51 protein-coding genes and 3 pseudogenes (1 of these 54 running past the window's edge) are annotated in these 56,981 nt (G+C 64.4%); 28 read left to right on the top strand and 26 right to left on the bottom strand.

The annotated features are described in order from the left end of the window. The 3 genes from ACFPTO_RS19470 to ACFPTO_RS19460 form a co-directional block, all read right to left on the bottom strand. On the bottom strand, positions 1-328 hold the 5' portion of the coding sequence (locus ACFPTO_RS19470) for a DUF3501 family protein (RefSeq protein WP_377713861.1). Its footprint begins 254 nt before the window's first position; only the first 328 of its 582 coding nucleotides appear in the window; it begins with the start codon at positions 326-328; its stop codon lies beyond the left edge, outside the window. A gap of 40 nt (positions 329-368) precedes the next feature. Then, positions 369-1,724, bottom strand: coding sequence for a heterodisulfide reductase-related iron-sulfur binding cluster (locus tag ACFPTO_RS19465; RefSeq protein WP_377713859.1), 1,356 nt, complete (start codon positions 1,722-1,724; stop codon positions 369-371). Between the two features lie 143 nt (positions 1,725-1,867). Next, positions 1,868-2,290: a rubrerythrin family protein gene (locus ACFPTO_RS19460; RefSeq protein ID WP_293034441.1), complete on the bottom strand. Its 423-nt coding sequence runs from the start codon at positions 2,288-2,290 to the stop codon at positions 1,868-1,870. 293 nt (positions 2,291-2,583) lie between these two features. Here ACFPTO_RS19460 and ACFPTO_RS19455 point away from each other — a divergent pair, with 293 nt between their 5' ends. From ACFPTO_RS19455 to ACFPTO_RS19445, 3 genes are all read left to right on the top strand, one after another. Beyond that, positions 2,584-2,943, top strand: a complete 360-nt coding sequence (locus tag ACFPTO_RS19455) for a DUF3564 domain-containing protein (protein WP_296659609.1) — start codon at positions 2,584-2,586, stop codon at positions 2,941-2,943. A 305-nt stretch (positions 2,944-3,248) separates the two neighbouring features. Further along, complete coding sequence (locus tag ACFPTO_RS19450) at positions 3,249-4,025, top strand: DNA/RNA non-specific endonuclease (protein ID WP_377713856.1); 777 nt, start codon at positions 3,249-3,251, stop codon at positions 4,023-4,025. 94 nt (positions 4,026-4,119) lie between these two features. Continuing rightward, complete coding sequence (locus ACFPTO_RS19445; RefSeq protein ID WP_377713875.1) at positions 4,120-4,380, top strand: hypothetical protein; 261 nt, start codon at positions 4,120-4,122, stop codon at positions 4,378-4,380. A 60-nt stretch (positions 4,381-4,440) separates the two neighbouring features. Here ACFPTO_RS19445 and ACFPTO_RS19440 read toward each other — a convergent pair whose 3' ends face one another. Continuing rightward, positions 4,441-5,082: an HAD family hydrolase gene (locus ACFPTO_RS19440; protein ID WP_377713855.1), complete on the bottom strand. Its 642-nt coding sequence runs from the start codon at positions 5,080-5,082 to the stop codon at positions 4,441-4,443. Positions 5,083-5,224: 142 nt separating this feature from the next. After that, positions 5,225-6,118 (bottom strand): EamA family transporter RarD, encoded by an 894-nt coding sequence (rarD, locus tag ACFPTO_RS19435; protein ID WP_377713854.1) that lies wholly within the window; start codon positions 6,116-6,118, stop codon positions 5,225-5,227. Between the two features lie 432 nt (positions 6,119-6,550). Between rarD and egtD the strand changes: the two genes are divergently transcribed. Next, positions 6,551-7,537 carry an L-histidine N(alpha)-methyltransferase gene (gene egtD / locus ACFPTO_RS19430; protein ID WP_377713852.1) on the top strand — a complete coding sequence of 329 codons (987 nt, stop codon included), beginning with the start codon at positions 6,551-6,553 and terminating at the stop codon, positions 7,535-7,537. Positions 7,538-7,626: 89 nt separating this feature from the next. Here the strand turns inward: egtD and ACFPTO_RS19425 are convergent, their stop codons facing one another. Then, a complete protein-coding gene (locus ACFPTO_RS19425; RefSeq protein WP_377713850.1) occupies positions 7,627-7,923 on the bottom strand; it encodes an acylphosphatase in 297 nt (98 codons plus the stop codon). Between the two features lie 265 nt (positions 7,924-8,188). Between ACFPTO_RS19425 and hpnA the strand changes: the two genes are divergently transcribed. Beyond that, positions 8,189-9,199, top strand: coding sequence for a hopanoid-associated sugar epimerase (hpnA, locus tag ACFPTO_RS19420; RefSeq protein ID WP_377713848.1), 1,011 nt, complete (start codon positions 8,189-8,191; stop codon positions 9,197-9,199). Positions 9,200-9,415: 216 nt separating this feature from the next. Then, positions 9,416-10,084 (top strand): hypothetical protein, encoded by a 669-nt coding sequence (locus tag ACFPTO_RS19415; protein ID WP_377713846.1) that lies wholly within the window; start codon positions 9,416-9,418, stop codon positions 10,082-10,084. Between the two features lie 124 nt (positions 10,085-10,208). On the opposite strand, the gene ACFPTO_RS19410 is transcribed toward ACFPTO_RS19415, so the two are convergent. Continuing rightward, positions 10,209-11,387, bottom strand: coding sequence for a glycosyltransferase (locus ACFPTO_RS19410; protein WP_377713844.1), 1,179 nt, complete (start codon positions 11,385-11,387; stop codon positions 10,209-10,211). Between the two features lie 535 nt (positions 11,388-11,922). Between ACFPTO_RS19410 and ispH the strand changes: the two genes are divergently transcribed. Then, positions 11,923-12,867: a 4-hydroxy-3-methylbut-2-enyl diphosphate reductase gene (ispH, locus tag ACFPTO_RS19405; RefSeq protein WP_377713842.1), complete on the top strand. Its 945-nt coding sequence runs from the start codon at positions 11,923-11,925 to the stop codon at positions 12,865-12,867. Positions 12,868-12,878: 11 nt separating this feature from the next. Next, entirely contained in the window at positions 12,879-14,039 is a 1,161-nt protein-coding gene (hpnH, locus tag ACFPTO_RS19400) for an adenosyl-hopene transferase HpnH (protein ID WP_377713840.1), read from the top strand. A gap of 103 nt (positions 14,040-14,142) precedes the next feature. On the opposite strand, the gene ACFPTO_RS19395 is transcribed toward hpnH, so the two are convergent. Beyond that, a complete protein-coding gene (locus tag ACFPTO_RS19395) occupies positions 14,143-14,349 on the bottom strand; it encodes a YbdD/YjiX family protein (RefSeq protein ID WP_377713838.1) in 207 nt (68 codons plus the stop codon). A gap of 13 nt (positions 14,350-14,362) precedes the next feature. Next, complete coding sequence (locus ACFPTO_RS19390; RefSeq protein ID WP_377713836.1) at positions 14,363-16,447, bottom strand: carbon starvation CstA family protein; 2,085 nt, start codon at positions 16,445-16,447, stop codon at positions 14,363-14,365. A 226-nt stretch (positions 16,448-16,673) separates the two neighbouring features. Here ACFPTO_RS19390 and ACFPTO_RS19385 point away from each other — a divergent pair, with 226 nt between their 5' ends. Beyond that, the gene (locus ACFPTO_RS19385) at positions 16,674-18,113 is read left to right on the top strand and encodes a cache domain-containing protein (RefSeq protein ID WP_377713834.1); all 1,440 of its coding nucleotides are present in this window, start codon (positions 16,674-16,676) and stop codon (positions 18,111-18,113) included. A 12-nt stretch (positions 18,114-18,125) separates the two neighbouring features. Continuing rightward, entirely contained in the window at positions 18,126-18,764 is a 639-nt protein-coding gene (locus tag ACFPTO_RS19380) for a response regulator (RefSeq protein WP_377713832.1), read from the top strand. Positions 18,765-18,852: 88 nt separating this feature from the next. Here ACFPTO_RS19380 and ACFPTO_RS19375 read toward each other — a convergent pair whose 3' ends face one another. Further along, a complete protein-coding gene (locus tag ACFPTO_RS19375) occupies positions 18,853-19,452 on the bottom strand; it encodes an MlaC/ttg2D family ABC transporter substrate-binding protein (protein WP_377713830.1) in 600 nt (199 codons plus the stop codon). A gap of 180 nt (positions 19,453-19,632) precedes the next feature. Between ACFPTO_RS19375 and hpnN the strand changes: the two genes are divergently transcribed. Both hpnN and ACFPTO_RS19365 read left to right on the top strand, forming a co-directional pair. Continuing rightward, entirely contained in the window at positions 19,633-22,260 is a 2,628-nt protein-coding gene (hpnN, locus tag ACFPTO_RS19370; RefSeq protein ID WP_377713828.1) for a hopanoid transporter HpnN, read from the top strand. Beyond that, positions 22,260-23,213 (top strand): MlaA family lipoprotein, encoded by a 954-nt coding sequence (locus ACFPTO_RS19365; protein ID WP_377713826.1) that lies wholly within the window; start codon positions 22,260-22,262, stop codon positions 23,211-23,213. Before hpnN ends, ACFPTO_RS19365 begins: the two co-directional genes overlap by 1 nt. Before the next feature lie 97 nt (positions 23,214-23,310). On the opposite strand, the gene ACFPTO_RS19360 is transcribed toward ACFPTO_RS19365, so the two are convergent. The 8 genes from ACFPTO_RS19360 to ACFPTO_RS19325 form a co-directional block, all read right to left on the bottom strand. Further along, positions 23,311-23,751: an acyl-CoA thioesterase gene (locus tag ACFPTO_RS19360; RefSeq protein WP_377713824.1), complete on the bottom strand. Its 441-nt coding sequence runs from the start codon at positions 23,749-23,751 to the stop codon at positions 23,311-23,313. A gap of 116 nt (positions 23,752-23,867) precedes the next feature. After that, the gene (locus tag ACFPTO_RS19355) at positions 23,868-24,608 is read right to left on the bottom strand and encodes a phosphorylase (RefSeq protein ID WP_377713822.1); all 741 of its coding nucleotides are present in this window, start codon (positions 24,606-24,608) and stop codon (positions 23,868-23,870) included. Then, on the bottom strand, positions 24,605-26,596 hold the full coding sequence (gene shc, locus ACFPTO_RS19350; RefSeq protein WP_377713820.1) for a squalene--hopene cyclase: 1,992 nt from the start codon (positions 26,594-26,596) through the stop codon (positions 24,605-24,607). The genes ACFPTO_RS19355 and shc overlap by 4 nt, the downstream gene beginning before the upstream one ends. Next, positions 26,593-27,861, bottom strand: a complete 1,269-nt coding sequence (gene hpnE, locus ACFPTO_RS19345; RefSeq protein ID WP_377713818.1) for a hydroxysqualene dehydroxylase HpnE — start codon at positions 27,859-27,861, stop codon at positions 26,593-26,595. Before hpnE ends, shc begins: the two co-directional genes overlap by 4 nt. Continuing rightward, positions 27,861-28,712: a presqualene diphosphate synthase HpnD gene (hpnD, locus tag ACFPTO_RS19340; RefSeq protein ID WP_377713816.1), complete on the bottom strand. Its 852-nt coding sequence runs from the start codon at positions 28,710-28,712 to the stop codon at positions 27,861-27,863. The genes hpnE and hpnD overlap by 1 nt, the downstream gene beginning before the upstream one ends. Positions 28,713-28,959: 247 nt before the next feature. Next, the gene (locus ACFPTO_RS19335; protein ID WP_377713814.1) at positions 28,960-29,904 is read right to left on the bottom strand and encodes a sensor domain-containing diguanylate cyclase; all 945 of its coding nucleotides are present in this window, start codon (positions 29,902-29,904) and stop codon (positions 28,960-28,962) included. Further along, a complete protein-coding gene (locus ACFPTO_RS19330; RefSeq protein WP_377713812.1) occupies positions 29,901-30,524 on the bottom strand; it encodes a chemotaxis protein CheC in 624 nt (207 codons plus the stop codon). The genes ACFPTO_RS19335 and ACFPTO_RS19330 overlap by 4 nt, the downstream gene beginning before the upstream one ends. Continuing rightward, a complete protein-coding gene (locus ACFPTO_RS19325; RefSeq protein ID WP_293034417.1) occupies positions 30,517-30,885 on the bottom strand; it encodes a response regulator in 369 nt (122 codons plus the stop codon). The genes ACFPTO_RS19330 and ACFPTO_RS19325 overlap by 8 nt, the downstream gene beginning before the upstream one ends. A 590-nt stretch (positions 30,886-31,475) precedes the next feature. Between ACFPTO_RS19325 and ACFPTO_RS19320 the strand changes: the two genes are divergently transcribed. Beyond that, positions 31,476-33,749, top strand: coding sequence for a hybrid sensor histidine kinase/response regulator (locus tag ACFPTO_RS19320; RefSeq protein ID WP_377713809.1), 2,274 nt, complete (start codon positions 31,476-31,478; stop codon positions 33,747-33,749). Positions 33,750-33,921: 172 nt separating this feature from the next. Next, on the top strand, positions 33,922-34,605 hold the full coding sequence (locus ACFPTO_RS19315) for a hypothetical protein (protein ID WP_377713807.1): 684 nt from the start codon (positions 33,922-33,924) through the stop codon (positions 34,603-34,605). Between the two features lie 455 nt (positions 34,606-35,060). Here ACFPTO_RS19315 and arsC read toward each other — a convergent pair whose 3' ends face one another. Continuing rightward, complete coding sequence (arsC, locus tag ACFPTO_RS19310) at positions 35,061-35,420, bottom strand: arsenate reductase (glutaredoxin) (RefSeq protein ID WP_377713805.1); 360 nt, start codon at positions 35,418-35,420, stop codon at positions 35,061-35,063. A gap of 445 nt (positions 35,421-35,865) precedes the next feature. Here arsC and parA point away from each other — a divergent pair, with 445 nt between their 5' ends. The 3 genes and pseudogenes from parA to ACFPTO_RS19295 form a co-directional block, all read left to right on the top strand. Then, positions 35,866-36,528: a ParA family partition ATPase gene (gene parA, locus ACFPTO_RS19305; protein ID WP_377713803.1), complete on the top strand. Its 663-nt coding sequence runs from the start codon at positions 35,866-35,868 to the stop codon at positions 36,526-36,528. A gap of 24 nt (positions 36,529-36,552) precedes the next feature. Further along, positions 36,553-36,664 (top strand): annotated as a pseudogene (locus tag ACFPTO_RS19300) (ParB/RepB/Spo0J family partition protein); the annotation flags it as partial. An 89-nt stretch (positions 36,665-36,753) separates the two neighbouring features. Continuing rightward, positions 36,754-37,617: pseudogene (locus tag ACFPTO_RS19295) on the top strand (ParB/RepB/Spo0J family partition protein); the annotation flags it as partial. A 122-nt stretch (positions 37,618-37,739) separates the two neighbouring features. On the opposite strand, the gene ACFPTO_RS19290 reads toward ACFPTO_RS19295, so the two are convergent. Next, positions 37,740-39,092, bottom strand: coding sequence for a replication initiation protein (locus ACFPTO_RS19290; protein ID WP_377713801.1), 1,353 nt, complete (start codon positions 39,090-39,092; stop codon positions 37,740-37,742). Between the two features lie 1,961 nt (positions 39,093-41,053). On the opposite strand from ACFPTO_RS19290, the gene ACFPTO_RS19285 reads away from it, so the two are divergent. Further along, a complete protein-coding gene (locus ACFPTO_RS19285) occupies positions 41,054-42,259 on the top strand; it encodes a DNA-binding protein (protein ID WP_377713799.1) in 1,206 nt (401 codons plus the stop codon). Positions 42,260-42,344: 85 nt separating this feature from the next. On the opposite strand, the gene ACFPTO_RS19280 is transcribed toward ACFPTO_RS19285, so the two are convergent. The 3 genes from ACFPTO_RS19280 to ACFPTO_RS19270 all read right to left on the bottom strand — a co-directional run bounded on the left by ACFPTO_RS19280 (position 42,345) and on the right by ACFPTO_RS19270 (position 44,586). Next, positions 42,345-43,328: a tyrosine-type recombinase/integrase gene (locus ACFPTO_RS19280; RefSeq protein WP_377713797.1), complete on the bottom strand. Its 984-nt coding sequence runs from the start codon at positions 43,326-43,328 to the stop codon at positions 42,345-42,347. Positions 43,329-43,460: 132 nt separating this feature from the next. Next, the gene (locus ACFPTO_RS19275; protein WP_377713795.1) at positions 43,461-43,859 is read right to left on the bottom strand and encodes a DUF2471 family protein; all 399 of its coding nucleotides are present in this window, start codon (positions 43,857-43,859) and stop codon (positions 43,461-43,463) included. A gap of 70 nt (positions 43,860-43,929) precedes the next feature. Then, the gene (locus tag ACFPTO_RS19270) at positions 43,930-44,586 is read right to left on the bottom strand and encodes a helix-turn-helix domain-containing protein (RefSeq protein ID WP_377713793.1); all 657 of its coding nucleotides are present in this window, start codon (positions 44,584-44,586) and stop codon (positions 43,930-43,932) included. 121 nt (positions 44,587-44,707) lie between these two features. On the opposite strand from ACFPTO_RS19270, the gene ACFPTO_RS19265 reads away from it, so the two are divergent. Both ACFPTO_RS19265 and tdh read left to right on the top strand, forming a co-directional pair. After that, the gene (locus tag ACFPTO_RS19265) at positions 44,708-45,907 is read left to right on the top strand and encodes a glycine C-acetyltransferase (protein WP_377713791.1); all 1,200 of its coding nucleotides are present in this window, start codon (positions 44,708-44,710) and stop codon (positions 45,905-45,907) included. A 30-nt stretch (positions 45,908-45,937) separates the two neighbouring features. Beyond that, the gene (gene tdh / locus ACFPTO_RS19260) at positions 45,938-46,966 is read left to right on the top strand and encodes an L-threonine 3-dehydrogenase (protein WP_377713789.1); all 1,029 of its coding nucleotides are present in this window, start codon (positions 45,938-45,940) and stop codon (positions 46,964-46,966) included. A gap of 21 nt (positions 46,967-46,987) precedes the next feature. Here the strand turns inward: tdh and ACFPTO_RS19255 are convergent, their stop codons facing one another. Next, a complete protein-coding gene (locus tag ACFPTO_RS19255; RefSeq protein ID WP_377713787.1) occupies positions 46,988-47,644 on the bottom strand; it encodes a YceI family protein in 657 nt (218 codons plus the stop codon). A 199-nt stretch (positions 47,645-47,843) separates the two neighbouring features. Between ACFPTO_RS19255 and ACFPTO_RS19250 the strand changes: the two genes are divergently transcribed. The 3 genes from ACFPTO_RS19250 (at position 47,844) to ACFPTO_RS19240 (ending at position 50,349) form a co-directional block, all read left to right on the top strand. Further along, positions 47,844-48,521 (top strand): TetR/AcrR family transcriptional regulator, encoded by a 678-nt coding sequence (locus ACFPTO_RS19250; RefSeq protein ID WP_377713785.1) that lies wholly within the window; start codon positions 47,844-47,846, stop codon positions 48,519-48,521. Further along, positions 48,514-48,993 (top strand): nuclear transport factor 2 family protein, encoded by a 480-nt coding sequence (locus tag ACFPTO_RS19245; RefSeq protein ID WP_377713783.1) that lies wholly within the window; start codon positions 48,514-48,516, stop codon positions 48,991-48,993. Before ACFPTO_RS19250 ends, ACFPTO_RS19245 begins: the two co-directional genes overlap by 8 nt. Before the next feature lie 405 nt (positions 48,994-49,398). Beyond that, positions 49,399-50,349 (top strand): hypothetical protein, encoded by a 951-nt coding sequence (locus ACFPTO_RS19240; protein WP_377713781.1) that lies wholly within the window; start codon positions 49,399-49,401, stop codon positions 50,347-50,349. Between the two features lie 314 nt (positions 50,350-50,663). On the opposite strand, the gene ACFPTO_RS19235 is transcribed toward ACFPTO_RS19240, so the two are convergent. Next, a complete protein-coding gene (locus ACFPTO_RS19235; RefSeq protein WP_377713779.1) occupies positions 50,664-52,499 on the bottom strand; it encodes an ABC transporter ATP-binding protein/permease in 1,836 nt (611 codons plus the stop codon). Between the two features lie 30 nt (positions 52,500-52,529). Further along, positions 52,530-53,414, bottom strand: coding sequence for an extracellular solute-binding protein (locus ACFPTO_RS19230; protein WP_377713777.1), 885 nt, complete (start codon positions 53,412-53,414; stop codon positions 52,530-52,532). A gap of 178 nt (positions 53,415-53,592) precedes the next feature. On the opposite strand from ACFPTO_RS19230, the gene ACFPTO_RS19225 reads away from it, so the two are divergent. From ACFPTO_RS19225 to ACFPTO_RS19205, 5 genes and pseudogenes are all read left to right on the top strand, one after another. Further along, on the top strand, positions 53,593-54,021 hold the full coding sequence (locus tag ACFPTO_RS19225; protein WP_377713775.1) for a TOBE domain-containing protein: 429 nt from the start codon (positions 53,593-53,595) through the stop codon (positions 54,019-54,021). Between the two features lie 75 nt (positions 54,022-54,096). Next, entirely contained in the window at positions 54,097-54,531 is a 435-nt protein-coding gene (locus ACFPTO_RS19220; RefSeq protein ID WP_377713773.1) for a winged helix-turn-helix domain-containing protein, read from the top strand. 133 nt (positions 54,532-54,664) lie between these two features. Beyond that, a complete protein-coding gene (locus ACFPTO_RS19215; RefSeq protein WP_377713771.1) occupies positions 54,665-55,123 on the top strand; it encodes a zinc-finger-containing protein in 459 nt (152 codons plus the stop codon). 115 nt (positions 55,124-55,238) lie between these two features. After that, positions 55,239-55,700 carry a hypothetical protein gene (locus ACFPTO_RS19210; protein WP_198108128.1) on the top strand — a complete coding sequence of 154 codons (462 nt, stop codon included), beginning with the start codon at positions 55,239-55,241 and terminating at the stop codon, positions 55,698-55,700. A 958-nt stretch (positions 55,701-56,658) separates the two neighbouring features. Next, positions 56,659-56,981: pseudogene (locus ACFPTO_RS19205) on the top strand (sulfonate ABC transporter permease); the annotation flags it as partial.

The raw sequence follows: 56,981 nt of genomic DNA, 5'->3' as shown, positions 1-56,981 counted from the left end.
TGCCGATGAGCCGCCCGAGCGCGGCGCGGCGCTCGATCTCGTTCTGGTACTCGATCTGCAGCGTCGCCTTCAGGTTGCTGCCGTCGGGTACGAGCGGCTGATACACGTCCAGCTCGCTCTGGATGCCGTCTTCGTCGAAGATCTTCTCGATGTGCAGCATCTCCTGGATCTGATAGCGGATCGTTGCTTCGTCCTCGAACAGGAACGTCAGGTGATTGCCGAGCGCGACGGCGCGCCGCTTCTTGTGTTCGATGATGCGAGCGCGCATGTCGTTGCGCACCTTCGCGTAAGCCTCCAGCGTCAACAGCGAATTTCTCGCGATCGTCATCGTCAGTGCCTCATGTAGAGATTGGGTGAGGGAAGCAGCCTCAAATGCCATAGGCGCGTCGCAAGAGCGTGAGCGGATGCGCAAGTGGCGGCTCGCCGAGCTGCATTTCGCCGATGCCCTGTGCAATGTGATGGCCCGCCAGCGCGCAGTCCGAGGCAATGAAGCCCGGTTCGCCCTGCGCCATCAGCCGGAAAACGGGTGTGCCGATTTTCATCGCCATTGCGTGAAATTCCTTCTTCACACCGAATGTGCCCGCATGCCCCGAGCAGCGTTCGACCACGTTGACCTTCGTGTCGGGCACGAGCGAGAGCAGCTCGGACGTCTTGCGACCGATGTTCTGCACGCGCGCGTGGCACGGAACGTGATACGAAACGTTGCCGAGCGGCGTGCGGAAATCCGTCTTGAGCAAGCCGTCGCGGTGCCGCGCAATGAGGTATTCGAACGGATCCCAGAACGCGTCGCTCACGGCGCGCGTTTCGGCGTCGTCGGGAAACATGAGCGGCAGCTCGTGCTTGTACATCAGCACGCAGCTCGGCACCGCGCCGATCAGCGCGTAACCCTCGCGCGCGTAGTGCGCGAGCACCGGCATGTTGTGCGCCTTCTTTTTCGCCACGCCTTCCAGATTGCCCTGTTCGAGCAGCGGCATGCCGCAGCACGCTTCGCTCTTGACGAGCACCCAGTCGATGTCGTTGTGATCGAGCACCGCGAGCAGATCGTGGCCAATGCCCGGCTCGTTGAAATTCACGTAGCACGTCGCGTAGATCGCCACCTTGCCCGGCGTGCGTTCGCCATCACGCGCCTTGCGCACGTCGCGTGCCTTCTCTGCCGACACACGCTTCGCCGCGCTGCGGAACTTGTGCGGGGCGAAGTCGGGCAGCCACGCCTTGCGGTCCACGCCGAGCGCATCTTCCATCACGCCGCGCATGGCCTTCGTATGATTCACGGCGTTGACGGTCTGCGTGACCACCGGAATACCCGCGAGATGACCGAGCGTATCCGTGTTCGACAGCACGCGGTCGCGCAGCTTCACGTCGCCATTGCGGTAATCAATGGCTTTCGCGCGCAGCATCAAATGCGGAAAGTCCACGTTCCACGGATGCGGCGGCACATACGGGCATTTCGTCATGTAGCAGAGGTCGCACAGATAACACTGATCGACCACCTGACCGAACTTCGATTTGTCGACGTCATGCGCCTCGCCGGAATCGGTTGCGTCGACGAGATCGAACAGCGCGGGAAACGCACCGCACAACGATACGCAACGGCGGCACCCCGCGCAGATGTCGAACACGCGCGCCAGTTCGGCGTCGCGTTTTTCCGGGTCGTAGAACGCGTCGGACGTCCAGTCGAGCGGATGCCGCGTCGGCGCTTCGAGGCTGCCTTCCTTTTGGGGCATGACGTCTCCGGTTCTGCGTTTCTGGTTTCTGGTTATCGGGGCGCGAGCGCAGTCAGGTAGTCACGCGCTCGCCTCGCGCCGGCGCACAGCCGGCGCGGTAGTGGAACAAAACCGGCGCAAAACCGGCGCCGTGCGCCGCGCGATCAGTCCGCGAGTACGTCCAGCGCCTTCGTGTAGCGGTTCGCGTGGCTGCGCTCCGCCTTCGCGAGCGTCTCGAACCAGTTCGCGATTTCGTCGAAGCCCTCTTCGCGCGCCACTTTCGCCATGCCGGGATACATGTCGGTGTATTCGTGCGTTTCGCCTGCAATCGCCGACTGGAGGTTCAGCCGCGACGAGCCGAACGGCAGGCCGGTGGCCGGGTCGCCCACCGCTTCCAGATACTCGAGGTGGCCGTGCGCGTGGCCCGTTTCGCCTTCGGCGGTCGAGCGGAACAGCGCGGCGACGTCGTTCTGGCCTTCCACGTCGGCCTTTGCCGCGAAGTAAAGATAGCGGCGATTCGCCTGCGATTCGCCAGCAAATGCATCCTTGAGGTTTTGTTCCGTCTTCGAGCCCTTTAGCTGTGCCATCTGTGCCTCCTTCCATCAGCGTCATTGTGGGGACGCAGCGCTGCCCGCGATTCCTGCAGTGCAACAGACCATGGATGCGGGTACGCCGCAACTATCAATCTAGGAGGTGACCGGTGCCTTCCCAATTGTGATTTTCAATCCCGCCGATAGCCGTGCCACGCAAGCACGAGCTTGATTTATATCTACTGCGACCGCATCGCGCTGCCCAATATGTGGAATCCCTCCTTGCAGTCGTACGCACGCGACCTACAGTGAGTAATTGCCATCCCTGAACACGCTCTAACGGACCTGATATGCGACTTACGATCCTGATCAACGGTTCCGACCCGACCGTCAATCACGACTACGCCGTCCTGTGGCTCGACACCGATCAGCACCGCTGGTCGCGCGAGTCGCACGATGGGATTGCCCTGCCGGAATGGGGCGAGATGCGCGACACGAACGGCGTGACATCGCTGTGCGCGCCGCTCGATGATTCACCGCTTTGCACCTTGCGCGGCTTGCATGTAAACCGCCGCCAGGAAATCAGTTCTGCACATGGCGACGCGACCTGGTCGTGCGAGTCGTCGCATTCGCCAATGGAAGGTCAATGGCGGCTGCAAGCCGTCGACCGCCAGATCGTGCACGCCGAACACGCGTTGTTCGCGGGCTGACGACGCAGCGCGTCGCGCAGTCCCGCTTCGGTTCCGCCCGGAATCACCTTCGAATCCGCAAGCACACGGCGCTGTCCAGACAGCGCCGCGTCGCGTCTTGCGTGCATGTTTTGCGTGGATGTATTGCTTACATGCCATGCGCGCGCAATCCGTCCGATGAATAGCGCCACCAGGGCCAACGACCAGGACGGCCCCGCGCACATGACACGCGTGGCGCGGCGCGACGGCGTCACTGGCTGCGCGCGAACGTGCCCGCTATACTTCCAGGCCGCCTTCAACCGCCCTGCGTTTTGCCTACCCTGCCGATGAAGAAGCTGTTTGCCTGTCTCCTGATGGCTGTCGCGAGCCACACGTTTGCCGCGCCGGCCTGCACCGACTTCGTCCCCGATGGTCAGTTCCCGAAGCTCACGAATCCGCGCATGGCGCCGAAAACGCGCATGCTCTGCTACTCGGATTTCGTGGTGCTGCACTCGGGGATCACCCATGGCCCGCTGTGGTCCGCAGAACATCTCACGCGCGATCGGCTCGAAGCGGCGAAGGACATGACGCGCACGAACCGCTTTTTCGCAGACGAGCGCCTGCCGGACGGCGAAGGCGCGACGCTCGCCGACTACAGGCGCAGCGGTTTCGATCGCGGCCATATGAGTCCGGCGGGCAATCGCTGGAATGAGCAGGCGATGGCGGAGTCATTCTCGCTGGCAAATATCGTGCCGCAGAATCGTATTAACAATCAGCGTCTGTGGTCGCATATCGAATCGGCCGTGCGCCGGCTCACGATGAAATACGGCGAGGCCTGGGTCGTGACCGGCCCGCTCTTCACGGGCGCGCAGTTGCAGACGATCGGCGCGTCGCGCGTACTCGTGCCGACGCAGATTTTCAAGGTCGTGTATGTGCCGTCGCAGCAGCTCGCATTCGCCATCGTCGCCGACAACACGACCGCCGAACATTACGAGGTGCGCTCGGTGCGCGCGCTCGAACAGCAAAGCGGAATCAGCTTTCCCGGTATTCCCGCGAACGCCGCCAGCCAGACGCGGGTATCGTTCAACGGGCACGGGTTCGGCGTAAGCAGGTGGGGCGGATAAGCGCCAGATCGGCGCCGGACAAGCACCGAATAAATGCTGTGCGGGCGGCTCGCCATACTGCCCGCCATAACGGACGTTCGAGGAGGATCACATGGTGTTCGAAGCCTACGCAAACGATGACGACGTCCTCAATGTCGAGGGCGATGCGCTCACGCTCACGAACGGCACGACGCGCGTCACGCTTTCCGGCACGCTCGCGCTGACGCGTGACAAACGCGGGCTTGCAGCCGCACTCGCGCTCAAGGCGGCGCTCGACAGCGTCGTGCGGACCTTGCAGTCCGATCCGCATTTGCCCGCCAGGATTACCGACGAACCGGATGAAAAACCCGGCGTTGCCGATAATCCGTTTTCCTGATTCGTATCAGTTCAGCATCGGTTCCGCATCGATTCGGCATCGATTCAATCCGCGCAGCCGTCAACGCGCGCCGGTTCCGCCAGCGGCCACAAGCGGCGGCAACGCCCCTGTCCCGCGTATCCACGCATGATCGGCAAGCCCGGCCATTTCGCGGTCGCCGCGGCTGTCGCCGTACGCGTAGAGCGTGGCGGGCGCGCGCTCGCCCCACCATGCACGCAGCCGCGCAACCTTCTCCGGCCCCCAGCAGTTGAGCCCCGCGAGCCGTCCCGTATAAACGCCGTCGCGCCATTCCAGTTCGCTCGACAACACTGTCCCGATGCCGACCGTCGCTGCCCATTTGCGCAGATACACCGAAGGCGACGCGCTCACGAGCACGACCTCATGACCGAGCGCCTGGTGTTCGCGAACGCGCGCGAGCATCTCGGGGCGCAGGAGCGCGGGCAACCGCGTATCGACAAAACGCTGCGCCGCCGCTTCGATCGTCTCGCGCCGCGCGGGGCCGAGCATGGCGTACATGAAGCGCGCCTTGGTCGGCCCGCGTTCGGACCAGCCCGGCGCGATGCCGACGAGCCACGGCAGGCAGCGCAATGCTGCAACCGCGAAGCGCAGCGGGCCGCCCGTAGCGAGCAGGAATGCGCGGAAGCTGTCTGTGGTGGTGATAGTGCCGTCGAAATCGAATGCGGCAACGACGCGGTCGCTCATGAATCAGGCGCCGGAAGGCGGAAAAAGTGAGAGGAAATAGTGCCGCCGTATGCGGCGAAACCGCGGTCATTGTCGGCGCAGGCCGTGAACGGTTGCAAGCGGTTGCATAACCGTGAACAGATCGACGTGTTCAAGCTACGTCCTACCGCGCAAGCCTCACGTAGCGCGCGCTATGCAGCGCCGTGAGCGCAACGGCAATCCAGATCGGCACATAAGTCGCAAGCTGACCCGCGCCCAGATGCTCGCCGAGCACCGTCACCGAGATGATCACGAGCAGCACCGGTTCGACGTAGCCCAGGATGCCGAAGAGCGCCATCGGCAGCAGGCGGCTCGCCTTGAGATAGGACGCGAGCGCGACGGTGCTGATCACGCCCAGCCCCGGCAGCAGCGCGAACGTGAGGAACGGGCGTCCGTCGAGTAGCGCGAGCGAACCGCCTGCCCACGCATACGCAATCGCAACGGGCAGCAACAGGATCATCTCGACGGCGAAAGTCGTGAGCGAATCCGCGTTGATCCTGCGGCGCAGCACGAAATACGGCGGATAGCCGAACACCACGAGCAGCGTCGGCCACGAAAACGCATGCGTGGCCCAGAGTTCGTGGGCGACGCCGACTGCCGCGCACCCCACGGCGAGCCATTGGAGTGTTTCGAGCCGCTCGTGATAGTAGAAGCGTCCCACCACCACCATCGCGAGCGGCAGCAGGAAATAGCCGAGCGACACTTCGAGCACGCGCCCATGCAGTGGCGCCCAGAGAAACACCCAGAGCTGCGAGCCCAGCAGCGCGGCGCACGCGGCCAGCGAAAGCGCGGTGCGCGGCTCCTTGACCATGCGCGCCGCGAGTGTGCCCAACTGCGCACCCCGCCCGCGCAGCAGCAAAACGCCGAGTGCGCCAGGCGTCGTCCAGATCACGCGCCAGGCAAAGATATCGAGGCCGCCGAGCGGCTTGAGCAGCAGCGCATAGATCGACATCAGCGCGAACAGCGCCGACGCGCCCGTGGATAGCGCAATGCCGCGACCAGGCTCGTACTGGTTCATCGGCGTGCAGCCGTGCCGACGCTGCGCAAGAATCGGGAAAGGCGGGCAGCGTGTCTCCCCTCCGGCTGAACCGCACGGGGCGCGAGTAAATTCGTTGTCATGGTTATCGGCTATTGGTATGTGCGGTTATCTGCAGGTATGTGCGCGTATCTGCGGCGGCCAGCGCGCCGGGCCGCCAGCGGGCATTCTAGTCTGGTTCGCGCGCCCCGGCATGGCGGGCACGCGCGATGCTGAGTTTCTCATTCGCGGCGATACTGGCAATGGTTCCGCGCGGATTTAGTCCGTGCGGATTGCACCGCAATGGACTAGAACGTAATTCTCGCCACGGAGCCGCCGTCCGGCCGCGCCGCGCTCGCCCCGGGCCTCACACCGCCCGCCGCCGGCCGCCAATGCCCGCCGCTGTGCCACCCGTTCAACCCACCAGGAGCCCGCATGAGCCGACTCGCGCCCCGCCCTGCCGCCGCCCCGCTGACTCCCGATCTTGCCGCTTTCGCGTCCGAAGTCCGTAACGGCCTCACGCACGCGCCGCAGAAGGAGTTGCCCTCGAAGTATCTGTACGACGATATCGGCTCGGCATTGTTCGAGGCGATCACCGTGTTGCCCGAATATGGCTTGACGCGCTCCGAGGACCGCCTGCTCACGCGCTATGCCGCCGAAATCGTCGAGGCGCTGCCTGCCGGCGTCACCGTCGCCGAACTCGGCAGCGGCAGCGGCCGCAAGACACGCCGCATTCTCGAAGCACTGTGCCGCAAGCGCCCGACATCGTATTGTCCGATCGAAATTTCACGCACGGCGCTGCAAGTGTGCCGCCGCGAACTCGCCGATATCGAGCGCATCGCGATCGTCGGCTACGAACGCGACTATCTCGCGGGCCTCGCCGAAGTGAGCCGTCAGCGCGCCGCGGGCGAACAGCTTTGCGTGCTCTTTCTCGGCAGTACGATCGGCAATTTCACGCGGCTCGCGGCGACGCGCTTTCTGCGCGAAATCCGCTCGATGCTCGAACCCGGCGATACGCTGCTGCTCGGCACCGACCTCATCAAGCCCGTGGAGACGCTGCTCGCAGCCTACGACGACGCCATCGGCGTGACAGCCGCGTTCAACCTGAACCTGCTCGCGCGCATCAACCGCGAACTCGACGGCGACTTCGACCTCACGGCCTTCGAGCACGTCGCGCGCTTTAACCGCGATGCGCGCAGCGTCGAGATGCACCTGCGCGCGAAAACACGCGTCGAGGCGCGTGTGGGCGCGGCGAACCTCACGGTCGCGCTCGAAGCCGGCGAGACGATCTGGACCGAAAGCAGCCACAAGTACCACGCGGACGAGATTCCCGCGATTGCCGCCGATGCAGGCTTCGTCTGCGCGCATCAGTGGGTCGAGAAGGAGTGGGGATTCGCGGAAAGCCTGCTGGTGTCGGCTTGATTAGCCGCTTGATTTGCGGATCGGGCTGCGGAGCGGCATGCCGATTGACCTGAATCGACCGGCAAGCCGCTCCGCGCCCGACGTGACGTTCAGTGCTGCTCGAAGCGCTCGTAGCGCTTTTCGGTCAACCGTTCTTCGCTGACCACTTCCGCGACGCGCGCCGCAGGCGGCCCGTGTCGCAGCCACGACAGCATGCGGTCCACCTGGTTGGCCGTGCCCTGGATCACGGCTTCGACGGAGCCGTCCTCCATGTTGGCGACATAGCCGCGAATACGCAGCGCATGCGCCTGGCGCACGGTTGCCTGCCGGAAACCCACGCCCTGCACTGTCCCGCGCACGCGCACGTAATACGTTTCGACACGCGAATCCAGATCCGGTCCGGTCATCGTTCAATCTCCTGGTTCAGTCCTGCTCAGTCCTGGCTTCTGCGCGGCATTGTAGACGCCATCGCGCTTGAGCGCCGCGCGTCCTTGACGCGAGCGCAGCCTCACGTGCGGCCCGCAGCGCCAAACCGACACACACGCGGGCCACGCACTCGGGCCATACACATGCGCCTCACGCCACGTACAATCCGTGCGACGCGAGCGGCAAGGCCGCCCGCTTGCAACACGATTGCAACCCCACTGCAACCCATCAGGAAACTCATCCCGTATGACCGCCAACCAACGCGATCTCGTGCTGATCACCGGCGCATCCGGCTTCGTCGGCTCGGCCGTCGCCCGCATCGCGCAGGACAAAGGCTATGCCGTGCGCGTGCTGGTGCGCCCGACGAGCCCGCGCACCAACCTCGCCACGCTCGACGCCGAAGTCGTCACCGGCGACATGCGCGACGTCGCGTCGATGCGCGCGGCCCTGCGTGGCGTGCGCTATCTGTTCCATGTCGCCGCCGACTATCGCCTCTGGGCACCCGATCCGCACGAAATCGAACGCGCGAATCTCGAAGGCGCCGAGGCCACCATGCGCGCGGCGCTCGAAGCGGGCGTCGAACGCATCGTCTACACGAGCAGCGTGGCGACGCTCAAGGTGACGAGTTCGGGCGCATCCGCCGACGAAACCCGGCCGCTCACCGCCGAGCAGGCCATCGGCGTGTACAAGCGCAGCAAGGTGCTGTCCGAGCGCGCGGTCGAACGCATGATCGCGAATGACGGCCTGCCCGCCGTGATCGTCAATCCGTCGACGCCGATCGGTCCGCGCGACGTGAAGCCGACGCCCACGGGCCGCATCATCGTCGAGGCGGCAACGGGCAAGATCCCCGCGTTCGTCGATACGGGCCTGAATCTCGTGCACGTCGACGACGTCGCGAACGGTCATTTTCTCGCGCTGGAGCACGGGCGCATCGGCGAGCGCTATATCCTCGGCGGCGAAAATCTGCCGCTGCAGCAGATGCTCGCGGATATCGCAGGCATGGTCGACCGCAAGCCGCCGACAATCGCACTGCCGCGCTGGCCGCTCTATCCGCTGGCGCTCGGCGCGGAAGCCGTCGCGCGCTTCACGAAGCGCGAACCGTTCGTCACCGTCGATGCGCTGAAGATGTCGAAGAACAAGATGTATTTCACGTCGGCGAAGGCGGAGCGCGAACTCGGCTATCGCGCCCGACCGTATCGCGAAGGCCTGAAAGACGCGCTCGACTGGTTCAGGCAAGCGGGTTATCTGAATGCATAACTGCGCGCGTAACTGAGCCTGTAAATGAGCGCATAACTGAGCGCACGACGCATTCGCACGGTGTTATCCGGCACTTTTTTCGTGCCGGTTTTCCCGGTGTTTTTCCAGGTGAATTCGCATTTTGTTACAACTTTTGTTGCGACATGCGTGCAACGCTGGAAGGGCAATTCATGCGCGCTGTGGGTAAAATCCCAAGCCTTACCTGAGAAGCCTCGCATGAATCTACACGACCAGCTCGGCGCGCTCGAAGCCGCTGTCGATCAACTCCTCGTGGCCGCCACCTCGCACGCTGCGTGCACGGCAGAGGCGGCGAACGCGGACTATCCTGTTGCGGATGCAACGGCGGATGTGGCGGAGACCGCCGTTGCATCCGAAGCCACGACTGCCGAATCCGTCGCCGCTGAATCCGTCGCCGCTGAACCCGTCGCCCCTGAACCCGTCGCCGCTGAATCCGTCGCCGCTGAATCCGTCGCCGCTGAATCCGTCGCCGCTGAATCCGTCGCCGCTGAATCCACCGCCGCTGAATCCACCGCTGCTGAATCCGCAACCGCCGAACCCACCGGGCCGACGCTGAATCTCGCCCGTCCGTCGCAGAACGCCATCACGATGACGATCGGCGACCAGACGGTTACGCTGCATCCGCTTCAGGTCGGGCAAATGATCGAGGAACTGTCGAATGCGCGCGCGTCGATGGAACCCGAGGTGCCGCCCGGCATTCCGGGTGGCTGGCGTTTCGTGTCGACGAAAAATCCGGTCATGGCCGTGCAGAAACAGCCGAACGGCGACCGCCTGCTGGTGCTGCGCCATACGGGCCACGGCTGGGTGCCGTTCACGTTTTCGCCGCAGACGGTCGTTGAGATGTACATGTTGCTCACGCAACGCTGATTCGCGTTTGCCCATCAAACCGCAGGCCGAAATAGAAATAGAAAAGCCGTCGCATGAAGCGACGGCTTTCTTTTTTTGCGCCAGCCAGTGACAGCAGAAGGAGCAGCAAGCGCGCGCGATTCGCTTAGCGCCCCTGCGCGGGCGCCTGCACGCGCGCCTTCCATTGCCCGCCCTTGCCGCGCCAGAAGCGCCACGCGGAGGCGAACGTCGCACCCACGTAGAACAGCGCGACAAGCGGAAGGAACGGCGCCCACAGCGGCGAGCGGCGATAGTACGCCAGCATGGGCGCATAGGCGCAGCACATGAGCGCCCATGCGATCCACGCCGGCCAGCCCGCCGCACCGAGCACAAGCGCCACCACGGGCGGTGTGAGATAGATGACCGTCATGCCGAGAATCGTCCCGCCAAGCTGCCACGCGGAATAGTGCAGCTGCGTGAACGCGGTGCGCGCGATCATGTTCCAGATATCGCGCCACGAATCGTAAGGGCGCAGCGACACGCTTTTCGCAGCAACGTCGAGCCGGATCGGATGGTGCCCGTCGCCGCGATGCTTGATGCGCGCGGCGAGGCTGCAATCGTCGATGAGTTCGGCGCGGATCGACTCGATGCCGCCCGCTTCCTCCAGCGCCTTGCGGCGCACGAGCATGCAGCCGCCCGCTGCGGCGGCCGTCTTGTTGCGCGGATTGTTGACCCAGGAAAACGGGTACAGCTTCGCGAAGAAAAACACGAATGCGGGAATCAGCGCCTTTTCCCAGAACGAGTCGCAGCGCAGCCGCACCATCAGCGAAACGAGGTCGCGCCCTTCGGCCTGCGCGCGCACGATGAGTTGCGCGAGCGCGTCGGCGGGATGGCCGATGTCCGCGTCGGTGAGCAGCAGATAGTCCGCATCGAGGCCGAGCGTGTGCACGGCCTCGATGCCCTGCGACTGCGCCCACACCTTACCGGACCAGCCCGCGGGCAGCGGCTTCGCCGCCACCACCGAGAGCTTCTCCGGGCACTGCAGCGCCAGCGCCGCGGCGCGCGCGGCTTCGGCTGTGCCGTCGGTGCTGTGATCGTCGATCACGATCACATGGAAATCGCCCGCGTAATCCTGGGTGAGAAGCGAACTCACGGCTTCGCCGATTGCGTCCGCCTCGTTGCGGGCGGGCACCACGGCGCAGACGGCGGGCCAGCCCTGCGCGGGCTCGACGAGCGGCAGCGGCGCGGCAGGCCGCGCGCGCCAGAAGCCGCCGCGCGCGAGCAGCAAGACGACCCAGATCAACAGGGAAAGACAGGACAGGACAAACAGGATGGTCGTCATCATGCGTTGTTGCTCTCGATCGACGGCGTGCGCACGACGCGACATGGCGCGTGCCCGAAGCGGCCCGGCAGGCGCCGCACGCGCGGCAAGTTGTCGTATTGGTCGACTTCCATCACAGCGTCCAGAATGGGGTCAAGTCGCCAGCGCCGGGTCCAGGTGAATCCGCGGTGAGTCCCGTCGGGGGGAGTCCCGTCGGGGTGAGTCCGTGTTACCCACGCCTGGCTCCCGGGTGGACCCGCTAGTTTAAGGGTTCCGGCGCCATGTTGCAGCGCCGCGCGGCGCCGAAATCCTGACAAACAGCCTTCATTTGCGCCGACCGCACGGCGCCCACCGCCGTCTCTGTACCGCGCGCACCACAGCAAACGGGCTGCGAAGGGGTTACGCAGCAAATGGGCGGCGAAGGGGTTAAAATGCGCGTCTAGTTTCGGTCCGGCCTACCCAGGCTGGACTTATGCACGTAATTAATATGATGGTCGCGGCGATCAAGTCACTCTTACCGGTTTCTTCGGTACCCGCGTCAGCCGGAGTTCGCCATCCCATGCGAGTCATCCTTGCCCAGCCCCGCGGCTTTTGTGCGGGGGTTGTCCGCGCTATCGAAATCGTCGATCGCGCATTGCTGAAGCACGGCGCACCCGTCTACGTTCGGCATGAAATTGTCCACAATCGTCATGTGGTCGAAAACCTGCGCAATAAAGGCGCGCATTTCGTAGAAGAACTCGATGAAGTGCCCACGGGCGCCGTCGCGATTTTCAGCGCGCACGGTGTTGCGAAGAAGGTCGAACAGGCTGCGCAAGTACGCAGCCTCGACGTGCTCGACGCCACCTGCCCGCTCGTGACGAAAGTCCATGTGCAGGGCCGCCAGTACGTCGCCCAAGGCCGCACGCTGATCCTGATCGGCCACGCCGGGCACCCGGAAGTGGAAGGCACGATCGGCCAGATCGAAGGCACCGTGCTGCTCGTGCAGAGCGAGGCCGATGTCGCGAAGCTCGATCTGCCGCTCGATGCGCCGCTCGCGTACGTCACGCAGACAACGCTCTCCGTCGACGACACGCGCGGCGTCATCAATGCGCTGCTGGCGCGTTTCTCCGACATCGTCGGCCCGGATACGCGCGACATCTGCTATGCGACGCAGAACCGCCAGGCCGCCGTGCGCGAGCTGTCCACGCACGTGGACGTGCTGCTCGTGGTGGGCGCAACGAACAGCTCGAACTCGAACCGTCTGCGCGAGATCGGCAGCGAGTCGGGCGTGGCGAGCTATCTCGTCGCCGACGGCTCGGAGATCAAGCCCGAGTGGTTCGAGGGCGTGACGACGGTGGGCCTGACGGCCGGCGCGTCGGCGCCGGAAGAGATGGTTGAGAACGTGATCGACGCGCTGCGCGCGTTGGGGCCTGTCGAGGTGTCGACGATGGCGGGCCGTGAAGAAAAAGTCGAATTCAAGCTGCCGTCGAAGCTGTTGAAGCCACTCGTCGAACGCGAAGTTTAAGGAGGACACTCTTGTCTATTCCGCTGCTCCAGAAAGTCCGCGTTGGCGCCTATATCACTCGCCAGCATTTCAGCGGCAACAAACGCTATCCGCTCGCGCTCATGCTCGAGCCGCTGTTCCGCTGCAATCTCGAATGTAACGGCTGCGGCAAGATCGACTATCCCGATCCCATCCTGAACCTGCGCCTGTCGCTGCAGGAATGCCTCGAAGCCGTCGACGAGTGCGGCGCGCCGGTCGTGTCCATCGCGGGCGGCGAGCCGCTCCTGCACAAGGACATGCCGGAGATCGTCAAGGGCATCATGGCGCGCAAGAAGTTCGTGTACCTGTGCACGAACGCGCTGCTCATGGAAAAGAAAATGGACGAGTACGAGCCGAGCCCGTACTTCGTCTGGTCGGTTCACCTCGACGGCGACCGCGAAACGCACGATCACTCGGTGTCGCAAACCGGCGTGTACGACAAGGCCGTCGCGGCGATCAAGGAAGCGAAGCGCCGCGGCTTCCGCGTGAACATCAACTGCACGCTGTTCAACGACGCGATCCCCGAGCGCGTGGCGAAGTTCTTCGATACGCTGGGGCCGATGGGCGTGGACGGCATCACCGTCTCGCCGGGCTACGCGTACGAGCGCGCGCCGGATCAGCAGCACTTCCTGAACCGCGACAAGACCAAGCAGTTGTTCCGCGAAATCTTCAAGCGCGGCAACAACGGCAAGAACTGGTCGTTCAGCCAGTCGGGCCTGTTCCTCGACTTCCTCGCGGGCAACCAGACCTATGAATGCACGCCGTGGGGCAACCCGGCGCGCACGGTGTTCGGCTGGCAAAAGCCGTGCTATCTGGTCGGCGAAGGTTACGTGAAGACCTTCAAGGAACTGATGGAAACGACCGAGTGGGAAAAGTACGGCACCGGCAACTACGAGAAGTGCGCCGACTGCATGGTCCACTGCGGCTTCGAAGCCACGGCCGTGATGGACACCGTCGCGCATCCGCTCAAGGCGCTCAAGATTTCGATGAGCGGCCCGCGCACCGAAGGCGCGTTCGCGAAGGACATCCCGCTCGACGGCCAGCGTCCTGCCGAATACATGTTCTCGCGCCACGTCGAGATCAAGCTCGACGAAATCAAGAACGCCATGAAGACGGGCAAGGCAGTGACCGTCGCCGCGCATCAGGACGTGTGATAGCCTGGGCGCTGCGCGCGCCCCTGCTGCCTTTGTAAAAAAAAGGGCGTAACGGCTCAAGCCGTTACGCCCTTTCTCTTTTCGGCCGCGCTTCAACGGCGCATCAGCAGCACTTGCCGGTGCGGGACGCATATCGCGCGTCCTGACGCTCCCGAAAGAATTCTTCGTAAGTCATCACCGGACGATCCGGATGCGTCGCGCGCATATGCGCGACGTAGCCTTCGTAGTCCGGCAGACCGATCATCAGACGCATCGCCTGGCCCAGATAGCGGCCAGCCGTCTGCACGTTGTCGCGAAGTTCCGAGAACATATGCGCCTCGCCCTTAGTGTGCCGCGCGCTGTGCGATGCCCGCATCGGCCGGCATCGGCTCGAACGGCGTTTCCTGAACCGTCGGATGGTTGATGCGGCGTGCGCGTGCAATCGCGATCAGGCCGTACACGACGATGCTCACCACCACCACGATGAAGAGACCCGAGAGTGCCGCGTCGACGTAGTCGTTGAAGATCATGCGCTGCATCTGCTCGACCGTCTTCGCCGGCCCGACGATCTTGCCTTCGGCGAGCGCCGCCGACAACTTCTGTGCGTGCGCAACGAAGCTCACCTTCGGGTTGCTGTCGAAAATCTTTTGCCAGCCGGCCGACAGCGTGCAGATGAGCAGCCAGAGCGTCGGCAGGCCCGTCACCCATGCGAACTTCTCGCGCTTCATCTTGAAGAGCACGACGGTTGCGAGCGTCAGCGCAATGCCCGCCAGCATCTGGTTCGAGATGCCGAAGAGCGGCCACAGCGTGTTGATGCCCCCGAGCGGATCGACCACGCCCTGATACAGGAAGTAGCCCCACGCGGCCACGCACAGTGCGGTCGCAACCAGGTTGGCCGGCAGCGAGTCCGTGCGCTTGAGCGACGGATGGAACGTGCCGAGCAGATCCTGCAGCATGAAGCGGCCTGCACGCGTGCCTGCGTCGACGGCGGTCAGGATGAAGAGTGCTTCGAAGAGGATCGCGAAGTGATACCAGAAGGCCATCATCGCTTCGCCGCCGATCACCTGGTGCAGGATCTGCGCCATGCCGACCGCCAGCGTCGGAGCGCCGCCGGCGCGCGCGACGATGGTTGTCTCGCCAACCGCCTGCGCGGTGTGCGTGAGCATCTCGGGCGTCAGCACGAAGCCCCACTGGCCGACCGTATGTGCAACCGCGTCCGGCGTCGCGCCGAGCACGGCGAGCGGTGCGTTCATCGCGAAGTACACGCCCGGCTCGATCACCGAAGCGGCGACCAGCGCCATGATCGCGACGAACGATTCCATCAGCATCGCGCCGTAACCGATGAAGCGCGCGTTGGTTTCGTTATCGAGCATCTTGGGCGTCGTGCCCGACGAGATCAGCGCGTGGAAACCGGACACCGAACCGCACGCGATCGTGATGAAGAGGAACGGGAACAGGTTGCCCGACCAGACCGGACCCGAGCCGTCGATGAACTTCGTGAATGCCGGCATCTTGAGTTCCGGCGCAACGATCAGAATGCCGATCGCGAGCGCGAGGATCGTGCCGATCTTCAGGAATGTCGAGAGATAGTCGCGCGGGGCGAGCAGCAGCCACACCGGCAGCACCGAAGCGATGAAGCCGTAGCCGATCAGGATCCACGTGAGCTGTGTGCCCGTGAACGTGAACCAGGCGGCGAGCGTCGGCGAATCGTGCACGACCTGGCCGAACGCGATCGACGCCATCAGCAGGATGAAGCCGATGATCGAGATCTCGCCGATCTTGCCCGGACGGATATAGCGGACGTACAGGCCCATGAAGATCGCGATGGGAATCGTCGCGGCGACGGTGAACGTGCCCCACGGCGAGTTCGTCAGCGCCTTCACGACGATCAGCGCGAGCACCGCGAGAATGATGATCATGATGAGGAACGTGCCGAACAGCGCGATCACGCCGGGCACCGGTCCCAGTTCCATCTTCACGAGGTCGCCGAGCGAGCGGCCGTCGCGGCGCGTGGACAGGAACAGCACCACGAAGTCCTGCACCGCGCCCGCGAACACGACGCCCGCGAGAATCCACAGCATGCCGGGCATGTAGCCCATTTGCGCGGCCAGCACCGGGCCGACCAGCGGGCCTGCGCCCGCAATCGCCGCGAAGTGGTGGCCGAACAGCACGTACTTGTTGGTGGGCACGTAGTCGAGCCCGTCGTTGTGGCGCACGGCCGGCGTCATGCGCAGACCGTCGAGCTGAAGCACGGTGCTGGCGATGAAGCGGCTGTAGAAACGGTAACCGATCAAATAAACGCAGATCGCGCAAATCACGATCCACAATGCGCTGACACGCTCGCCGTGGGCGAGCGCGATGGTGCCGAACGCGAACGCACCAAGCAGCGCGATGGCTGTCCACACAACGAAACTGGATACCCGACTCATGGCGTCTCCTGTTTGTACTTATAAGAATTACCGGCTCGAGGACCGGTTCCGTAGCGCCTTCGATCCACGGGAAATCGTTGCGAATCTCCTTGTGAACCCGCGGCGCATTGCATGACGCAGTTGTGCCATGCTTTGGCCGTGTAGTATTCGCTTTCGCAATTCATACGACAAGCGCACAACTACGTAAGCACTCTACGTGGAATTACGTAGAACCTGTCAAATGACCATGACTCTCAAAACGAAGATCTTTTTGCTCGCGGTCGTGCCGTTTCTGGCGGCGATTGCCGGCATCGGGATCGGCGTGCGCCAGCAGGCCACCTCGCTTGCGCAGACGCAGCACGCGACGATGCAAAACGCCTACCTGTCGAGCAAGGAACTCGAGCTGCGTCATTACGTTGAACTCGCAACGAGTGCGATTGCGCCGCTCTACAACGCGAGCCGCGACGCCTCGCCCGCCGTAGTCGCCGAACGCCAGCGCGAAGCGCTCGCCGTGCTTCAGAAAATGGACTTCGGCCCGGACGGCTATTTCTTCGTCTACGACATGCATGGCCGCTCGCTGATGCACCCGCGCGAGCCGGATCTGGTCGGCCGCAACCTGTGGGACCTGCGCGATCCGCAAGGCGCGCTCACGATCCAGCGACTCATCGCCACAGCCGCGCAAGGCGGCGGCTACGTGCGCTACACGTGGCTGCGGCCGTCGACGGGCAAGCTCGCGCCCAAGCTCGGCTTCGTCGTGCCGCTCGAACGCTGGGGCTGGATGATGGGCACCGGCATTTATATGGACGACGTAGTATCGACGCTCGGGCATATCGACGAGCGCGCTTCCGCCAACATCGAGCGCACGCTGCAGTGGCTCGGCGTGATCGCGCTTGCGGGCGTCGGCGTGATCGCGCTCTGCGCGCTCGTGCTCAACGTGAGCGAGTACCGCAGCACCGACGCCAAGCTCAAGCGCCTCGCGCAACAGGTGGTGGAATCGCAGGAACAGGAGCGCGCGCGGCTCTCGCGCGAACTGCATGACGGCATCAGCCAGATGCTCGTCTCCGTGAAGCTGCTGCTCGAATCGGCGCTGGCGCGGCTCGAACGCGGCGAAACGCGCATCCCCGCAGCGGAAGCGTCGCTCGCCACCGGGCTCACGCGTCTATCGGAAACGCTGCGCGAAGTCCGCCGCATTTCGCACGCGCTGCGCCCGTCGATGCTCGACGACCTCGGGCTCGCGGCGGCGCTCGAACAGCTCACGCGCGAACTCGGCACGGAATCGGGCATCAAGATCGACTTCACCCAGTCGATCTCGCCCGGCGGCGAGCCATCGAAGGCGCGCACCACCGCATTGCCCGATACAGTGAACACCGTGCTCTTTCGCATCGCCCAGGAGGCGCTCACGAACATCGTGCGTCACGCCAACGCGGCGCGCGCGGCGCTCACGCTCGATGTGGCCGCAAGCGGCGTCACGCTGACCGTCGCCGACAACGGCCACGGCTTCGACGTCGCGCATGCCCAGTCCGATCCGCGCGCGGGGCTCGGGCTGCGCAACATGCGCGAGCGGCTCGAATCGCTCGGCGGCCAGTTCACGCTCAACTCGCGCCCCGGGCATACGGTTCTCACCGCCTGGGTGCCGGTCAAGGCGGGCGCCGCGGCTGCAACATCCAGAACGAGCAGTCACCGGTAAAGAAAAGACATCATGAAACACACTCGCAAGCCGGCGCGCCTCGTGCTCGTCGACGACCATCCGCTCGTGCGCGACGGCCTGCGCGCCCGGCTCGAAGCAGTCACGGGCTTCGAGGTCGCAGGCGAGGCCGGCAACGCGGACGAAGCGCTCGCGCTCGCCGCCACGGTCGAGCCCGATCTCGTGCTGATGGATGTCGGCATGGCCGGGATGAACGGCATCGTGCTCGCGGGCATCTTTCACGACCGCTTTCCGGCGATCCGCGTGCTGATGCTCTCGATGCACGACAACGTCGAATACGTGACCCAGGCCGTGCGGGCGGGCGCGAGCGGCTACGTGCTGAAGGATTCGCCGTCGACGGAAATCGTGCGCGCCATCGAAGCCGTGCTGGCAGGACAGACGTATTTCAGCGCGGGGCTCGGCGTGCGGATGATCCAGGCGTCGGCGATGGAAACGCCTGTCGAGCGGCTGACGCCGCGCGAACGCGACATCCTCGACGCGCTCGCCGAAGGGCTGTCGAGCAAGCAGATCGCGCAGCGCGCGGGGCTTTCGGTGCGCACGGTGGAGACGCACCGGCTCAATCTCAAGCGCAAGCTCGATATCGAAGGTCAGGCGGAACTGATCAAGTTCGCGGTGGAGCACCGCAGGAAATGACCGGACGGGCGGCCATGCCGGCCGCCCGGTTTCGATGCATGGGCAACGTCGACTGCGGTCGACTGCGGTCGATTGCGCTCAGCTACGGTTAGCTGCGCGCGTTGTGGTCGACGAGAAACTTGATGAGCCCGTCGATGCCGCCCTTGGCGATCTGGTCGGCGAACTGCGTCTGGTACACCTGGATCAGCCAGGCGCCCATCATATTGATGTCGTAGATCTTCCAGCCCGTGGGCGTGTGCGTGAGGCGATAGTCGATCGCATCGTCGCCGCCGCTGCTGATCACGTGCGACTGCACGACCGTGTCCTTCGCACCGGTAGCCGTACTGGACGGCTGGAACTTGAAGGTCACCGCCGTATCGCGCAATTGCGACAGCGATGCCGCGTAGGTCTTCACGAGCAGGAGTTGAAATTGCTCATAGAGCTTTTGCTGCTGCTCGGGCGTGGCCGTCGCCCACGGCTTGCCGATGGCGATGCGCGTGGTGCGCTGGAAGTCGGTGGCCGGAACAAAATGGGTTTGGACCACCTGGGTGATCCTGGCCATGTCGCCGCCGCGCGCCTGCGGGTCGGCCTGCATCGCCTTCACGGTACCTTCCACGGCGGCTTTGACCGTGGCATCGGGGGAACTCTGGGCCCATGCAGCACCCGAGACGAAAGCGGCTGCGACAAATGCTGTGAAGTAACGTTTCATACGCTCATCGGAACAGTGAGATTCAAGCGCCGTACCGCAGCGGGTCTACGGAACGGCGGATCCAGTATAACGGCTTTAAGGTCGAAACCCATGTACGCGAGGCCGCGCCCATATGAGCCAGGCCGGTATACTTATGCGCTTCGCCAAGAACAACGCCATCGTCAGGGCTCCCTCGCCTGTATGCTGAAGCCATTCATCATCCAACTCGTCGCGTGGTCGGTACGCCGTGCGGCGTGGGTCATCGCACTCTCGACCGTACTGGCCGTGCTATGCGGCGTCTACGTCGCCAAACATTTCGAGATCAACACCGACGTGAACGGCCTCGTCGAGAACGACGCGAAGTGGGCCTCGCTCGGCGACGCTATCGACAAGGCCTTCCCGCAGCGCGGCCAGGCGCTGCTGGTCGTCGTCGAAGCGCAGGCGCCCGAACTCGCCGACGCCGCCGCCAACAAGCTCGCCAGCGCGCTCAAGAAGGATTCCAGCGAATTCGGCGCGGTCTCGCAGCCCGCGGGCGGGGCCTTCTTCGAGCATAACGGCCTGCTGTTCCTGCCCACCGCGACCGTGCTGTCGACCACAGGCCAGCTCGTGCAGGCGCGCCCGCTCGTGAACCAGCTCGCAAGAGATCCGAGCCTCACGGGCCTCGCCGGCACGCTCACGACCACGCTGTTGCTGCCGCTGCAGATCGGCCAGGTCAAGTTGCCGCAGATGGCGACGCTGCTCGGCAGCGCCGCCGATGTCGTCGATCGGGTCGTGGCAGGCAAGCCCGCCGCGTTCTCGTGGCGCGGGCTCGTCGACAAGGATTCGGCCGCGCAGCCCGCGTTCTCGTTCCTCACCGTGCAACCGGTGCTCAACTTCGGCGCGCTCAAGGCGGGCGCGAACGCCTCCGAGGCGATCCGCGCGACTGCTGCGTCGCTGCATCTCGACACGGAATTCGGCGCGCACGTTCGCCTGACAGGCGAACAACCGCTCGCGGACGAGGAATTCTCCTCGGTACAGGACGGCGCCGCGTTCAACGGCGCGCTCACGGCCATCGTCGTGCTCGTGATCCTGTGGCTCGCGCTGCGCTCGGGCAAGCTGATCGGCGCCGTGCTCATCACGCTCGTCATCGGCCTCGTCATCACGGCCGCGCTCGGCCTCATGATGGTCGGCTCGCTGAACATGCTGTCGGTCGCGTTCATGGTGCTGTTCGTCGGCCTCGGCGTCGACTTCGGCGTGCAGTTCGGCGTGAAGTACCGCGAGGCGCGCCATCAGGACGGCCGGCTCGATGCCGCGCTGCTCAAGACCGCGCGCGTGATCGGCGTGCCGCTCACGCTCGCCGCCATCGCCGTCGCGGAAAGTTTCTTTTCGTTCCTGCCCACGGCATACAAAGGTCTTTCGGAACTCGGCCGGATCGCGGGCGTGGGCATGTTCGTCGCGTATTTCGGCAACATGACCTTGCTGCCCGCGCTCATCAGCGTCTTCAAGCCGGCTGGCGAGGCGGGCTCACCAGGGTTCGCGTTTCTCGCGCCCGTCGACAAGTGGCTCGCCGATCATCGCAAGCCGGTGCTGATCGGCACGCTCGCCGCCGTGCTCGGCGCGACGCCGCTCCTGCTGCATCTGCGCTTCGACTTCAATCCGCTGCACCTGAAGGACCCGCATACGGAGTCGATGGCGACGCTCATTGCGCTGAAGAATTCGCCGGTCATTTCGCTGAACAACGTGAGCGTGCTCGCACCGTCGCTCGAAGAAGCCGACAAGATCGCGGCGAAGCTCTCGAAGCTGCCGGAAGTCGCGCGCGCCACGACGTTGAGTTCGCTGATCCCCGAGGACCAGCAGCAAAAGCTCCCGCTGATTGCGGGCGCCGCGCGGCAGCTGCTGCCCGCGCTCACGCAGCCGCCCGCCGCGCCCGTGACCGATGCGGTTCGCGTCGAAACGCTCAAGCGCGCGGCCAACCAGCTTGCGCTCGCCGCCGACGATCACCCGGGCCCGGGCGCCGCGCAAGCGAAGCATCTGTCCGAGGCGCTGACGAAGCTTGCGGGCGCCGACGCGGCCACGCGCGAGCGTGCCGAACAGGCCTTCAGCCTGCCGCTCCAGCTCGCGCTTGCGCAGCTTGCGAACCTGCTGCAGCCCGCGCCGGTCACGCGCGCATCGCTGCCGCCCGTGATGGTGCGCGACTGGGTGGCACCGACGGGCGAGGCGATCGTCGACATCGCGCCGAGCGTGCCGGCGGGCGTCGACCCGAACGACGACCAGATGCTCGCGCGCTTTTCCCACGCGGTGAAGGCGGCGGCGCCGGGCGCGATCGGCGGGCCCATCTCGATCCTGCATTCGGCGAACGTGATCATTCTCGCGTTCCTCCAGGCGGCGGGGTGGTCGGTGCTGCTGATCACGCTGCTCCTGTGGATCACGCTGCGCCATTTCGGCGACGTGCTGCGCACGCTGATTCCGCTGCTGGTCTCGGCGCTCGTGACGCTGGAGTTGTGCGTGGTGCTCGGCATCCAGCTCAATTTCGCGAACATCATCGCGCTTCCCCTGATGCTAGGCGTTGGCGTCGCGTTCAAAATCTACTTCGTGATGGCGTGGCGCGAAGGCCAGACGGGCCTCCTCCATTCGAGCCTCACGCACGCCGTGCTGTTTTCCGCCGCGACGACCGCCACCGCGTTCGGCAGCCTGTGGCTCTCGCATCATCCAGGCACATCGAGCATGGGCAAGCTGCTCGCGCTCTCTCTGTTCTGCACGCTCATCGGCGCTGTCGTGTTCCAGCCGGTGCTGATGGGCAAACCGCGCGTCACGCGACGCGCAAGACCGCAATCCCAAGGGACCGATTAATGAAAAACAAGCAAGCCGCGCTGACCATGGCCGCGGCAAGCCTCGCACTCCTCGTGACGTCGGGGTGCGCCACGGGCCCAGACCGCAAGCCGGGCGATCCGTTCGAGCCCGCCAACCGCGTGATCTTCAAGTTCAACGACACGATCGACCGCGCCATCGCGCAGCCGGTTGCGAAGGGCTACCAGAAGGTCACGCCGCACCCGGTGCGCCTGGCGATCAGCAACTTCTTCTCGAACCTCAGCGACGTCGGCAACCTGGCCAACAACGTCCTTCAGCTGAAGATCACCGACGCCACCGAGACCCTCATGCGTATCGCCATGAACTCGACCTTCGGCCTCGGCGGCCTGATCGACTTCGCGACGGCCGCGGGTCTGCAGAAACATCCCGAGGACTTCGGCCTCACGCTCGGCCGCTACGGCGTGCCGGCCGGTCCGTACCTCGTGCTGCCGCTGTTCGGGCCAAGCTCGGTGCGCGACGGCATCGGCATGGGTGTCGACGTGAAGTTCAATGTGCTCAACTACATCGACCCTGCCGTGCGCAATCCGATGTACGTGGCGCAGTTCGTCAGCGTGCGTTCGGATCTGCTCGGCGCAACCGATCTGCTTTCGCAGGCGGCGCTCGACAAATATTCGTTCGTGCGCGATGCATACCGCCAGCAACGCGAGTCGCGGCTGCGCGGGTCGTCGGGCAATCAGCCGCTGCCGAACTACGGCGATCCCGGTCAGTCCGGCGGATCCGGTAATTCGAACGACGTGCCGAACTACGAGGATCCGGGCGAAACGTCGGGTAATTCAGGTGCTGGCGCGGCAGCGGCTGCCGTGACGGCATCGGCTGCGGTTGCTGCGTCCGCCGCGCAAGCGCCCGTGTCCGCTTCCGCACCCGTGCCTGCATCGGCGGTCAAGGCCGCGCCGAACGCCGCTGCGTCGGCCCCGGTGCCTGCTTCGGCGCCCTGAAGCGCAGATCGCTATCCGCTTCACGACAAAAAACCCCGCCAGACATCGCGCCTGGCGGGGTTTTTCTTTCCGGGTTCCTCGCGAAGAAACGCGGGATTTAGTGCTTCGCAGTTTCGTCGACTGAATCAGCCGACTGCGCGCTCTGACGATAGTGCTCGTAGGCCTCCTCGGCGTAACGAATGCGCTCGCGTCCGTGCGGCACGGGCTTGCCGTCCTCGCCCATATTCACGAACACCATCTTCTCGATGGTCAGGATGCTCTCGCGCGTGATCTTGCTGCGCACCTCGCAGCGAAGCGTGATCGACGTGCGGCCGAAGTGCGTGGCCGTCATCCCGAGTTCGATGACGTCGCCCTGTCGCGCCGAGCTGACGAAGTTGATTTCCGAGATGAATTTCGTCACGACGCGCTTGTTGTCGAGCTGGCAGATCGCGTAGATCGCCGCTTCTTCGTCGATCCAGCGCAGCAGGCTGCCGCCGAAGAGCGTGCCGTTCGGATTCAGGTCTTCAGGCTTGACCCATTTGCGGGTGTGAAAATTCATGGCTGGCAACCCTGGTAAAGTGATCCATCCCCAAACCATGGAGACGGCTTAGGGTAAACGCGGAGATGTTACCAGAGATAAGGGTTTCCCCTGGGTATTTCAATAGTGCGGACAGGTCATTGGGGGAAAAACGCGCCGGATGCCACCAGCGCTTGCCGCGCGGCGGCGAGCGACTGACGCGCCGCGCGGGCGTCGGCGGCGATGCGCAGCAGGCCGCCCAGTTGCGAGGGCTCGCGCGCGAGTTCGCGCAGAACCGGCCAGATCGCCGTGGTGCCGTCGTCGCGCAGACCAGCCATCGCGGCTTTGGGCAAGCTGCGCCAGGCCGGATCGACGATCGCGCGGCACACCGCGAACGGCAGGCCGCGCGCGGCGGCGGCGGCCGCCGCCATGTGCGATTCCATATCGACAGCGAGCGCACCGCCCGTCGCGGCATGCAGCGCGGCCTTGTCCGCCGCGCCGGTGAGCGGCGCTGCGACCGCCGCCTCGACGCCGCGCCGCATCCGCACCGCGAGCGGGGATGCCAGCAGCGCCTCGGCGAGCCGCGCCGACCACGCGGCATCGGTATCGATGCGGCCAAACGGGCCGTCCACGACATCGGCGATGACCAGCGTGCCCGGCTCCAGGTCGGGCGCGAGTCCGCCCGCCGTGCCGAAACTGATCACGCCCGACGCGCCGCGATCGAGCGCGGCCGTGAGCGCGCGGTCGAGCAGGTCGGCGCGCGCCGCATACACCGCCGTGACGTTGTCGCGCCCGTCGCCTTGCGCGACGCGCGCCTCGAAGGCCATGCCCGCGACGACGACCACGGGCCGCGCGCCGCCATGGGCTGCGCGCGTCGATGCAGTCGCGCTCACCGTCACATCCCGACCGTCACGCGTGTCTCGCCGGACCGCTTGAGGTTGCGGTAACGCGCGAGCGCCCACAGCGGGAAGAACTTGCGATAGCCGTGGTAGCGCAGATAGAAGACGCGCGGAAAGCCCGTCGCCGTGAAGCGCGTCTCATCCCACAAGCCGTCCCCGCACTGCGTCTTTTGCAGCCATTCGATGCCGCGCGCGACCGCAGGATGATTCACCGCACCCGCCGCCATGAGCCCGAGCAGCGCCCAGGCCGTCTGCGACGCCGTGCTTTGCGCGCGCTCGTAACCGCGGTATTCGAGCTTGTAGCTCGCGCCGTCCTCGCCCCAGCCGCCGTCGTCGTTCTGGATCTTCGCGAGCCACTCCACCGAGCGCTTCATGCGCGGCTCGTCGTGCGAAATGCCTGCGGCGTTCAGCGCGCACAGCGCGGTCCACGTGCCGTAGATGTAGTTCATGCCCCAGCGGCCGTACCAGCTGCCGTCGGGTTCCTGATCCTCGAGGATGTAGTTGTACGCGCGACGTGACGGCTCGCTCGTCGCCGGCAGCTCGCCGAGCTGCGCGAGCATGGACAGGCAGCGGCCCGACACGTCGACGGTCGGCGGATCGAGCAGTGCGCCATGATCCGAGAACGGAATGTTGTTCAGGTAGTACTGCGTGTTCTCGGGTTCGAACGCGCCCCAGCCGCCGTTGCTGCTCTGCATGCCGACCACCCATTCGCGCGCGCGCGCGATCGGCTCGTCGTACGCGTTCGTCTTGTCGAGCAGATCGACGCGGTGCATCGCCATCACGACGACCGCCGTATCGTCCACGTCCGGGTAGTGCGGATTCGCGTACTGGAACGCCCAGCCGCCCGGACGCACCTCGGGGCGGCGCGAGATCCAGTCGCCGCGCACATCGAGAATCTGCAGCGGGCGCAGCCATTCGAGGCCGCGGCGCGCCGCGGCTTCGGCACGCGCATCACCCGTTTCGAGCAGCGCATGCGCAGCAAGCGACGTGTCCCAGACCGGCGAGAGACACGGCTGGCAATACGCCTCGTCTTCGTGGATCACAAGCAGCTTTTCGAGCGACTGGCGCGCGATGGCGCGGTGCGGATGCTCGGGCGGATAGCCGAGCACGTCGTACATCATCACGGCGTTGGCCATGGCCGGGAAGATCGCGCCGAGCCCGTCGTCGCCGTTCAGGCGCTCATCGACGAAGGCCACGGCCGCGTCGATCGAGCGCTGGCGCAGGTAGTTCGGCACGAGCGGATCGGCCACGCGCAGCGCGCCGTCCACGGCGCGAAAGAAGCTGAACCAGCCCTTGCTCTGGTGCGGCGCGCGCTTGTTCAGCCCCGTGGTCACCGGCGCGCGATGGAACAGTTCGTCGATGCGCACGTTGAGCGGATTCTTCGCCAGCGGGCGCTTCGCGTTCAGCACGAGCAGCGGCACGATCACCGTGCGCGCCCAGTACGACACCTTCGAGAGGTGGAACGGGAACCACTCCGGCAGCAGCATGATTTCGACCGGCATGATGGGCACTGCGTACCAGCTCACCACGCCGAAGAGCGCGAGCATCACGCGCGTGAACACGTTGACGGCTTCCGCGCCGCCCGCCGCGAGAATCGCCTCGCGGGCGCGCACCATGTGCTCGGCGTCTTCCGCGTCGCCGATCGTCTTCAGTGCGAAATACGCCTTCACGCTCGCGCTCACGTCCATCGCGCCATCGGTGAAGAGCGGCCAGCCGCCCTGGGGCAGCTGCATGCGGCGCAGGTAGCGCGCGATCTTCTGTTCGAGCTCGCGATTCGGCGTCTCGCCGAGGTAATGGACGAGCAGCACGTATTCGGCGGGAATCGTGACGTCGGCTTCGAGTTCGTAGACCCAGTGGCCGTCGTCCTTCTGCACGGCGAGGATCGCGTCGGTTGCGCGCGCAACGCTGGCATCCAGCGGGTCGGCAACGGCGGTGGCGAAGCCGCCCGCGAGGTCCCCGGCCGGCATGGCGTGGGATAAATCGTTCATCTGCATTCCATGTTCTCGGTAAGCAACAGCTCCGCCGCCTTGCGGCCGGAGCGAATCGCGCCTTCAATCGTCGCGGGCAGACCGGTAGCCGTCCAGTCGCCTGCGAGCATCAGGTTGTTCCAGCGTGTGCGCGTCCCCGGACGGCGCAGTTCTTCATCGGGCACCGCCGCGAACGTCGCGTGCGGCGCCGCCACGACCTGCCACGGCGGCAGGCGGCCGGCCGGCAGCGACGCCGCCGCGGCCACGTCCTCCCAGACCTTGAGCGCGAGCGTCTCGGCGGGCAGGTCGAGCACGGCATGCGCGTCGTGGATCGTCGCCGAAAGGCGCCCCTGCGCCGCGACCAGCCAGCTGGCCGCGCCGTTCACGAACGCCATCGGCGACGCGAGCCCGTGCGGCGGCTCGACGGCGAAGTGCACGGTGGCCATCGCCGTGAAGCGCTGCGGCGTCTGGATCGCTGGCACGAGTGCAGCGGCGGTCTTCGACGTCACGGCCAGCACGACGGATTCATCGGGGCCGATCGCGACACGGCCCGTGGCGAAATCGAGTGCGACGACGCGGCGCGCCGCGTCGTCGTACGTGATCTCGAGGAGCGGCGAACCGAGCCGGATCGCCGCGCCGCCGTGTTGCAGCATGCGCAGCGCCGGATCGACGAAGGCGCTCGACAAACCGCTCCTGGCAACGAGCGGGCGAAACGCGTCGCCACCGGCCGTGAGCGCCTCGCGCAGCAGGTTCGCCGCGAGTTCGGCGCTCGCCGCGCGCGGCTCGACGTTGAGCCCCGCCAGAAAGAACGGGCGCAGCAGCCGGTCCCACAACGTACCGTCGCAGCGCATGGTCTGCGCGAGCGTGCGGCCCGGCTTCGCGAACAAAAGCGGCAGCAGGCCGAGATAGTCCGCGGTCTTCGTGCCCGGCACGCGTGCGTTCGCATCGCCGATCCAGAACGGCACGCGCCCGCGCGAAAACCGCACGGCCCAGCGCGCGCGCGACGCGAGATCCATGAACGCGAAGCCCGGATCGGCCGGACCGGCCAGCGCCTCGGCCGCGCCGATCGTGCGCGCATATTCGAGTGTCTGCGCATGCCCCGCCAGCACCAGATGATTGCCGCAGTCGAGCGTCGCGCCGAGCGTGCTATCGTAAAACGAGCGGCAGCGCCCGCCTGCCTGCCCGGCCGCCTCGTAGAGCGCGACCTGCACCCCGCGCCGCTGAAGCCCGACCGCCGCCGCGAGGCCTGCGAGCCCGGCGCCGATGACGTGGACGAGCCGTGGCATCAGAACAGCGCGTAGCGCATGACGATCCACATCAGGCGCGCTTTGGGTTTGGTGACTTTCGTGCGTGGCAGATCGAAGCCGCGATCGAGCGTTCGATCGAGCAGCACGCGATACACGCCAGACATGATGCGCGGCGCCTTCACCTGCGCGCGCGGCACGGCATCCATGATCGCATCGGCTTGGGCGAAATGCTGCTGCGCGCGCTCGGCGAGCGTCGCGCACACGCGCGGCAGCGACGGATCGGCGGCGATCTGGTGCGGGCTCGTCGCCGCGATGCCCTCGCGCGCGAGCAATTCGAGCGGCAGGTAGCTGCGGTTGATGTCCGCATCCTCGTCGATGTCGCGCAGGATGTTCGTAAGCTGCAGCGCGCGCCCGAGATGATGCGACAGCTCGCGGCCCGGCTCCTCGGCCATCCCGAAGATCCTCACCGATAGACGGCCGGCCGCGCTCGCCACGCGGTCGCAGTAGAGGTCGAGCGTGGCTTCGTTGGGCGCGCAAATGTCTTCGGCAGCGTCCATCGCCATGCCGTCGATCATCGCGTGGAAATCTTCGCGTTGCAGGGCAAACGTATGGATGTGGCGCGTCAGCGCCGCGAGCGCGGCGGGCGGCGTGCCTGCGTAGCACGCGTCGATGTCGGCGCGCCAGCGGTCGAGCCCCGCCGAGCGCTCTGCGCGCGGCAGCGCGCTGTCCGCGATGTCGTCCACCGCGCGGCAAAACGCGTAGACCTGGTACATGGCGTCGCGCTGCGCCACTGGCAGGATACGCATCGCCAGATAAAACGAGCTGCCCGACGAAGCGGCAGCGGCGTCGATTTGTTGTGTATCGTCCACGACAAGGTTGGAAACGGCCAAGACGATCTCCGCTGTGGGGGCGCCCGCACAGGGGGCTCTTTCAGATATTCGGGCCCGCATGAAGCGGGTCGCCCGCGCGCGCGGAATACGCGCGAGGCAACCGGCACGCCGACACTATCCGTGGATCGTCCTCGCGGAGGGTCCACGGATGGTGTCGGCAGCCGGAAACGGGCAAAAGTATAGCAACCTTTGCCTGCCACCGCAGTCTATGCACGCCGCAATCGCGCGGCGGGCCGCGCCGGCGCGCTCAGGAAACGGCAACCGAGCGGTTGCGCCCCTCGCGTTTGGCGCGATACAGGGCCGCATCGGCGTCGTTGATCATGGCCTCGTAGCCGGACGCGCCGGGGCGTGCGGCGGCGACGCCAATGCTCGCCGTCACGGGCACGGCCACGCCGAGCACCTCGACAGGCTTCTCGCCGATCGCCAGACGGATTTTCTCCGCCACGCAGAGTGCGTCGGCGAGCGGCGTGAACGGCAGGATCAGTGCGAATTCCTCGCCGCCGAAGCGGCCGAACACGTCCTGCTTGCGCACGACGTTCGAGACGCGCTGCGACATCACGCGCAACACCGCATCGCCGGCCACGTGGCCGAACTGGTCGTTGGTGCGCTTGAAATGGTCGAGATCGAACAGCAGCACCGAGAGATCGCCGCCGCTGCGCTGCCAGCGGGCGAATTCGTCGGCGAGCTGGGTTTCGAAACAGCGCCGGTTCGCAATGCCGGTCAGGCCGTCGCGGTCGGCGTATTCGCGCAGTTTCTCGACCGCCTCTTCGCGTTCGCGCTGCATGATGCTCACGTGCGTGACGTCCGTGATCGTCACGCAGACGGCGATCACCTCGCGCCCGCGCATGAGCGGCATGAAGGTGCAATCCTGCTGCATGTAGTCGACGCCGCCCGTGATCGGGCGGTCGTGGTCGAAGCGGAACAGCCACGGCCGCTGTTCCCACGAGCTGAACGCGAAACTGCCGAGCTGGAACACGCTATTGACCTTGTGCGTGAGCCATCGGCGCGGCAGATCCGGGAACAGGTCGAAAATCGGGCGGCCGATCGCGGCAACGGCCGCGATCCCGCTGTGGTCCTGCATGAAGCGGTTCCACATCTGGACGTGCATGTCCCGGTCCAGCACGAAAATGCCGAAGCCGACCCGCTCGACGACGAGGTCGGACAGCGACAACTGGTCGACGCTCGCGTTCATAGACTATGCAGCAAGGCGTCGATTGCCTGGCTCACATGCTGGATCGAGTCTTCGGCCATCAACATGACCAGATGGGCGCGAAAACGCTGGTCTTTCGACGCGAAGTTCACCTCGACGAGCAAGGCGAAATCCCAGGCGAGCAGGCCCGGCTGGAACACTTCGTCGAGCATGACGTGCTCGCCGAGCAGCCCCGGCTGGGTGAACACGGGCAGCCGCCCGAGCTGGTCGAGCATCGCCGACACGCACGCGCCCGTGAGCGCGTTCGCGACGTCGAAGATCAGCTCTGTGTTCATCGGCGATTCGCGGTCCGTCGCGGCGTAGGCGCCGCCGTTCAACGTGTACAGCGCGCCGATCTCGTCGCTGCGGCAGATGACGAGCGCCTCGCCCTTGATCTCCGAGCGAAAACCCTGGCGCACGGCGACCACCGGGCCGTCGATGCCCGTCATCTCGTGCAGGGCCAGCGCGGCCTCGCGCACCTCGACCACGCGAACGCGCGGCACCGACAGTTCGATGAACTCGTCGAGCAACGCCGAGAGGCGAGTCGCCGCCTGCCCCATGCCGAGATTGGCGATTTCCTGTAGCGCGTCGCGCTGCAATTCCGTAAGGATTCGATCAGGCATACAACCCGTACTCCTTCAGGATGGGTAGCAGCGCCTCCTGGGTCACCGGTTTCGCGACGAACGCCACTGCGCCGAGGTCGCGCACGCGCGCCTGGGCAAGCGGCTGGACATCCGCGGAAACGACGATCACGAACGAATTGAGGTCCTCGTGCTGCAAGGTTTCAAGCACCTGGAAGCCCGTCATGTCGGGCATCGTGAGGTCGAGAAACATGACCGCCGCGCGGCCCGCGCGGTAGAGATCCAGTGCCTGATGCCCGTTCGACGCATACGAAATCTCGACGTCCCAGTCGCCTGGCAGCGCCTTCGTGAGCACCTTTCGGGCAAGCAGCGAATCGTCGGCAATCACGATGGGCAGGGACATGGATATGCTTTGTGAGTGTGCGTGGGACGGACTGCGTTGTGATGGTTTAACGGCCGCGCGCGCAGTTTCTTTAGGCCCGGCGCCGGTCACCCGGACTGCCGGCTCGGCACACGCAGCGAACAGGCGTGTGCGGGCGCGTCGCGAACACGCTTCCGCGTGGCGCAACCCCGAACCGTGCCCATCCTGCCCCACATGAGAAAAGCCACCCCGTCCTGGCTCCGGCATGAAACATCGCCGTGAAAGACGCCTCAATTTATTGCGCGTTATTAACTTGGCGTGCCGGGGATTCTCGAAGCATTCGAAATGAAATGCAACTCACCGATAATGGTGAAACGAAGAGGATTAACTCCAATTTGCCAATTTTCTGAAAATATTCGATCAGCCCCTCATTGAATACCGAAATTTTTCCTTTTGTGTACGTTTGCGCTCCGTGGATTTTCGCGAATTTGGTGCATAGAGGAAAATTCACCTTGTGGGATGCCTGTAAGCGATGGCGCATAAAAACCGGCCTTTCTGTCATGGCACCGGAGCGCTGGCGCGCTCGTTTATGATGTCGGAAGCTTCTGCTGCCCGATTCCGCCCGACCGACGATGATTCCAGACCGGCCTGCACGGCCAGACGATCACATCTCCCCGCCGCCCCGCAATGACCATGCGCCGTTTCCGGCGGCGCCCGGTCACGACTTCACGGTACGCCGCCGCACGCTGATCGCGCTCCTGATCGCGGCGATCGTGCTGCCGTGCATCTACGTCGCCGCCATGGCTTACAACGACCTTCGCACGCGCGAAGCCGACGCGACCGACGCGGCGCTGCGCACGCTGCGCGTCGCCCAGGAGCACGCGCTGAAGGTCTTCGACATGAACGAGGCGCTCGAAGCCCGCATCGTCGAGCTCGTGCACGGCGAGGACGACGACGGCATCCGGGCGAACGAGGCGCAGATCCACGCAAAACTCGACACGATCGGCGGCGGTTATCCACAAGTGGCGTCGGTATCTATTTTTGGACGCGACGGCGACCTGCTTGCGAGCAGCCGGTACTCGCCGCCGCCGCCCATTTCGATTGCGACGCGCGAAGACTTCACCGGCATTCGCGACGATCACGCGATTGATCGCGTCTCGCGCGTGATGGTCAGCCCGGTCAGCCGCGAAACCGTGTTCGATACCGGCATCGAGCGCCGCGACGACGCCGGTGCGTTCGCGGGCCTCGTTTCGATCGCGCTTCGGCCCGGGTATTTCAGCGCGTTCTACCGCGACCTGCTGGGCGCGGGCTCGCCGATGAACATGGGGCTCGTGCGCAGCGACGGCGCGATCCTCGCGCTCTATCCGCCGCCACGCACCGGCGCGACCGATATTACGCGGCACACGCCGTTCGACGCGGCGCTCGCGCGCGGCGCAGAATCCGGCGTTGTGCGCACGCGCTCGCAGGTGGTCGGCGGCGACTTGATCGTTGCGTACCGGCGCGTCGGCTCGTATCCGGTCTATGTGTCGTGCGGCTATCGCACGGCGGCGATCTGGGCGGCCTGGTGGCGGCATCTGAGCGTGCTGGTCATCTCGATGTTCACGCCGTCCATCGCGCTCTGGTGCGTGATCTGGCTCTCGCTGCGCCGCCTCGCCGCCGAGGAGGAAGCCTGGGAGCGCTGGCAGGCCGAAGCCGCGATGCGCCGCTCGATCGAATCGGCCTACCGGCAGTCGCGCAAGATGGAAGCGCTCGGGAACCTCGTCGGCAGCGTCGCGCACGACTTCAACAATCTGCTGATGATCGTCTCGGCGAATGTGCAGATTGCGCGGCGCCGCGGCGCTGTGGGCCTCGAGCGCGAACTCTCGGCCGTCGAGCGCGCGCTCAAGAGCGGACAGTCGCTCACGCGCCAGCTGCTCGGCGTCGCGCGCAAGCAGCCGCTGCACACCGAGACCATTCACGTCGGCCGCTGGCTGCCGGCGTGCCGCGAGCTGCTGGGTGCGTCGCTCGGCGCGAAAGTCTCGCTCGTGATCGACGTCGCCGACGACGTCTGGCCCGTGCTGGTCGACGTCGCCGAATTCGAGCTTGCGCTCATCAACCTCGCCGTCAACGCGCGCGACGCCATGCCCAACGGCGGGCGCTTCACGGTTCGCGCCCGCAACATCAGCTTCAGGCCGGGCGAAGGATTCCCGCTCGACGGCGACTTCGTGCAGGTCTCGCTCGAAGATACCGGCGTCGGCATGCCGCCCGACGTGCTCGCGCGCGCCTTCGAGCCGCTCTATACGACCAAGCCGAAGGGCACGGGCACCGGACTCGGCCTGCCACATGTGTTCGCGTTCTGCGAGCGCTCGGGCGGTCTCGCGGCCATCGACAGCGCAATCGGCGCGGGCACGTCGGTGCACCTGTACCTGCCGCGCGCACTGTACGCGCCCGCCGCCCAGCGCCCGCCCGCGCCGCCGAAGGAAGACGCGAAGCCGCGAGAAGGTCTGCGCGTGCTGCTCGTGGAGGACAACGACGAAGTCGCGGCGGGCACCGAAGCGCTGCTGCAGATGATGGGGCACCAGGTCACCTGCGCCAACGATGCGACGAGCGCCTTGCCGCTGGTCGAGGCGGGATACGCGGCCGGGCATGCGGACGGCGAATCCGCGCCGCGCTTCGACCTTGTCATCTCCGACATTCACATGCCGGGCGAGATGAACGGCATCGACCTCGCGGAAGCGGTGCAGGCCATCGAGCCGACGCTGCCGGTCATCCTCGTGACCGGCTACGCGGAGGAGCTGGAGCGTGCGCGCCATGTCGACGTGCGGGTGCTGTCGAAGCCGTTCGATATCGGTCTGCTCGAAAAAATGCTCGAACAGATTCAGCGCGATCGGTCCGCGCGGGCGCGCGATGCGACGCTGGGAGGGTGAAGCGAGGAGTGGATTGCGGCTTGAATCGGCGGCTTGAACCGGCGGCGTGAATCGGCGGTGCTAATCCTCGTACGGTACGTGCGTTTGCGCCGCCAGTCGGCGCACGATGCGTATTGGGCGCATTCGGCGCATCATGTGCTGCATGACGATGCATTCCGTCGAGGAGGGCGCCATGAAACAGACCGTGACCGGTCGCTTCAAGACCTGGAATGATGCGCTGCACGCGCAGGACATGCTGATGATGAAGGGCTTCGAGGCAAGCGATATCGAAGTGCCCGCGCACAGCGAAGGCGTGCTTGCGGGAATCGAACGCCTCATCGGCGGCTTCTTCGCACACGACCCGCGTGCAGGCGGCGCACACGATGTGGACCCGACACAGCAGCAGGCGCCCGAGGAGACCGTGCTTGTCGGCGTGCATGTCGTCGACGAAGTCCACGCGCTGCTCGCCCGCGACACGCTACGCGAAGAGCACGCGCAAGACGTCTCAACCCACGGATTGGGCTGGGCCTGGCCAGATCCAGGCACGCCCGGCGCGCGCGAGCATTCCGCGCTCGAGGAACTGGGGCTCGCGCAGCTCGCCGATACAGTACGGCGGCGCGTTAGCGCCGTACGTTCGCATACGCCGCGAGCGGATACGGAGGCCTCTGCGGATTTACATCATCGCGGCAACGAGGCCGAAGCTACGGTGCCGACCTCGGCGAACGCACCGGGTGCGGGTGCCGCGATGGGGCACCATGTGGACGTGCCTGGCGCACCCGAAGCAACGCGGCCCGGCCAGGGCACTGCGCCGCAGATCCCCGACGAATTCCTCGAATACGAGGACGACACGCCTTCACATCACCGGACGCTGCACTGAGCGCCCAGCCGTGGCAGCACGCTTGTGCGCGCTGCCACACCTCTTCGTGGGAGCCGCATTGGCGGCCGATCCAATGCAAGCAGAATCGATTGTGGATAAGTCGAAGAGCATGTGTTTTATCCACAATTTTTCTGGATAACCTTGTGGACAAATTACGCGAAGGCCCGATACCAACGGGCCTTGCGTGGGATTGGACTGGTGAATTTCCACTGCTCACGTTCTAAGCGTCATGCATATGGGCGCGCGCCCGTTCGCAGTGAGCCAATCGAATAAGCACCAGCCAGTGACACAAAATGATCATTAATGGCGCAATGACTAACGAGAGAGTCGACCTGTGCCAGGCAGGTCGACGAATACGTTGACAGTCGATGCGACGATGAAGCTGCACACGAGTGTGAAGCAATATCTCCGCGGCGCGCTGCCGATGGTATTGAGTGCGCCGAGCGACGACGCGCTCAGCCGAAAAGCGCCTCGACGTTCTCAGGCGGACGGCCAATCACAGCCCGGCCGTTTCGCACCACGATGGGCCGCTGGAGCAGAATCGGGTGACTGACAATTGCTTGGTAGAGCTGATCATCAGCGATATCGGCCGCGTCGAGACCCAGCTCCTTGTATTCGGTTTCGCCAGTGCGGATCATCTCGCGCAACGAGCATCCAAGCATGGCGTGCAGTGCCTTCAACTGGTCGACGGTTAGCGGCGTCTTCTGATAGTCAATCACCTCGACCGGTTCATTCGTGGCATTGCAGGTCTGAGTGACAAGCTCGCAGGCAGAGCGGGATTTGGAGCAGCGGGGGTTGTGATAGATCGTAATCATGGGTGTGCAAAGACAGGGCAAGTGGACGGCAGGCACATCACGCGTGGCCAACCGGTCGGCAGGATTTTACCGGGGTCCCCGGGATGCTGCTGGAGCACCTGTCCTCCAGGCCGGAGCGATGCGTTAGTACGTGAATCCATCTATCGATGGATTCCGCTCGTGTGAGAGACGTGTGGCATTGCACCTGACGATCGGCCCACCGTACTTTATGCGCATAAAGCAACCGCCGACACCAGCCAGTGTCCATTACGAGCCGCAACCGGTTCACACGGCCAGTCAACACCGATATCGACTCTGATCGCGCAGACCCGATCCCGCGACGCGCCGTTATGCGCATAAACCTTAGCCAAACAGCTAATCCGCCATCTGAATGCGACAATAATCGTTGAATTGAAATTTATTCCCGGTAAAATCACTAGCAATTTGCGAAACGGGAGAAAACCAATTGGCGGCAGAGATAATCGCAGTCACGCAACAAAAGGGCGGGGTCGGCAAGAGCACGATCGCGATGCATCTCGGTGCCGCATTCCATGAGAAGGGGAAGCGAGTCCTCGTCGTCGATGCCGACGGCCAGAACACGCTAATTCATTGGGCCAGTGCTTCGGGTGATGACGAAGCTGGTATCCCGTTTCCTGTCGTGAATCTCTCCGAGGCCGGAGGTCAGATCCACCGCGAGATCAAGAAATTCATCGGAGATTACGACGTCATCGTGGTCGACTGCCCACCGTCCATCACGGAAAAGGTGTCGGGCGTCGTGCTCCTCGCTGCATCGATTGCCGTTGTTCCCACGTCGTCGTCACCCGCCGACTACTGGTCGAGCGTCGGGTTGGTCAAATTGATTCAGCAAGCGCAGGTCATGAACGAGGATCTGCGTGCCGTATTCCTGCTCAACAAGACGGAAGAAAAGCGCATGCTCACGCGCGAGCTCAAGCGAGCGCTCGAGGAGCTCGGCTTTCCGTTGCTCAAGACGCAAATTCCGACCCGTGAGGCGTATAAGCAAGCGATGGCGCTCGGCCAAACGGTTCTGCAAATGAGCGACCGCGGCGCGCGACTGGCTGCTCTTGAGATACGCGCCGTCGCCGACGAACTCACGGCGATGCTCCCCTGACTTTATGCGCATAAAGGACCCTGAATGAAACCCTCACAATTTGCCAAAGGCTTTCAGGCGCGGCCTGATTCGACAAGCAGCGAAAAGCGTACGGCACTCGACCGCCTCAATGCGATCGATGGGCTCGTCCAGGAAAAATCGCGTCCCCAGGACGACGCGGGCCGCTCGAGCCAGTTCCAGGCCGAAACCGCAATTCCCGCCGATGCTGTGCTCGATCCGGTCGAAAACGAATCGTCCGAATATCGTACGTGGAGGGCAGAGCACGGCTACCGCCCCGGACAGATCATCGAACTGCCATTGAAGGCGATCAAGCCGAGCCCCTTCAATCCACGATATTTCTACCTGAAGTCGTCGATTGCCGAACTCGCCGTCAATCTCGCCAAGCAAGGCCAGCAGCAAGCTATCCACGTCATTCCCGACTACGCAGCGCCCGGCAGCTACTACGTCAGCGACGGCGGACGCCGCGTACGCGCACTGAAGGAAGCAAACAAGGAAACGGTCAAAGCGATCGTCGTCGATCTGCCCGTTGGCATTCAAAGCTACAAGCTCGGCTACGATCTCAACGTCCAGCGAGATTCACAGACCGTTTTCGACAACGCGATCGTGTGGAAGCGATTTATCGAAGAGAAATTCTTCCAGAGCCAGCGCGAACTCGCTGAACACCTTGGGCTTGATGAGTCGACCGTTGCGGTCGCACTTTCCATTGCGAAGCTACCGGAATCGGTCATGCATGAAATGGTGGCTCGCACCGACCGCTTCGGTTCGAACATGGCCTATCAGGTCGGCCGCTATCATGGGGCGCGCGGAACCGACGCCACATTACGCCTGATCAACCGGATTCTCGCGGACGATCTCAGCACGCGTCAGGTCGCCGATATCGTCAAGGGCAGATCGAGCGCACCGGAAAGCCCCAAACCGGCTGGCCGTCAACGTTACGCCCAGCGACTCGAGATCAAGCTGGAAGGCGTGTCCGTCGGCGATCTCAAATCATATGGGGACGACAGACTCGAACTGCGGCTCAAGGGATTGTCGAAAGCGCGCCGCGACGAAATCCTGCATCAAATCGAGCAGATTCTGCAGACCAAATAACGGCAGGATGATTTGAGAGACGACCCCAGCCCGACAGGCCGGGGATCGCATCGCCGGATTGCCCGGCGATAAGCAACTGAGAGCACACTCAAAGCAAATTCAGAGCAAACCGAGGTCGGTGCTCAAGCCGCGCGCGACTGGCTCAGCGTAAATGCAAGCAGGTCGCCGTCGGTCGGCTCACCCCAGGTTTTCCGTGCCAGCCAGTCGAAGAATGCGGTTTCCCCCAGCTTCGACTCGAGGCCGCGCCGCCGCCAGTCATCGCGCAAATGCGTGCCGAGGCCCGGCAACTCGTCGCTCTCGAACGACTGGCGCGCCAGATCCCGCTCCGTATCACCTTGCTCGTCGTATAGCGCACGGGCTTCCTTGCGGCGATACGCCGTGTACTCGTCGAGCAACCGCGCCTTCGGGTCGTCCGCGCTCAGTACGGCACCCTTGCCGGCGCTGGCCGGGCCTGAAATCGCCGTATCCAGCGGCGGTGCATAGCCCTTCTTGAGCGCGTCCTTGAACAGCGCCGCCGCACTGCGAACAGGCGGCAGACTCGTGCTGCGCATACGCTGCTCCGTGAGCTGGAGTGCCGCGCGAATCCGGTTTTCCTCACTATCGGCGTAGAGCGACTGCGCTTCCTTCAATGGAATGCCGATCTTCACCATGCGGTCGACGAGCGTGCTGTCGAAGACGTTCGGATGCTCATCGAGCGCCAGCATGGGCTGCTTGCGCTCGGTGACGCGAAACTGGATCTCGGCAACCCGGCGGCCTTCGCGGTGTTCGATCAACTCGACGAAGATATTCGTGACCGCATTGACTTCGGCGATGGCGGGCCGAAGATAGTCGCGCTTGAAATATTTGTATTCGCGCTTGGCCTCGTCGCCAGCCTCGGTATCCGGCGTGCCCGACAGGATCGGCCGCCACCATTCCCACGTTTCGCGCATCGTGAGATGGCTCGGATTCGTCAGGTAACGGACGCAGATTTCGTAGAGCGCGAGCCCTGCGCTGCTGCGCAGCTGGCTCTGAAACTGCAGGCTGAGGCGCGCGTACTGGACCGGATCCAGCAGTTTTTTCTTGATTTTCGGCGCGAACGAGAACTCGACCCAAACGCGTCGCGTGGCAGGATCCTCGAGGATTTCGGCATCGGCAATCAGGGTTGAAATGCCCCACTTGCGGCCCGGCTTCTGACTCGACGTTCCCTGGCTCCATTCGACCTGCACCGACACCATGCGGCGAAGGTGTTCCTTCACGAGCGCGGTATCGTTGGAGTCGAACGCAGAATTGGCAACGATGTCGGACAACAGTGCGCGATAGGTATCGCCGGACTCGTCCGCCTGCTGGGCCACCGCGAGCAGTACGTTGAACAGCTTGCGAGTCAGCAGCGTGATCTTGCCGCTCTTCGGCTGAATCGCAATCGCCTCGACGGCCTTGCGCAATTCTGCCGAGCTGGGGCTTACCACATCGGTTTTTTTCACGCGCTTCGTGGCCATGCGTCGGGTCGAGGAGTGATTTTCGCGAAAGGATACCGCCTGTGGTGATAGGCGTCTATAGGGTCGCTCTCACCATTGCCGGTGATGCGCACGCGCCGCGCACAACTCACCGCCAGGCGATCCCGAAAAGGCTCACTCATCGCCGCACAGCGGGTTCCGCGCAAACGTTATGTGCCGTGCGATCCGCACGCATGGCCCCGATCGTGCAGTTGGGCAAGCTCGCGAGCCGGCTCCCGTATCGTCTCACCGCAAAAAAATTTGACCCCTTCCGGTTTCGTATGCGGAATGAACACGCCCAATGCCATCCGGGCGCGCCCCCTTGACGCGCCCGGATAAAGGTAACCAAACGCCAGCGAACGAGCGCTGTGTCGGCTGCAAATCCGATGGCAAGCGCATCAAACACAGCAGCGATGCCCGCGCAAGGTCGTTGATTGTGGCATCGGACCCGGCATTTTCAATCGGCATGCTCCGTCATTGCTTCGCACCCGCATATCACTGGACTCGTCAGGATCGGAGCGGCAAGACTCGAAAGGGCGCTCACCTGTCGGCGGTCATCACGCGACACGCTCACGCATCTCCCGAAAAACCTCACCGATAGCGCGCGGCCGATGCCGTTCTCATGCTGCTTGCGGCGGTTTGAACGGCGAAAAGCATCGAATCAGGATCCCGGAAATACTCACCCTTACCGAGATTGGATACCCCACGGGCATCGTTCAGGCACCCAGCAGGCACCCAACAGGCACCGGAAAGCCGCCGATCGCAAGCCCCCGGAAAAGCTCACCATTAGCCACGCCGGCTGGAAAAAACAAATTAATTCAGAGACTTAACCACCTATCGACGTAGCCCGCATTCCTGCCCGCATCATCCTGAAAAAGCTCACCCTCCGGCCGGAATCTGGCCGGGAGCGGGCAATCTGTCTGCCGCGGCGTGTTCCAGTCACACCTCCCGAAAAGGCTCACCTCATGAGACAGTGCGTTTCCGGCTAACGCTCTCCGAGGGCCTGTCTGTCGACGTTTTCAGGTGAGTGAAGACCAACTTTCTCCTGAAAAGACTCACCTCTACAGGGCGAATGCGCCAAAACAGCCCCCGAAAAGACTCACCATACAGCGGCGATCCACCGCCGGTGCCCAGACGCAGCAGCAGCATCCCGGACCATGGCTGCCGGCGTTGCTCCCGAAAAGACTCACCTAAAGCCTCCTGGAGGCCCCGCCAGGCCTCAAATAAGCCTCCAGCCCCTGAAAAATCTCACCTCAGGAAGCGGATTTGTCCCGATTCATCTCACCTGGGCCTCCGAAGCCGCCTTTTTCGACCCAAAAATCTCCCCGACACCCGTTCCTGAATTCGCTCACCGTTGCAATTCAGGAAACACTGAACACCCGCGTGGTGGCACAGGGGGCGCCGCGATTTCAGCTCCCGTAATTTCTCACCGTTGCACCAGTGATGAAAATCCGCCGCTCCCGAACCCGCTCACGTCCGTTCCCGAAGCGGCTCACCGGCCTCCCCGAAACCCATCACTGCCGCATCCCGCAGTCCCTCACCCGACATCCCGTAAAGCTTCACCCGAGCACGCTGAAACCCTTGCCTGGTAAGGGTTTGCCAAGGCGTTAACGTTTTTAACAGGTATCAAGGGTGTTTACTTTTATTACTCTCAAGCACGTCTACCCCGCGCGTCTCCTCCAAAATCCCCGACAAACGGGCTCATTCGACAACTCGAATCTGGGCAACCGCCGTGAAACACCATCCGAAAATTCAGCCACAACTAAAACTCGCATATTTACAATCACTTATGAAACAAACCTCATTTTGTTTCACGATACTGCCCTATTCGTGAGAAACGAAAGTGGTGCCAGGAAGCAAAACTTGCCGAATTGCAGCCACTGGACGAGGTCACCTGTTAGTTTGTAGTGATCAATACGTAATTTGTTATTATTTGTGCGTTGAGGCCCAATCACGAGATAACAATGATGCAAGAAGAAGATCGCCAGAATCTACGTGACGAGCTGGAAGCGCTCCGAAGAGACGGGGCACGGCGACAAGAGCTGTCGCTCCATGCATGCAAGCGCCTCTTTTTCGATTTCGGCATTCGCCCGTCCATGGCCACGGTTCGTGACCTGACACAAACCGGCAGCGCAAGCGACATTCCAAAAGATATTGAAGTGTTCTGGCAGCGGATCCGCACGGCCTCACGCGTACGCGTCGGCGTGGGCGCCATTCCGCCGGTGCTCGAAGAGCGCGCCGGCGAACTACTCGGTGCCCTCTTCCAGGAAGCGCAGACACTCGCGCATCAGGCGCTCGAAACCGAGCGCACCGAACTCGAAACCGGCAAACATCACGCTGAACAAGCCGTCCGGGATGCCGACGCGCGGCGTGCCGCGGTCGATGAGATGCTTCAGCGCAGTGAAGCCCGGACCGAAACGGCCTGGGCAAAGGTTCGCGAACTCGAAAGTCAGCTTGCGGCCTCGTCAGCGCACGGGGCCGTCCACCACGATAGCCTCCAGGCCACCGCACGGCGTCTGGAAGCAGAAAACGAAATCCTGACGAAGCGACTCGACGTCGAACAGACCACCAACGCAGGGTTGCGCGATCGCATCGACGCACTTCATGCCGATCTGCGCACGAGCACCGAGCATTACGCCCAGCAGATCAAGGATGCACTCGCGGAAGCAGAACGGCGGGTCAAGCCGATGCTGGTCGAACTCGATTCGCTACGCACGATGTCTTCGACGTGGCAGGCGGCCCAGCGCGATGCCAGCAAAAAGGAGTTTGATTTCATCCAGCAGCTCGCGACGGCCAAAGCACGCGCGGATCGTCTCGACGCGCTGCTGCGCGAGCGTTCCGATGAAGTCGATGTCCTCACGCGCCAGGTGAGCGCGTTGCGCGGACTGCAAGGAGTCGATGCGTCAGTCGCCCAGGTGCTGTGCGCGCTCGCCAGCGCGGGACGGCTCAGCGATGAAGAATTCGCCCAGCTGGGCACCGTCGTCGACGGACAGGTCAGCTTGCCTGCGCACTGTCCGAAGTGTCGGGAGGGCGAACCAGAACTTTCCCAGATCGATGGCCGCTACGAACTCTCGTGTCCCGAGTGCGAGCACACGTCCGGCGCGGGCGGCTCGCGGCTCGAAGCCGTCAGCCGTTTCATGTCTGGAAAGGCAGCGCCCGGCGTCGCTTGAGGTGAGCGGTTACGGGAACCGCAGTGGCGATCGGAAGTGAGTTTTTACGGGAGCCGCCGCGGTGTCTGTGTTGACGCGAACCTTGTCACTCAAGGCCGTGCACCCTTTCCGCCGTCGCATGGTCGGCCCACATTTTCCACGCGCGATGCAGCCGGCCAGCCGAAATCGGCTGCATGAAACCGAGCCATTGCCCGACCTGCTCGACGTTCATTCCCTGTTCGAAGAGATCCGCCGCAAACGTGTTGCGCAGCGTCTGCGGACTCGCGCGCTGCGCGCGTGTTTCAGCGATGCCTGCTGCCTCGACGATCGCGTCGACCGCGCGCAGGATGGTGGCCTTGTGCATCGGCCGTCCCGAGGGGGAGCCCGGAAACACGAGTTGTCCGGGCAATCCTGCTTCACGCCGCGATTCGAGCCAGGCGTCCAGGATCTCCACGGCGAAAGGGGCGAGCCGCGTGGAATGCGAAAACATCGGATTGTCGGCTTCAATCGTGAGCCACTCTTGGCCGGACTTGACGGCGTCGAGCGTCAGGGCAATCGCGTCGCCCGTTTTCAGTCCGCCGCCGAGAAACACGGCGACCAGTGCGCGATCGCGATATTCGCGCCAGCGCTTCGCTGCCGATTGCTCTTCCAGCGGCGCAAAGAGCTGGGTGAGAATCGCGGCGCGTTCGGCCGCATCGAGAAAGCCGGTGGGTTCGTTATCGCTCGCGTTGCGCCAGGCGGCTTCGCCGTCCTGGGCGATGAAGCGTGCCGGGTTGGTCGAAGCGAGCTCGATCTGCCGGACGTGATCGAGGACGCGCTCGATCAACCTGAGATAGCGCAGGCGTTGCGGCCGCTTTATGTCGAGTCCGGCGACGAATTCAGCAATGGTTCCGGTGTCGACCGAGAGAATCGTCTTGTGTTTGAGCGCGATCCATTCGAGAAAGCGGCCCCACTGGACGCGGTAGACGTCGGCCGACGACTGGCGGAACGCCTGCGAGGCCAGCCAGGCATCGAAGGCGCTGGCTGGATCGCGTTGCCAGTCGGCGCGTTGCTGATCAAACAGATCGCGTGGGGGTTGGGAGGATGCCATCGCTCTCATTCCGTTAGTTGCATTCGTGCAGTGAATTCTAGCGGCAGGTCGAATGGATCGGGAGATTTATTGCCGACGTGTGTTCGGGATGACTGGCACCACCGGCACCATCGGCATCACCGGTAAAAGCCGCTAGCCGCCCCAGGCACGTATCCGCCGCTGGAGCGGACGTTGTTTCGGTATCTGCGACTGCGCTTCCCCGCTACTTTGCGTTGCGCGTTCGTAAGCGGCCACCGCAAAGGCGAACACAGCGGGCAACGCGTCCGAGCGCCCGAAATCGGCCGGATCGTCGGTTTCCGGATAAGCGAGTTCGCCCGGACGCTGAAAGAGCCCGAGCATGATTGCGTCGTGCCGGCTCGCGAATCCAAGATCCGCAAGCGCTTCGGCCTCGATTGCATGCAGCAGCCGCCACGTGAGCGGAACCTGCTGTGCGATATACCGCTGCGCGATGTTACGCACGATCTGCTCAAGATCGCGCGCGGCTGTCTGAAAGCGTAAGGCGGCTAGTTTCGGCTCGTCAGGGGTCTGCATGGCGGCTCCAGTCGATCAATGACTGTATAAATATACAGTAGTCGACGCGGCGATGCAGCCCCTCACGCACTCAGCCGTGGATGACGACAAGCAGCGCGCGCGCTTCGCCCTTGCCAGCGTTGCGGATTGCGTGCGGCTGATCGGCGATGTAGCGCGCCGTATCCGCGGACTTCAGGCGTTGTGCCGTGCCCGCGGCTTCAATGTCGATGGTTCCCTGCAGTACCGTCAGGTGCTCGCGTGTGCCCGGCTCATGCGCGCCTGAAACCAGCGCGCCGCCCGGTTTCAACGTCAGTTCATACCATTCGAAGTGGCCCGCAAGCTCGATCGGCCCCCAGACGCGCAACTGGTACCCCGCGTCGTGCCCATGCAGTGTCGGGATGTCGTGCGGACCCGCGACGGTGATGGCTTCCGGTGTCTTCGACGCGGTAAACAGCGAATCGAGTTTTACGCCCAGCGCGTTCGTGAGCCGCCAGGCCACGGCAATGGTCGGGTTCGCTTTGTCGCGTTCGATTTCCGATAGCATGGACTTCGAGACGCCAGCCGCGCGCGACAGGTCGTCGAGGGTCATGCTGCGCTCGTTGCGCAGCCGCTGGATCTGCTCGCCGACACGCGGCGGCGTAACGGGCGAACCGGCCGGCGCGGCCGCAACGGCGTGCGCCGACGCGCCTCGCGGTGTCGCGGTGCCCGGCGTGCGTGGTTTGCGGGTGCTTGCCATTTGCTGCCCCATCGTTTAGAGTTTGTTCGATATCTCGAATTTACGTTCGGAAAAACGAATATTTCCCGAAAGGCTAACGGCGACTATAACAAACTGCGGCAGGCCGCGGCCCGCCCGGACAGGAGCACGACTTATGCGAACCCCCTACCTTGCGCATCTGCGCGCGACGCTCGACCAGATTCGCGCCGATGGTTTCTACAAAAGCGAGCGCGTGATCGCGACGCCGCAATCGTCGGATATCCGTCTCGCCGATGGCACCGGCGTGCTGAATTTTTGCGCGAACAACTATCTGGGTCTTGCCGACGACGCGCGCCTCATCGCAGCGGCCAAGGATGGTCTCGATCGCGACGGCTTCGGCATGGCGTCGGTGCGTTTCATCTGCGGCACGCAGACGGTGCACAAATCGCTTGAAGCTGCGCTCGCGCAGTTCTTGCAGACCGAGGACTGTATTCTCTATTCGAGCTGTTTCGACGCGAATGGTGGTCTGTTCGAAACGTTGCTGGGCGAAGAAGACGCCATCATCAGCGACGAACTCAATCATGCGAGCATCATCGACGGCGTCCGGCTGTCGAAGGCGCGCCGCTATCGTTACAAGAACAACGATCTCGCCGATCTCGAAGCGAAACTGCGCGAGGCCGACGAAGCGGGCGCGCGCTACAAGCTGATCGCAACCGACGGCGTGTTTTCGATGGACGGCATCATCGCCGACCTCAAAGGCATCTGCGATCTCGCCGACCGCTACGACGCGCTCGTGATGGTCGACGACTCGCACGCGGTGGGTTTCATCGGCGAACATGGCCGCGGCACGCCCGAGCACTGCGGCGTCGCGAACCGCGTGGACATCATTACGGGCACGCTCGGCAAGGCGCTTGGCGGCGCGTCGGGCGGCTATATCGCGGCGAAGAAGGAAGTCGTCGAATTGCTGCGCCAGCGCTCGCGCCCGTATCTCTTTTCGAACACGCTCACGCCGAGCATCGCGGCGGCCTCGCTCAAGGTGCTCGAACTGGTCGCGAGCGAAGAAGGCGCGCAATTGCGCGCACGCGTGCGGGCGAACGGCGCGCAATTTCGCCGTGAGATGAGCGCGCTCGGTTTCACGTTGGTGCCGGGCGAGCACCCGATCATTCCGGTGATGCTCGGCGACGCACAGGTTGCCTCGAAGATGGCCGATGCGCTTTTGCACGAAGGCGTGTACGTGATCGGCTTTTCCTATCCGGTAGTGCCGAAGGGCCGCGCGCGCATTCGCACGCAGATGAGCGCCGCACATACACCTGAACAGATCGAACGCGCGGTGAGCGCGTTCGCGCGCGTGGGCAAGTCCCTCGGCGTCATTTAGCAACGTATTTAGCAAGGTATTCTGGGCAAAATGAAAGCACTCGCAAAACTTGAACGCGCAACCGGTCTCACGCTGACCGATGTACCGAAGCCCGAAGTCGGCCACAACGATGTGATGATCAAGATTCATCGCACGGCAATTTGCGGCACCGACGTTCACATCTGGAAATGGGACGACTGGGCCCAGAAGACCATTCCTGTGCCGATGCATGTCGGCCATGAATACGTCGGCGAAATCGTCGAAATGGGCCAGGAGGTGCGCGGCTTCCAGATTGGCGACCGTGTTTCCGGCGAAGGCCACATCACCTGTGGTTTTTGTCGCAACTGCCGCGCGGGACGCCGGCATTTGTGCCGCAATACGGTGGGTGTGGGCGTGAACCGCGAAGGTGCGTTCGCCGAATATCTCGTGATTCCGGCCTTTAACGCGTTCAAGATTCCGCCCGAGATCTCCGACGATCTCGCTGCAATCTTCGATCCGTTCGGCAACGCGACGCACACCGCGCTCTCGTTCAACCTCGTCGGCGAGGACGTGCTGATTACCGGCGCGGGCCCGATCGGCATCATGGCCGCCGCGATCGCGCGGCATGTGGGCGCGCGCAACGTCGTGATCACCGACGTCAACGACTACCGTCTCGAACTCGCCCGCAAGATGGGCGCGACGCGCGCGGTGAACGTTGCGCGCGAATCGTTGCACGACGTGATGAGCGACCTGCACATGACCGAGGGCTTCGACGTGGGCCTCGAAATGTCGGGTGTGCCGAGCGCGTTCACGGCATTGCTCGAATCGATGAATCACGGCGGCAAGGTTGCGCTGCTCGGCATTCCGCCGGCGCAGACCGCGATCGACTGGAATCAGGTGATCTTCAAGGGCCTTGAAATCAAGGGTATTTACGGCCGCGAGATGTTCGAGACCTGGTACAAGATGGTCGCCATGCTGCAAAGCGGACTCGATCTTTCGCCGATCATCACGCACCGCTTTGGCGTGGATGATTACGAAAAAGGTTTTGCTGCGATGCTCTCCGGCAATAGTGGCAAAGTCATTCTCGACTGGACCCGATAAACGCCGCTACGGCCCCGGGATTCAGTTCGCCGGGGCGGGCTGTTCGAATTCGGCTTCGATGCGCACGCCGATATCGTCGCCGACCGCGGGATACCACGTCGACAGCCCGAACTTCGCGCGGCTGAACCGGCCAGTCGCGGCGAAGCCCACGGTCGGCTGCTTCGTGAGCGGATTCGGCGCGTAGCCGTTGAAGGTCACATCGAGTGTGACCGGCTGCGTGATGCCGCGAATCGTCAGATTGCCGGTGAGCGTGCCGCGCGAGTCGCCGGTCTGCTCGAAACGGGTACTGACGAAGCGGATCTGCGGAAAGCGCGCCACGTCCAGCATCTGCGCGCCTTTCACCTGCTGGTCCAGTTGCGGGTCGTTCGTGTCGAGGCTCGCTGCGTCGATGGTCGCTTCGACCGTCGCGCTGTTCAGCCCGCCCGCTCGCCAGTCGAGTTGCGCCGTGACGCGGTCAAAGCGCATCACGAAGCGAGAATAATGCAGGTGATCGACGTCGAACACCACGCTCCAGTGGTGCGGGTCGAGTACGTAGTGTCCTGCAGGCACATCCGCTGCGGCGGTGTTCACGCTGTGCGTGACCACACGCAGCGGCGTGCACGCAAACATGAGGCATGCCGCGCCGAGCGCCGCAAACCAGGTCCGCCGCTTCAAGCTGGTAACGCCTCTTCCGTTCATGACTTATATCCGCATGGTGCCTCGATATTAACGCGTCGGGGCGATCATCTATTCCAGGGTGTTCACACGCTCCACCGGTTTTTTGCTTGACCCCGGAGAACGATCGTTCTACATTCTCGCCGTGGAGAACGATCGTTCTCAGTCGATGCAAATCTCAAGGTCGGGTACGGACCTTCAGCACCGTCACGGAGATTCCAGCATGAGCACGGCCACCGCGCCGCAGCCCGATGCCCGCGAGCGTTTGCTCGACGCAGCCGAAGCGCTGATTTATACCGGCGGCATTCATGCGACCGGCGTCGACGCGATTGTTCGCGAGGCCGACGCTGCGCGCAAGAGCTTCTACACCTGGTTCGGGTCGAAGGACGCGCTCGTTGCCGCCGTGCTGACGCGTCGCGACGAGCGCTGGATGCGCTGGTTCGTGGACGGCACGCTCAAGCGCGGACACACGCCGCGAACACGGCTGATCGGCATGTTCGACGTTCTGCGCGACTGGTTTATGGCCGAAGGCTTTCACGGTTGCGCGTTCCTGAATGCGTCGGGCGAGACCGCGTCGGCTGACGATCCCGTCCGGCTCATCGCACGCGAGCATAAGGCGCGCCTGCTCGCCTTCGTGCGCGAGCAATGCGACGCGCTTGTGGCCGCGCACGGCATCGATCGCCGCCATGCCGCACGGCTCGCGCGCCAGTGGTTGATCCTGATCGACGGTGCAATCGGCGTCGCGCTCGTGAGCGGCGACGCCGATGCTGCGCTCGACGCGCGCACCGCCGCAAAGTCCCTGCTCGAAGCGCTGGTTGGCGCCAGCGCTTTGCGCAGTCGTCACCCGTCGCGGCCGCCTGCCCGGCGCACCGCGCGTTCTCCGGAGAAAAAACATGACTGATGCCGTTGAGGTTCGCCCGCCGCTGCCGCCGTTCACGCGGGAAACCGCCATCCTGAAGGTGCGCGCGGCCGAGGACGCGTGGAATTCGCGCGACCCGAAGCGCGTTTCGCTGGCCTATACGCCGCAAAGCGTGTGGCGCAATCGCGCGGAATTCGTCACGGGCCGCGAGGCGATTGTCGAATTTCTCTCGCGCAAGTGGGCGCGCGAACTCGATTACCGTCTCATCAAGGAACTGTGGGCGGTGACGGAAAACCGTATCGCGGTGCGATTTGCTTACGAGTCTCATGACGATTCCGGCAACTGGTTCCGCTCTTACGGCAACGAGAATTGGGAATTCGACGAGAACGGCCTGATGGCACGCCGCTTTGCCTCCATCAACGACCTGCCGATTCTGGAAAAGGACCGTCGCTTTCACTGGCCGCTCGGCCGCCGTCCCGACGATCATCCGGGGCTCAGCGACCTCGGTCTTTAACGCGCTGCAGGTGGCGTTATTCGCGGTGAAACATGTTGTCGAATCATTTAAATGGCAATGCCAGGAAAATTGAAAAAATAAAAACCCATTGAAACGAATGGTGAGCTAATCCGGGAGCCGCGGGTTTGTGTGGCGTGTGCAATGGTGAGCTTGTTCGGGATGAGCACCTGAATCACCTAAAGCACGTCAAACACCTTAAACCTGCCCGCACGCGAATTCGCGCTATAGTGATTTGCGCTGCGATGCAGCAGGGGGTGTTTCGCGACGATCCAAAAAGATCGCATGCAGCACCCGATTCCAGCCGCGCGCCTGCGCGGTTCGCACCGGAGTCGTGAAATGAGCATTCTCGACAGACTATGGCGGCCGCGACCCAAGGCGATACCGGTCACGCCTCGGATTAGCGCGTTGATCGAGCGTTTGATGGTGTTGAGCCCGGCGCTAAAGCTCGCGGAGGGTTTTCAGGAGCGTGTCACGCCTGTGCTGGCCTGCTCGCTCGATTACGTGAGCGGCCTGGTGAACGAGTTGCCGCACGCACGCGTGGCAAACGCCGCCGCCTGGCTCGACGACCCGTATATTCACGCGTTTTTCGCGGCGCCTGACGAGGTCGCGCATATTCTCAGCCGCTCGCCGGAAATGCACGTGTGGTTCGACAACCATCCGCTCGCGCGCGAGACCTACGCCGTGCTCAGTATGGCGATGAGCGAGCGCCGCGTGTTCGGTGTCGAGCAGATCGGCGACGTGGTGCACGCCGACGTCGCGCGCACGACACTGAGTTTCGACGATCATCAGGTGCGCCTTTGCGGCGAGTCGGAAGACGATTTGCGCGAGCAGATCGTGCAGCGCGTGGTCGAGCAGATTGCGCTCGAAGGTCTCGCGCAGATCGGCGCCGACGAGTCGCGTCGCGATGCGCTTTTGCAGGACCGCGCGCTGTTGAAGACACGGTTGCAGTTACTGACGCGCCAGGGCGCAGGCACGCACAAGATGCTCGGTGAGCGCGCATCGGCGAATGCGGCGCAACGCATCGGACTGGAGACCGAGATCGAGGCCAACGCGCGCGCACTGGATGCGCTCGGCCTGCAGACCGATGCGCTCGCACGCGACCTCGACGTCATCTGCGATGTGCTCGGTCATCCGGCACGGCACACGAACGTCGAGATGAAGCGAATCCGGCTGAATGCGATGAACGTGGTGATCGAGGCAGGCGCCTCGCAGGACAGCGCCGAAATCGTCTTTCCGCTCGCGCGGCTACCCGCGAGTCCGCTGGGCGAGCGGGCGTTTTCGCTGATTCGTTTCGCGCGCACCGATCTCGTGCCGCTGCCCACCGTGTTCGACGAGGATAGCCGTTTCATGATCTGAGCGGCGCGGCGCAACACTCACGCGAACGGTGAGCATTTTCGGGAGCCGTGAGCACCCGAATCGGCTGAAACAGGCGCAGGCAATATTTCCTGGCAATCCCAGGTTTGACGAACACAAAATTGCTCGAACACTGGTGCAACGCGGCGATTCGTTGCGCGAAGGTTGTGCGAAGGCGCCGGCCGTTCCAAGGTGAGCGTTTTCGGGAGCAAAGCGAATGTGCGCTCCGGGCCGCGCGAAAGTTGTCGAAATAGCGCCTGGGCGGCACGTTCGGCACGCGCGAACACCAATACCGAACGCGCGAAAGGTGAGCCTTTTCAGGAGTGCGGCGCGGCCCACACTGAAACCCCCTCGCGCTCGATCGAGAAGCGCTGCACACCATCGTTCGTACACGGTGCATCCTCGGCGGCAATATCGAACGCTTCGCCGCCCATTTCGATCGTCACGTAGCGGTCGCCGTGCCGAAGTGCATGACCGGCTGGCATGCCGGTCCACGCGCCTTCGGGCGTGGCGCGCAGCGCGCGCGGCGCGACCCGCCACATCACGCGCGTGCCGGGCGCGAACGGCGTACCGGCGTACGGCAGGCGCAGGCCCTTCGCGGTTTCGATTTCACCGGCGGCGCGCACGACGCCTTCGCCGACGTTATGCAATCCGAGCAGCTCGGCCACGCGTAGCGATGCCGGCCGCCGGAACACGTCGTTCACGGGGCCAGCCTGCAGCACGCGGCCGTGTTCGATGATGAGCACTTCGTCCGCGAGCAGCGCGGCTTCGTCGGGATCGTGCGTGACGATGATGGTCACCGCGTCGATCTCGCGCTGCAGCGCGCGCAGCGATTGCTGCAGGCGGCGACGGCGCGGCGTGTCGAGCGCGGCGAACGGCTCGTCGAAGAGCAGCAGTTGACTGTGCCGCGTGAGCGCGCGCGCGAGCGCGACGCGCTGGCGCTGGCCGAACGACAGCGCGTGCGGCAGACGCGCCGTCAGCGTATCGAGGCCGAGATGCGCGAGCCAGTAGCGCGCGCTCGCGGCATCGGCGCCGACCGGAAACGCCAGTTGCTGCGCGACCGTCATGTGCGGAAAAAGGCCGTAGTCCTGCGGCATGTAACCGATCGGCCGCCGCTCGGGCGGCAGTGCGCCGAGATTGGCGTCGCCGAGCATGACCGAACCCGTGTCGTTGTGGTCGAGCCCCGCGATGATGCGCAGCGCGAGCGATTTGCCCGAACCGGACGGTCCGATGATGGCGAGACGGCGGGTCTGCGGCCGCCATGTGATGTCGAGGCTGAATGCGCCGAGGCGCCGCTGCGCGTCGAAGGCAAGCCGAAGGCCGGTAACGGCCCGGGCAGGCGCTGCGCTGGCGAAGCTCGCGGGCTCGTCGCCGTTCTCGGCGGGCGCGGTATGCGCGACGTGCGGGCCGCGCGCGTAGACCGAGAGCACGGCGCAGACGATCGCGATGGCGAGCGTCGGCAACAGGAGCGGCATCATCGCGGGCAGCCCCTGGCCGCCGAACACGACGTAGGTGTAGACCGGCAGCGAATACGGATGATAGGCGACCATCATGGTCGCGCCGAACTCGCCGAACGCGCGCAGCCACGCGAGCGCGAGCCCAGCGCGAATGGCGGGCCAGACGATGGGCAGCGTCACGCGAAAGAAGCGGCTCATGGCGTGATGACCGAGCGTGGCGGCGACGTCGTCGTAGACGGGATCGACGGCGGCGAACGCCGAGCGCGCCGCGACGATCAGGAACGGCGCGGCAACGAAGGTTTCCGCGAGGACGATGCCCGTGAAGGAATCGGTGATCCTGCCGCCGAAGAGCTGGCCAATGGTGCTATACGGACCGACCAGAAACAGCAGCAGCACGCCGCTCGTGAGCGGCGGCAATGCAAGGGGCAACTGCACGACGAAGCCGAGCAGCGCGACGGCGCGCGAGCGCGAGCGTGCGAGCCAGTAGCCGAGCGGCACGCCGCCCGCGAGGATGACGAGCGCGGCGACACTCGCGCTCGTCACCGACACGGCCACGGCGGACCACGTCGCGCGCCAGTCGACCCCGGCCCAGTCGGCCTGGCCGATCTGGGGGATGCTGGCGACGAACGGCGCGCAGAGATAAACGGCGAGCAGTGCGCCGAGCCACAGGAGCGGCCGGGCCGCGGGTTGCTTCACAGCTGTTGCTTCACGGTTGTTGCTTCTCGACTATGGTTGCGCGGCGTCGATCACGGCCTGAACCGACGGCGCAATCGCCTGGGTGCTGCCCTGCACGGCGGGCTTCGTCACGTCGACGCCATGCTCGGCGAGCAGCTTGCGGCCTTCGGCGCTGAGCAGGAAGTTGACGAAGCGCGCGGCGCCCGCCTGGTTGGGCGCGTCGTTGAGGATCGTGAGCGTGTAGTTCGCCTTGATCTTCAGCTCGGGCGCGGGGTGGATCGACGGAATCTTGAGGTCGGACGTTTCGGTCGAGTAGAAGAAGCCCGCGTCGAGCTGGCCCGACTGCAGGCGGCCGACGAGCGTTTCTTCCGGCAGGACCTGCTCGGGATTTTCCGGCGCGCCGAGCGTCTTCTCGACGAGATCCGGCTGGTTATAGACCTGTGCGGCCTTCGTCATGAGTTCGACGGTAAATGCGCCCTTCGGATCGAGCTTCGGATCGGTGCGCCCGAGGCGCAGGCCCGGCTCGCGGAGCACCTGGTCCCACCGCTTCGTCTTGAAGTCGGCGGCGAAACGGCTCTTCGGGCTATAGCCGATCAGCAGCGGCGATTCGGCGAAGTTGACGTACCACGAGACGTGATTGCCGTTCTGGTCACCCATCAGACTCGTGTTGACCTTCGGGCTCGCGCTGATGAACACGTCGCCGCGGCGCAGCTTGCCTTTGATCTCGTTGGCGATCTTGCTGGAACCGGCCGCATAGCCCTTGAAGCGTAGGCCCGTTTCCTTCTCGAACGCGGGCCCGACGTCCTTCTCCATCAGGTTCACGAGCGAACCGGCGTACAGCACGTTGACGTCGCTTGCGTCGGCGGCGAACGCGCTGGCGCTCGCGCCGAGCACACCGGTCAACACGACAACCGAGGCAATCAGTTTGCGGATCATGCTTGTTTCCCCGTACCGTTATAAACCGCAATATATTACGCTGGACTTGCAATTCCATGTACCCGTCCGAATGGACTAGTCCATTCGTCGCGTCTGGGCGCGTGGTGTGCGCCCGGGTACACTGGGGCTCCATTCATTGTCGGCGTGCACATTGCGATTGCACGCCATGGAGATCTTTATGCGTACGAGCGCCCGTAATCACTTCACCGGTCAGATCAGCGCAGTCAAGGCCGGCGCCGTCAACGACGAAGTCACGCTGCGTACCGACGGCGGGCTCGACATCGTCGCGATCATCACGCATGGCAGCGCCGCTGCGCTCGGCCTCGCGGCGGGCAAGCCGGCGTTCGCGCTGGTGAAGGCGTCGTCGGTGATCGTGATGGTCGATGGCGACGCTACCCGCGTTTCCACGCGCAATGTCGTGGCGGGCACGGTCGCATCGGTCACGAAGGGCGCCGTCAATGCAGAAGTCGTGATCGCAGCGCCGGGCGGCGCGTCGATCGCGGCGATCATCACCAACGAGAGCGTCGATCACCTCGGCCTCGCGGCAGGCAAAGCGGCTGCGGCGCTATTCAAGGCGTCGAGCGTGATCATCGGCGTCGACGCGTAACGCGCGCTTTCCGGAGCGGGCGGTTTCACCGGATCGGCCCAATCGGCCCGAAGCGCATCGTGTATGCTTGCGCGCATGACCAGCACCGCCAAAGATCGCCCATCCGCCGGGACGCCCGCTTCGGCGCCGACCGAAACCGGCCAGACAATCCAGCCGGTGTCAGGCGATCCCGAAGTGCGTTTTCGCATGCGCATTCTTCACGGCGGCACGATTGCGCTGGGTCCCGGCAAGGTTTCGCTGCTGGAGGCGGTGCGCGAGCACGGTTCGATTTCGGCAGCGGCACGCAGCCTCAACATGTCCTATCGCCGCGCCTGGCTGCTGATGGACGAACTGAACCGCTCGCTCAAGTCGCCTGCGACGATTTCCGAGCACGGCGGCCAGAGCGGCGGCGGCAGCATGCTCACGCCCGTCGGCGACGAAATCATCCGGCTCTATCGCGAGATCGAAGCGCGTGCGGCGGCGGCCTGCGCGTCGGAGATCGAGGCCCTCACGGAACTCGTGAAGCGCTGAGGCGGTGACGTGCTGACGTGCGTACTGCGGGCGGCGGCGGCTTCCCCGCGCCGCAGGCCGTCGAATCCGGATCGCAGGTAGCCGCGTTCACCCATTTCATGTCACCGCCCATCGGGGCGGTCAGGAGCGTTCGATGCGTGTAGGCCGTCCCGTAAAGGCGCTGCCCCAGCCGCTGTGCGACTACTGCGGCGCGAAGGCGCTGCTCGCGCGTTTTGGCGACGAGGCGTATCCGTATCGCGACGACCACGGCACGCTCTGGGTCTGTACGGCCTGTGAGGCGTGGATCGGCGTGCCGGCGCGCAGCACGCGCAATGTTCCGCTTGGGCGTCTTGCGAACGCCGCGCTGCGCGATGCGAAGAGCCGTCTGCACGATGCACTCGAGCCGCTCGTCGCGGCCAAGGTGCGGCGCGATGGCGTGAACGCCTTCGAAGCGCGCGGCAAGGCCATGCGCTGGCTTGCGCAAGCGCTTGGCTTCGAGCTGCCCAATCCGTCGATCCACCATCTGACGCTCGAACAGTGCGAGCAGGCGATCCGCCACGTCGAGGCGTTCGCCGCATCCCGGCGCGGCCATGAACCGGCTGAAGGAAATTGAAAGGTTGTTCCCGCAGGGGTGATCGTTACGGTTAGTTACACACACGGGACAATGCGCCGCTCAACCTTTGGCGCGGCCTGCCGTTATTGCACAAGAACCGTTTCTTTTGTGCTCCATGGCCAAGACCATTCCATTTCCCCAGCAGGCCCACGCGGCCCATGTCCGCCGCAACAAGGCAATGCTGCTTCCGATGCCGCGCGCCTGCGCAAACGATCTCGCGCTCCAGGTGCACCTCGCGCTCGCGGCGCTGCGCGGCGGCGGCACCGCTCACGACGCCCAGGCGATGCTGCATACGCACGTGCTGGCGATGTCGATCGTCAACGCCGGGTACGGCGCGCTCACGCAGGCGCAGGTGCGCGACGCGGACGCGGCGCTGCTCGCCTGCTTCGAGCGCGGACGCGCGGACGGCAACTGGCGGCTCGACGCCGCGGAGGCTGAGGCGCTGGCGGCGATCGTGACGGTCTACGATCTGCAACTGCAGTTCGCGCCGCTCTGGGCGCTCACGGAGGCGAGTGAGCGGCTCGAGCAGATGGGCATGGGCGAGACGGGCCAGGCGGCCAAACGCAAGCAGGCTTGAGTTGTTGTGGGGTTGTGTCCCCTGGATCGCGCCGCTTGCCGCCGGGCCGCGCTGTGGCGACATTGGCACGAGAATTGACGCCGCCAGCGAATCGTGTTGACTTCCGGCAGGCGGCGTGACTAAAATTCGCCCGTCTCAACAAAAGGGGCTGACGCCTTGGACAGTAGCAGTTGTCGATCTTCGAAGAGTTTCGCTGCCTGACCGGCAGGACGTCCGCGCTCCCTTTCTCTAGCCGCCGTCTTGCCAGCAGGCAGATGGTGCGCGTCCAGCAGTAAATCCTCGTGCATCCTTGTTCGCGTCATCCAGGCGCCGCTCGCGTTCATTCGCGCCGCGCGTGGCTGTGCGTGTGGCCGATATCGCGCCGTGAACCGTCTGTGTTCGCGGTACAGCGCGTTTGCCCTGCCCCTCAGGCGCGGCACGCGCGCCGCTACAGGCGTCGCTCGTGCGTCGCCGCGCAATAAGGAGTTCTGATGTCCGACAGTGACAGTTATCCGTTATGCCGCTTCCTTTCGATATTCCCGGAGGAAAGCGAGCAGACGTGAGCCGCTGTGCGCACCGCGCCCAGCCGGTCTGCTGGCTTTCCTCATAACGGCGTCCTCATGGACGCGAGGAGATCCAGCATGAACTTCGGCCTTCTTCTGCCGCATCTGCCGCAACCGCAGCAATGCGTTTGCACCGTACTTCCCACCGATGTGCCTGGCGCCAGCCAGTGCGCGCCGGCTTCAACGTTGAGCCGTCTGTCCGGCCTCGCTGCGCGCTGGCGTGATCTGTCCGCACGCGTGTTTCGGGTCTGACCGGCCGATCCGGCGCGCCAGGGCGTGCCGGGCCCTGCACATCATCCAGTTTGTCAGTGCTTCAACATGATCCAGTTCAACTGCTCAATGCAAGCGACGAAGTGTGCAACGCGCGCACGCGGCGTCCAGCGTAGTACCCGTACAACCGGCACGGGAGGCCAGTAATGGAGTTCGGCTTCAACCTGAACCGCACGGCCAACGCTTCGGCGTGGCGGGTGCTGCCCAACCGCTGGGACTTCGTCGCGTTTCCGCTGATCATCTGCCTGATCGCGATGGCGGCGATCGGCTTTCACGAGACGATGGCGCCGATGTCCGCGCTCAAGACCCAGGCCATCTCGCTCGATCCGGCGATGCTGCCCGAGTACGCCATGCGCACCACCCTGCGCATGCTCGCGGCGATGGTCGCCTCGCTCGCGTTCACGCTCGTGTACGGCACGCTCGCGGCCAAGAGCCGGCGCGCGGGCCAGGTGCTCGTGCCGATCCTCGA

This window comes from Paraburkholderia denitrificans, from assembly GCF_042655705.1.
GTDB classification, from domain to species: Bacteria; Pseudomonadota; Gammaproteobacteria; order Burkholderiales; family Burkholderiaceae; genus Paraburkholderia; species Paraburkholderia denitrificans.
The sequence above is the reverse complement of the archived record's forward strand: the minus strand, read 5'-3'. Positions and strand labels throughout refer to the sequence as shown.

Coding starts and splice junctions, on each gene's coding strand:
- ACFPTO_RS19465 (WP_377713859.1), bottom strand. CDS start 1,724: ATGCCCCAAAAGGAAGGCAGCCTCGAAGCGCCGACGCGGCATCCGCTC.
- ACFPTO_RS19460 (WP_293034441.1), bottom strand. CDS start 2,290: ATGGCACAGCTAAAGGGCTCGAAGACGGAACAAAACCTCAAGGATGCA.
- ACFPTO_RS19455 (WP_296659609.1), top strand. CDS start 2,584: ATGCGACTTACGATCCTGATCAACGGTTCCGACCCGACCGTCAATCAC.
- ACFPTO_RS19450 (WP_377713856.1), top strand. CDS start 3,249: ATGAAGAAGCTGTTTGCCTGTCTCCTGATGGCTGTCGCGAGCCACACG.
- ACFPTO_RS19440 (WP_377713855.1), bottom strand. CDS start 5,082: ATGAGCGACCGCGTCGTTGCCGCATTCGATTTCGACGGCACTATCACC.
- rarD (WP_377713854.1), bottom strand. CDS start 6,118: ATGAACCAGTACGAGCCTGGTCGCGGCATTGCGCTATCCACGGGCGCG.
- egtD (WP_377713852.1), top strand. CDS start 6,551: ATGAGCCGACTCGCGCCCCGCCCTGCCGCCGCCCCGCTGACTCCCGAT.
- ACFPTO_RS19425 (WP_377713850.1), bottom strand. CDS start 7,923: ATGACCGGACCGGATCTGGATTCGCGTGTCGAAACGTATTACGTGCGC.
- hpnA (WP_377713848.1), top strand. CDS start 8,189: ATGACCGCCAACCAACGCGATCTCGTGCTGATCACCGGCGCATCCGGC.
- ACFPTO_RS19415 (WP_377713846.1), top strand. CDS start 9,416: ATGAATCTACACGACCAGCTCGGCGCGCTCGAAGCCGCTGTCGATCAA.
- ACFPTO_RS19410 (WP_377713844.1), bottom strand. CDS start 11,387: ATGATGACGACCATCCTGTTTGTCCTGTCCTGTCTTTCCCTGTTGATC.
- ispH (WP_377713842.1), top strand. CDS start 11,923: ATGCGAGTCATCCTTGCCCAGCCCCGCGGCTTTTGTGCGGGGGTTGTC.
- ACFPTO_RS19395 (WP_377713838.1), bottom strand. CDS start 14,349: ATGTTCTCGGAACTTCGCGACAACGTGCAGACGGCTGGCCGCTATCTG.
- ACFPTO_RS19390 (WP_377713836.1), bottom strand. CDS start 16,447: ATGAGTCGGGTATCCAGTTTCGTTGTGTGGACAGCCATCGCGCTGCTT.
- ACFPTO_RS19385 (WP_377713834.1), top strand. CDS start 16,674: ATGACTCTCAAAACGAAGATCTTTTTGCTCGCGGTCGTGCCGTTTCTG.
- ACFPTO_RS19380 (WP_377713832.1), top strand. CDS start 18,126: ATGAAACACACTCGCAAGCCGGCGCGCCTCGTGCTCGTCGACGACCAT.
- ACFPTO_RS19375 (WP_377713830.1), bottom strand. CDS start 19,452: ATGAAACGTTACTTCACAGCATTTGTCGCAGCCGCTTTCGTCTCGGGT.
- hpnN (WP_377713828.1), top strand. CDS start 19,633: ATGCTGAAGCCATTCATCATCCAACTCGTCGCGTGGTCGGTACGCCGT.
- ACFPTO_RS19365 (WP_377713826.1), top strand. CDS start 22,260: ATGAAAAACAAGCAAGCCGCGCTGACCATGGCCGCGGCAAGCCTCGCA.
- ACFPTO_RS19360 (WP_377713824.1), bottom strand. CDS start 23,751: ATGAATTTTCACACCCGCAAATGGGTCAAGCCTGAAGACCTGAATCCG.
- shc (WP_377713820.1), bottom strand. CDS start 26,596: ATGAACGATTTATCCCACGCCATGCCGGCCGGGGACCTCGCGGGCGGC.
- hpnE (WP_377713818.1), bottom strand. CDS start 27,861: ATGCCACGGCTCGTCCACGTCATCGGCGCCGGGCTCGCAGGCCTCGCG.
- ACFPTO_RS19335 (WP_377713814.1), bottom strand. CDS start 29,904: ATGAACGCGAGCGTCGACCAGTTGTCGCTGTCCGACCTCGTCGTCGAG.
- ACFPTO_RS19330 (WP_377713812.1), bottom strand. CDS start 30,524: ATGCCTGATCGAATCCTTACGGAATTGCAGCGCGACGCGCTACAGGAA.
- ACFPTO_RS19325 (WP_293034417.1), bottom strand. CDS start 30,885: ATGTCCCTGCCCATCGTGATTGCCGACGATTCGCTGCTTGCCCGAAAG.
- ACFPTO_RS19320 (WP_377713809.1), top strand. CDS start 31,476: ATGATTCCAGACCGGCCTGCACGGCCAGACGATCACATCTCCCCGCCG.
- ACFPTO_RS19315 (WP_377713807.1), top strand. CDS start 33,922: ATGAAACAGACCGTGACCGGTCGCTTCAAGACCTGGAATGATGCGCTG.
- arsC (WP_377713805.1), bottom strand. CDS start 35,420: ATGATTACGATCTATCACAACCCCCGCTGCTCCAAATCCCGCTCTGCC.
- ACFPTO_RS19290 (WP_377713801.1), bottom strand. CDS start 39,092: ATGGCCACGAAGCGCGTGAAAAAAACCGATGTGGTAAGCCCCAGCTCG.
- ACFPTO_RS19285 (WP_377713799.1), top strand. CDS start 41,054: ATGATGCAAGAAGAAGATCGCCAGAATCTACGTGACGAGCTGGAAGCG.
- ACFPTO_RS19280 (WP_377713797.1), bottom strand. CDS start 43,328: ATGGCATCCTCCCAACCCCCACGCGATCTGTTTGATCAGCAACGCGCC.
- ACFPTO_RS19275 (WP_377713795.1), bottom strand. CDS start 43,859: ATGCAGACCCCTGACGAGCCGAAACTAGCCGCCTTACGCTTTCAGACA.
- ACFPTO_RS19270 (WP_377713793.1), bottom strand. CDS start 44,586: ATGGGGCAGCAAATGGCAAGCACCCGCAAACCACGCACGCCGGGCACC.
- ACFPTO_RS19265 (WP_377713791.1), top strand. CDS start 44,708: ATGCGAACCCCCTACCTTGCGCATCTGCGCGCGACGCTCGACCAGATT.
- tdh (WP_377713789.1), top strand. CDS start 45,938: ATGAAAGCACTCGCAAAACTTGAACGCGCAACCGGTCTCACGCTGACC.
- ACFPTO_RS19255 (WP_377713787.1), bottom strand. CDS start 47,644: ATGAACGGAAGAGGCGTTACCAGCTTGAAGCGGCGGACCTGGTTTGCG.
- ACFPTO_RS19250 (WP_377713785.1), top strand. CDS start 47,844: ATGAGCACGGCCACCGCGCCGCAGCCCGATGCCCGCGAGCGTTTGCTC.
- ACFPTO_RS19245 (WP_377713783.1), top strand. CDS start 48,514: ATGACTGATGCCGTTGAGGTTCGCCCGCCGCTGCCGCCGTTCACGCGG.
- ACFPTO_RS19230 (WP_377713777.1), bottom strand. CDS start 53,414: ATGATCCGCAAACTGATTGCCTCGGTTGTCGTGTTGACCGGTGTGCTC.
- ACFPTO_RS19225 (WP_377713775.1), top strand. CDS start 53,593: ATGCGTACGAGCGCCCGTAATCACTTCACCGGTCAGATCAGCGCAGTC.
- ACFPTO_RS19220 (WP_377713773.1), top strand. CDS start 54,097: ATGACCAGCACCGCCAAAGATCGCCCATCCGCCGGGACGCCCGCTTCG.
- ACFPTO_RS19215 (WP_377713771.1), top strand. CDS start 54,665: ATGCGTGTAGGCCGTCCCGTAAAGGCGCTGCCCCAGCCGCTGTGCGAC.
- ACFPTO_RS19210 (WP_198108128.1), top strand. CDS start 55,239: ATGGCCAAGACCATTCCATTTCCCCAGCAGGCCCACGCGGCCCATGTC.